This is a genomic window from Blautia sp. MCC283 (genome assembly GCF_018785565.1).
Classification (GTDB): Bacteria; Bacillota; Clostridia; order Lachnospirales; family Lachnospiraceae; genus Blautia_A.
Map to the genome: position 1 here is coordinate 115,343 of NZ_WQQB01000017.1, position 45,749 is coordinate 161,091.

General features: G+C 45.3%; 44 protein-coding genes and 3 pseudogenes (1 of these 47 cut by a window edge). 34 read left to right on the top strand and 13 right to left on the bottom strand.

What is annotated here, in order from left to right:
- From GPK81_RS06535 to GPK81_RS06655, 25 genes and pseudogenes are all read left to right on the top strand, one after another.
- Positions 1-187 carry the 3' portion of a hypothetical protein gene (locus GPK81_RS06535; protein WP_243008861.1) on the top strand. It extends 275 nt beyond the left edge of the window, so the window shows 187 of its 462 coding nt (coding positions 276-462); its start codon lies off the left edge, out of view; its stop codon occupies positions 185-187.
- Between the two features lie 54 nt (positions 188-241).
- Positions 242-883 (top strand): DUF3846 domain-containing protein, encoded by a 642-nt coding sequence (locus tag GPK81_RS06540; RefSeq protein ID WP_002588969.1) that lies wholly within the window; start codon positions 242-244, stop codon positions 881-883.
- A 10-nt stretch (positions 884-893) separates the two neighbouring features.
- Positions 894-1,205, top strand: coding sequence for a DUF5720 family protein (locus GPK81_RS06545; RefSeq protein WP_002304317.1), 312 nt, complete (start codon positions 894-896; stop codon positions 1,203-1,205).
- A 36-nt stretch (positions 1,206-1,241) separates the two neighbouring features.
- Complete coding sequence (locus GPK81_RS06550) at positions 1,242-1,724, top strand: PcfB family protein (protein WP_002304320.1); 483 nt, start codon at positions 1,242-1,244, stop codon at positions 1,722-1,724.
- Positions 1,724-3,475: a VirD4-like conjugal transfer protein, CD1115 family gene (locus GPK81_RS06555; RefSeq protein ID WP_002588968.1), complete on the top strand. Its 1,752-nt coding sequence runs from the start codon at positions 1,724-1,726 to the stop codon at positions 3,473-3,475. The genes GPK81_RS06550 and GPK81_RS06555 overlap by 1 nt, the downstream gene beginning before the upstream one ends.
- Before the next feature lie 12 nt (positions 3,476-3,487).
- A complete protein-coding gene (locus tag GPK81_RS06560) occupies positions 3,488-3,808 on the top strand; it encodes a hypothetical protein (RefSeq protein ID WP_002304332.1) in 321 nt (106 codons plus the stop codon).
- A gap of 5 nt (positions 3,809-3,813) precedes the next feature.
- The gene (locus tag GPK81_RS06565) at positions 3,814-4,206 is read left to right on the top strand and encodes a helix-turn-helix domain-containing protein (protein ID WP_002304334.1); all 393 of its coding nucleotides are present in this window, start codon (positions 3,814-3,816) and stop codon (positions 4,204-4,206) included.
- An 83-nt stretch (positions 4,207-4,289) separates the two neighbouring features.
- Positions 4,290-4,505 (top strand): Maff2 family mobile element protein, encoded by a 216-nt coding sequence (locus GPK81_RS06570; RefSeq protein WP_002576404.1) that lies wholly within the window; start codon positions 4,290-4,292, stop codon positions 4,503-4,505.
- 25 nt (positions 4,506-4,530) lie between these two features.
- A complete protein-coding gene (locus GPK81_RS06575; protein ID WP_002304374.1) occupies positions 4,531-5,397 on the top strand; it encodes a VirB6/TrbL-like conjugal transfer protein, CD1112 family in 867 nt (288 codons plus the stop codon).
- A 17-nt stretch (positions 5,398-5,414) separates the two neighbouring features.
- Complete coding sequence (locus GPK81_RS06580) at positions 5,415-5,849, top strand: PrgI family protein (RefSeq protein WP_002304375.1); 435 nt, start codon at positions 5,415-5,417, stop codon at positions 5,847-5,849.
- A complete protein-coding gene (locus GPK81_RS06585; RefSeq protein ID WP_002588967.1) occupies positions 5,809-8,196 on the top strand; it encodes a VirB4-like conjugal transfer ATPase, CD1110 family in 2,388 nt (795 codons plus the stop codon). The genes GPK81_RS06580 and GPK81_RS06585 overlap by 41 nt, the downstream gene beginning before the upstream one ends.
- Positions 8,197-8,199: 3 nt before the next feature.
- Positions 8,200-9,936, top strand: a complete 1,737-nt coding sequence (locus tag GPK81_RS06590; protein ID WP_002304377.1) for a C40 family peptidase — start codon at positions 8,200-8,202, stop codon at positions 9,934-9,936.
- 14 nt (positions 9,937-9,950) lie between these two features.
- Complete coding sequence (locus GPK81_RS06595; protein ID WP_002304378.1) at positions 9,951-10,208, top strand: DUF4315 family protein; 258 nt, start codon at positions 9,951-9,953, stop codon at positions 10,206-10,208.
- Positions 10,198-10,881 carry a DUF4366 domain-containing protein gene (locus tag GPK81_RS06600; RefSeq protein ID WP_002578950.1) on the top strand — a complete coding sequence of 228 codons (684 nt, stop codon included), beginning with the start codon at positions 10,198-10,200 and terminating at the stop codon, positions 10,879-10,881. Before GPK81_RS06595 ends, GPK81_RS06600 begins: the two co-directional genes overlap by 11 nt.
- Positions 10,882-11,032: 151 nt before the next feature.
- Positions 11,033-12,265, top strand: coding sequence for an ATP-binding protein (locus GPK81_RS06605; protein ID WP_002304383.1), 1,233 nt, complete (start codon positions 11,033-11,035; stop codon positions 12,263-12,265).
- Between the two features lie 177 nt (positions 12,266-12,442).
- The gene (locus GPK81_RS06610; RefSeq protein ID WP_002578949.1) at positions 12,443-14,518 is read left to right on the top strand and encodes a DNA topoisomerase 3; all 2,076 of its coding nucleotides are present in this window, start codon (positions 12,443-12,445) and stop codon (positions 14,516-14,518) included.
- Complete coding sequence (locus GPK81_RS06615; RefSeq protein ID WP_002304387.1) at positions 14,515-15,360, top strand: LPD16 domain-containing protein; 846 nt, start codon at positions 14,515-14,517, stop codon at positions 15,358-15,360. The genes GPK81_RS06610 and GPK81_RS06615 overlap by 4 nt, the downstream gene beginning before the upstream one ends.
- Before the next feature lie 13 nt (positions 15,361-15,373).
- Positions 15,374-15,970: a YodL domain-containing protein gene (locus tag GPK81_RS06620; protein ID WP_002304389.1), complete on the top strand. Its 597-nt coding sequence runs from the start codon at positions 15,374-15,376 to the stop codon at positions 15,968-15,970.
- Entirely contained in the window at positions 15,967-16,173 is a 207-nt protein-coding gene (locus tag GPK81_RS06625; protein WP_002578948.1) for a transposon-transfer assisting family protein, read from the top strand. The genes GPK81_RS06620 and GPK81_RS06625 overlap by 4 nt, the downstream gene beginning before the upstream one ends.
- A gap of 2,457 nt (positions 16,174-18,630) precedes the next feature.
- Positions 18,631-22,590, top strand: a pseudogene (locus tag GPK81_RS17975) (LPD11 domain-containing protein); the annotation flags it as partial.
- Between the two features lie 760 nt (positions 22,591-23,350).
- Complete coding sequence (gene ltrA, locus GPK81_RS06635; RefSeq protein ID WP_215706740.1) at positions 23,351-25,246, top strand: group II intron reverse transcriptase/maturase; 1,896 nt, start codon at positions 23,351-23,353, stop codon at positions 25,244-25,246.
- A gap of 179 nt (positions 25,247-25,425) precedes the next feature.
- Positions 25,426-27,360 (top strand): annotated as a pseudogene (locus GPK81_RS06640) (helicase-related protein); the annotation flags it as partial.
- Positions 27,360-27,692 (top strand): plasmid mobilization protein, encoded by a 333-nt coding sequence (locus tag GPK81_RS06645; RefSeq protein WP_002578947.1) that lies wholly within the window; start codon positions 27,360-27,362, stop codon positions 27,690-27,692. The pseudogene GPK81_RS06640 and the gene GPK81_RS06645, both read left to right, overlap by 1 nt.
- Positions 27,693-27,808: 116 nt before the next feature.
- Entirely contained in the window at positions 27,809-28,093 is a 285-nt protein-coding gene (locus tag GPK81_RS06650; protein WP_002578946.1) for a hypothetical protein, read from the top strand.
- A gap of 62 nt (positions 28,094-28,155) precedes the next feature.
- The gene (locus tag GPK81_RS06655) at positions 28,156-29,568 is read left to right on the top strand and encodes a relaxase/mobilization nuclease domain-containing protein (protein WP_002578945.1); all 1,413 of its coding nucleotides are present in this window, start codon (positions 28,156-28,158) and stop codon (positions 29,566-29,568) included.
- Positions 29,569-29,846: 278 nt separating this feature from the next.
- Here GPK81_RS06655 and GPK81_RS06660 read toward each other — a convergent pair whose 3' ends face one another.
- From GPK81_RS06660 to GPK81_RS06710, 11 genes are all read right to left on the bottom strand, one after another.
- Positions 29,847-30,716 carry a zinc metalloprotease HtpX gene (locus GPK81_RS06660; protein WP_002588966.1) on the bottom strand — a complete coding sequence of 290 codons (870 nt, stop codon included), beginning with the start codon at positions 30,714-30,716 and terminating at the stop codon, positions 29,847-29,849.
- A 49-nt stretch (positions 30,717-30,765) separates the two neighbouring features.
- A complete protein-coding gene (locus GPK81_RS06665; RefSeq protein WP_002304397.1) occupies positions 30,766-31,029 on the bottom strand; it encodes a DUF1292 domain-containing protein in 264 nt (87 codons plus the stop codon).
- Between the two features lie 16 nt (positions 31,030-31,045).
- Positions 31,046-31,300: a hypothetical protein gene (locus tag GPK81_RS06670; RefSeq protein WP_002588965.1), complete on the bottom strand. Its 255-nt coding sequence runs from the start codon at positions 31,298-31,300 to the stop codon at positions 31,046-31,048.
- A 9-nt stretch (positions 31,301-31,309) separates the two neighbouring features.
- The gene (locus GPK81_RS06675) at positions 31,310-32,350 is read right to left on the bottom strand and encodes a hypothetical protein (protein WP_002304399.1); all 1,041 of its coding nucleotides are present in this window, start codon (positions 32,348-32,350) and stop codon (positions 31,310-31,312) included.
- A 19-nt stretch (positions 32,351-32,369) separates the two neighbouring features.
- Positions 32,370-33,239, bottom strand: a complete 870-nt coding sequence (locus GPK81_RS06680) for a hypothetical protein (protein WP_002578944.1) — start codon at positions 33,237-33,239, stop codon at positions 32,370-32,372.
- A 1,093-nt stretch (positions 33,240-34,332) separates the two neighbouring features.
- Entirely contained in the window at positions 34,333-34,878 is a 546-nt protein-coding gene (locus tag GPK81_RS06685) for an AAA family ATPase (protein WP_215706741.1), read from the bottom strand.
- Positions 34,879-34,925: 47 nt separating this feature from the next.
- Complete coding sequence (locus tag GPK81_RS18670; protein ID WP_002304403.1) at positions 34,926-35,087, bottom strand: hypothetical protein; 162 nt, start codon at positions 35,085-35,087, stop codon at positions 34,926-34,928.
- 1 nt (position 35,088) lies between these two features.
- Positions 35,089-35,274, bottom strand: a complete 186-nt coding sequence (locus GPK81_RS06695) for an epsilon antitoxin (protein ID WP_002293774.1) — start codon at positions 35,272-35,274, stop codon at positions 35,089-35,091.
- A 12-nt stretch (positions 35,275-35,286) separates the two neighbouring features.
- Positions 35,287-36,054, bottom strand: coding sequence for a 23S rRNA (adenine(2058)-N(6))-methyltransferase Erm(B) (gene erm(B), locus GPK81_RS06700; RefSeq protein WP_255420040.1), 768 nt, complete (start codon positions 36,052-36,054; stop codon positions 35,287-35,289).
- 4 nt (positions 36,055-36,058) lie between these two features.
- On the bottom strand, positions 36,059-36,397 hold the full coding sequence (locus GPK81_RS06705; protein ID WP_252196618.1) for a helix-turn-helix domain-containing protein: 339 nt from the start codon (positions 36,395-36,397) through the stop codon (positions 36,059-36,061).
- A gap of 100 nt (positions 36,398-36,497) precedes the next feature.
- Positions 36,498-37,634 carry a tyrosine-type recombinase/integrase gene (locus tag GPK81_RS06710; protein WP_002304408.1) on the bottom strand — a complete coding sequence of 379 codons (1,137 nt, stop codon included), beginning with the start codon at positions 37,632-37,634 and terminating at the stop codon, positions 36,498-36,500.
- A gap of 382 nt (positions 37,635-38,016) precedes the next feature.
- Here GPK81_RS06710 and GPK81_RS06715 point away from each other — a divergent pair, with 382 nt between their 5' ends.
- Complete coding sequence (locus GPK81_RS06715) at positions 38,017-38,394, top strand: helix-turn-helix domain-containing protein (protein ID WP_002578940.1); 378 nt, start codon at positions 38,017-38,019, stop codon at positions 38,392-38,394.
- 162 nt (positions 38,395-38,556) lie between these two features.
- On the opposite strand, the gene GPK81_RS06720 is transcribed toward GPK81_RS06715, so the two are convergent.
- Positions 38,557-39,111, bottom strand: a complete 555-nt coding sequence (locus tag GPK81_RS06720; RefSeq protein ID WP_002304410.1) for an ImmA/IrrE family metallo-endopeptidase — start codon at positions 39,109-39,111, stop codon at positions 38,557-38,559.
- Between the two features lie 51 nt (positions 39,112-39,162).
- The gene (locus GPK81_RS06725; RefSeq protein ID WP_002304411.1) at positions 39,163-39,612 is read right to left on the bottom strand and encodes a helix-turn-helix domain-containing protein; all 450 of its coding nucleotides are present in this window, start codon (positions 39,610-39,612) and stop codon (positions 39,163-39,165) included.
- Between the two features lie 286 nt (positions 39,613-39,898).
- On the opposite strand from GPK81_RS06725, the gene GPK81_RS06730 reads away from it, so the two are divergent.
- From GPK81_RS06730 to GPK81_RS18675, 8 genes and pseudogenes are all read left to right on the top strand, one after another.
- Positions 39,899-40,462 carry a hypothetical protein gene (locus GPK81_RS06730; protein ID WP_002304412.1) on the top strand — a complete coding sequence of 188 codons (564 nt, stop codon included), beginning with the start codon at positions 39,899-39,901 and terminating at the stop codon, positions 40,460-40,462.
- A 262-nt stretch (positions 40,463-40,724) separates the two neighbouring features.
- On the top strand, positions 40,725-41,030 hold the full coding sequence (locus tag GPK81_RS06735) for a helix-turn-helix transcriptional regulator (protein ID WP_002304413.1): 306 nt from the start codon (positions 40,725-40,727) through the stop codon (positions 41,028-41,030).
- A gap of 514 nt (positions 41,031-41,544) precedes the next feature.
- Positions 41,545-41,952 (top strand): type II toxin-antitoxin system PemK/MazF family toxin, encoded by a 408-nt coding sequence (locus tag GPK81_RS06740; protein WP_002578938.1) that lies wholly within the window; start codon positions 41,545-41,547, stop codon positions 41,950-41,952.
- Positions 41,953-41,958: 6 nt separating this feature from the next.
- Positions 41,959-42,195 carry a helix-turn-helix domain-containing protein gene (locus GPK81_RS06745; protein ID WP_002304418.1) on the top strand — a complete coding sequence of 79 codons (237 nt, stop codon included), beginning with the start codon at positions 41,959-41,961 and terminating at the stop codon, positions 42,193-42,195.
- A gap of 117 nt (positions 42,196-42,312) precedes the next feature.
- On the top strand, positions 42,313-42,936 hold the full coding sequence (locus tag GPK81_RS06750) for a helix-turn-helix domain-containing protein (RefSeq protein WP_002304420.1): 624 nt from the start codon (positions 42,313-42,315) through the stop codon (positions 42,934-42,936).
- Positions 42,937-42,940: 4 nt separating this feature from the next.
- A complete protein-coding gene (locus GPK81_RS06755) occupies positions 42,941-44,314 on the top strand; it encodes a site-specific integrase (RefSeq protein ID WP_002304423.1) in 1,374 nt (457 codons plus the stop codon).
- 85 nt (positions 44,315-44,399) lie between these two features.
- Positions 44,400-44,705 (top strand): hypothetical protein, encoded by a 306-nt coding sequence (locus GPK81_RS06760; RefSeq protein WP_002304425.1) that lies wholly within the window; start codon positions 44,400-44,402, stop codon positions 44,703-44,705.
- 764 nt (positions 44,706-45,469) lie between these two features.
- Positions 45,470-45,689 (top strand): annotated as a pseudogene (locus GPK81_RS18675) (ParB/RepB/Spo0J family partition protein); the annotation flags it as partial.
- Positions 45,690-45,749: the final 60 nt, after the last annotated feature.

Below are 45,749 nucleotides of genomic sequence, written 5' to 3' on the forward strand. Positions count from 1 at the left end.
CTGTATGTCTACGATCACGATGGACAAGGAAGAAGCCATTTGTCTTAACGAACACCGCAGCGTGGTTACTACGGTGGAATGCGAGGACGATATTTTCTTCGACATGGGTTCCCTGATTTGCGAACTGGACGATATTTGCTTGTTCGAGCTTTTAGCCGATGTGGATGCGACTATTTATGAACTGTAACAGGTTCATGGATGGTCGCTTTTCTTATTTCCAAAGAAACGGAGGTATCGAAACTTGAAAGAATACGATGTGAAGATCACCGAAACCTTGGAGAAAACGGTTACGGTGCAAGCAGAATCTCACGATGCGGCAGAGGAACAGGTTAGAGCCGCTTATTACAATTCGGAGTACATTCTGGACTCCGAAAACTTTACCGGTGTTGCGTTCGGCACGACCGAGGAACGGGAGGTTCAGAAAGAACAGGCAGATACCATGAATGTGTTGCTGGTAAAGCCGTTCATGTATCCGCAGGCTGTGCAGATCGGCTGTGAGCTGGAGGATTTGCAGAAAGCCGTAGGTGGCGATATTGAGGCAACTTATCCGTTCAATGAGCCGGTTGCACTGGTGATGCACGACGAAGGTAAACTCGTAGGCAAAGAACTGAACCGTGCGCTGCGTGATGATGACGGCGATATTTATGACATTATCGCCGGTGATTTTCTGGTTGTGGGATTGGGCGAGGATGATTTTTGTTCTCTGTCCCCGGAACTGATGAAGCAGTTTGAGGAACACTTTCATCAGCCTGAGACTTTTGTACGCATGGGGCGCAGCATTATGGCGCTTCCCCTGCCGGATGACATGGTGAAGAAAGAAGATGCACCTGTCAAAGCTGATTCGGTTCCCCACAAAAGTAACCCTGACCGAGATGTTCTGTAAGGAGGTTCTTATGCAAAGAAATTCGACGATTGGAGAGCTGATGGAGCGAAAGCGGATTCAGGATGGTGCCAAGGAGTACCAGGGACATACCTATATGGACTTGGCACGATTTGATGACGCCACCAAGCACATGATTATTTTCGATGTGCTGACCGATGAATCGCCTGTCGGTTGGAAAGGCGAAAGAAATCGCCTGTATTTGAGCGATGTGGGTTATCAGAAGGCTCTGGATAACCAGAAAGCTGGCAATATCAAGATTATCAGCCATGCCGCAGTTGCCAAGGGCAATCTGTATTACGACCACAGAGATATGGCACGATAATCTGTTCACTCTACTGCTTGCAGGAGGTGATGAATCATGCAGGAAGAAGTTGAAAACAGAACAGTAAACCTGGCGATCAGCACAACCAAGCTGACGGGGCGCACTATCATTGCCGGTATCCGCAAGTATTTGCAGCACCGGGAAAAAGTGAAGATGAAAAAGGCACGAGACCCTGCCGTTCATGGAAAGCAATCCGTGAAACAGCTTTTGGGACAGAATCAGGGTGCTACGAATGTTGAGATCGACAAAGAGAGTATCCGTGATTTTGAAAAGCTCGCCAAGAAGTATGGCGTGGACTTTGCCGTAAGAAAAGATAAGTCCGTTGATCCTCCCCGGTTTCTTGTTTTTGTCCGTTCTAAAGATGCAGATGCTTTGGATGCAATCTGCAAGGAACATCAGGCAAGGGCATTAACCAAGAATGAAAAGCCGAGCGTTCTGGCGCAGCTGAAGAAGTTCAAGGAAATTGTCGCAGCGATTCCGAAGAAGGTTCGAGAGAAGAAACAGGAGCGTGATCTGTGATGGATAAGAGAAAAATGAAAAAGCTCCTGATTCTGAATTTACCGTATTTTCTGGTAGGGTTGTTCGCTACGAATTTAGGAGAAGCATGGAGATTGGCTGAGGGGGCAGATTCATCTGCGAAAATCCTCAGCTTTTTTCATGCCCTTCCGATAGCCCTGAACAATCCGTTTCCCAGCTTTCACCCGTTGGATTTGCTGATTGGTATTCTCTGCGGCGCAGGACTTCGGCTGGCTGTCTATCTAAAAGGCAAAAACGCAAAGAAGTACCGACACAATGTTGAGTACGGTTCTGCTCGTTGGGGAACGGCAAAAGATATTGAGCCGTTTATTGCACCAAAGTTCGAGGACAATGTGATCCTGACGAAAACGGAGCGGCTGATGATGAGCAATCGCCCGAAGAATCCTGCCAATGCCCGAAATAAGAATGTTCTGATTATCGGCGGTTCGGGTTCCGGTAAAACTCGCTTTTGGTTGAAGCCAAACCTTCTCCAGATGCACAGTTCCTATGTGGTCACTGACCCGAAAGGCAGCATCGTGATTGAGTGCGGCAACGCCCTTTTGAAGCATGGCTACACCATCAAGATTTTCAACACCATCAACTTTCAGAAGTCGATGCACTATAACCCATTTGCCTATATCCATTCAGAAAAAGACATTCTGAAACTGGTGACAACGCTGATTGCCAACACAAAGGGTGATGGAAAAGCCGGTGATGAGTTCTGGACGAAGGCGGAAACGCTGCTCTACTGTGCCTTGATCGGATATATCCACTATGAAGCTCCGGTTGAGGAACAGAATTTCTCCACCCTGATTGAGTTCCTGAACGCAATGGAGGTGCGGGAAGATGATGAGGAGTTCCAGAACCCGGTGGATCTGATGTTTGAAGCCCTGGAAAAGAAAAAGCCGAATCACTTTGCAGTCCGTCAGTATAAAAAATACAAGCTGGCTGCCGGCAAGACCGCTAAGTCGATTTTGATTTCCTGCGGCGCTCGTCTGGCTCCTTTTGATATTCAGGAGGTCAGAGATGTGACTGCCTATGACGAGTTGCAGTTGGATACTCTCGGAGATAAGAAAACGGCGCTCTTTCTGATTATGTCAGATACGGATGCGACGTTTAATTTTTTGATCTCCATGATTTACACACAGCTGTTCAACTTGTTGTGCGAGAAAGCAGATGATGTGTACGGCGGCAGACTGCCGGTTCATGTGCGCTGCTTGATTGATGAGATGGCAAACATCGGTCAGATTCCCAATCTGGAAAAACTGGTAGCGACAATCCGAAGCCGTGAAATATCGGCTTGCCTTGTTCTCCAGGCACAATCACAGCTGAAAGCCATTTATAAAGACAATGCCGATACCATCATCGGCAACATGGATTCCCGAATTTTCCTGGGTGGTTCTGAGCCAACCACGCTCAAAGAACTGAATCAGGCATTGGGAAAAGAAACTATCGACACCTACAACACCTCCAACACCAGAGGTAACAGCCCGTCTTACGGCTTGAATTATCAGAAGTTAGGCAAAGACCTTGCGAGCGTAGATGAGCTTGCGGTTCTGGATGGCAGCAAGTGTATTTTGCAGTTGCGTGGTGTCAGACCGTTTCTTTCTGACAAGTACGATCTGACGCAGCACCCCAATTATAAGTACACATCAGACTTTGATAAGAGAAATGAGTTCAACATTGAGCAGTTTCTGAGTCGAAGGTTGAAGCTCAAGGCAGGTGATGAGTTTGTGGTAGTCGATGCGGATTAAGGAGGTTTCTGTTTGGAAAATCTGAAAACGGTATCTGCCCTGGTTAAGAACATCTTGGAACACGACCACAAGGCAAGAAATACCGACAATCATTTGTACCTGATGGTACTGGAACACTATTCCGGTCTGCGTGGCATCGACATTCATGCCATGACGGTTCCTGTGTTTTTGAAGGAACTGGATAGACGCAGCTTTCCGGGGTTTGAAACTGTCCGCAGAAGCAGACAGAAAGTGCAGGCAACCTACCCTGACCTTGCTCCCAGTGAAGCCGTAGGCAAGCGCAGAGCAAAAAATGAGGTTGTATATCGAGAATTTGCAGAAAGCGAGGTGTAAAAAAAATGACTTGGTGGATCACGGATACCTCTATTGGGCAGCGATTGAAGTTCGTTAGACGATTTCGCCGCCTTACCCAGAAAGAGCTTGGACTCCTGATGGGGTATTCCGAGAAAACAGCGGATGTCCGTATTGCTCAGTATGAGAAAAACGCTCGAACCCCTAATGCAGAAACCACAGCGAAACTCGCAGAGGTTCTGAAGGTTTCACCTGTCGTTTTTTCACCGACAATCTGTGCTTCTCGTGAAGATTTGTTGCAGTCAATGTATTGGCTGTTTCTTATGAAAGGTGGTGGTGATATATATGATTGTGAAACTGAATATGCAAGAAGCAGAATGGAACAGAAACTTGGCGTGATAACCGTCGAGGAGTTCCTTGAAAAGATTCTCGTAAACTAAGCCTTCCGTCCGGTTTTGATGCCGGTAGTACGGAGGGCTTTTTCTATTCTCAAAACAATTTCAAATTTTAGGAGGAAAATATTATGGCATTTTTCAATAGCGCAGTAACCGTTCTTCAGACTCTCGTTATCGCTCTGGGCGCAGGTCTTGGCATCTGGGGTGCAATCAATCTGCTTGAGGGCTACGGCAACGATAACCCCGGCGCAAAGTCCCAGGGCATGAAGCAGCTCATGGCTGGCGGCGGTGTTGCCCTCATCGGCACCACCCTTGTACCTCTGCTCTCCGGACTGTTCGGTTAATCACAAAACAAGGAGGTAATCGCCTTTGGACAGCATACTCCAACAGATCACAGACTGGCTGAAAGAAATGCTCGTTTCAGCTATTATGGGAAATCTGTCGGGGATGTTTGAGTCCGTCAACAACCAGGTTGGCGAGATAGCAACCTCCGTTGGCATGACCCCGGCGAATTTTTCGCCGGGTGTCTTTGCCATGGTACGAAACATCTCCGAGTCAGTGATTATCCCAATCGCAGGCTTGATTCTGACCTTCATTGCCTGTTATGAGCTAATTCAGATGATTATTGACCACAACAATCTGGCAAATTTTGAAACCTGGATCTTCTTCAAATGGGTGTTCAAGACTTTTGTTGCGGTCATGTTAATCACAAACACATTCAATATCACGATGGCTGTGTTTGATGTGACACAGCACGTTATAAACGCAAGCGCCGGTATCATATCCGGAAATACTGCCATAGATGCTTCGGCATTGGAAACAATGGAAGAAACGCTGATGGCAATGGATTTGGGTCCTTTGCTCGGCTTGTTCCTGCAATCCTTTATCGTGCAGGTCACGATGTCCGCTTTGGCAATCATCATCTTTGTGATCGTCTACGGTCGAATGATTGAAATTTATCTGATGGTCAGCCTTGCCCCGATTCCGCTTTCCACTTTTGGAAACAGAGAACAGAGCAATATCGGACAGAATTATCTGCGTTCGCTGTTTGCAATCGGATTCCAGGGATTCCTGATTATGATCTGCGTGGGCATTTATGCGGTGCTGATTCAGTCTATCGCATTCAGTGATGACATCATCGGTTCTATCTGGGGTGTTATGGGCTACACCGTCCTTTTGTGCTTCACCCTGTTTAAGACTGGTTCGCTTGCGAAGGGTGTATTCAGCGCTCACTAAGGGAAGGAGGAAATTGTTTGGCAGCGTATATTCCCGTACCTCGTGACCTGACGAGGGTAAAAACAAAAGTGTTCTTCAATCTGACGAAACGGCAGTTACTTTGCTTTGGTGCGGCGGCGCTCATCGGAGTGCCGATTTTCTTTCTGGTCAAAGCAACCGGAAATGTGAGCCTTGCAGCACTGTCCATGATGATCGTCATGTTACCGTTGTTCTTTCTGGCAATGTATGAAAAGGATAGTCAGCCGTTGGAAGTGGTTGTAGAACACTTCATTCAGACCAAATTCGTTCGTCCCAAGGTTCGCCCTTATCAGACGGACAACTATTATGACGCTTTGATGCGTCAGTACAAACTGGAAAAGGAGGTTGAACGAATTGTTTTTCAAAAAGAAGCCACAGGCAAGAAACATCAAAATGCCTGCAAATCTGAATCGGAAGCAGCAGCGAGAAATTAAAGCTGTTGTGGAACGGGCAAAGAAGGACAACGGTATTCCGCAGACTGCACAGCAGTCCATTCCCTTTCAGAGAATGTTCCCGGATGGCATCTGCCGTGTCACTGACAGTTATTACACCAAGACCATTCAGTTTCAGGACATCAACTATCAGCTGGCACAGCAGGAAGATAAGACTGCCATCTTCGATGAGTGGTGCAGTTTCCTGAATTTCTTTGACAGCTCCATTCACTTTGAGCTTTCCTTTATGAACCTGAGTACCGATGCTGAAAGCTTTGAAAAGAGTATCCGTATCCCGTTCAAGAAGGACAGCTTCAATCCCGTCCGTGCCGAGTATAGCCAGATGCTGAAAAAGCAGTTGGCGCAGGGCAACAACGGCTTGACCAAAACCAAGTACCTGACATTCGGCATTGAAGCCGAATCCATGCGGCAGGCAAAGCCGAGACTCAACCATATCGAAAACGATCTGCTCAATAACTTTCGGCGTTTGGGTGTCATTGCCACTACCATGAACGGCAAAGAGCGGCTGCATCTGATGCACTCTATGTTCCACATGGGTGATAATGATAAGTTCTTCTTCGATTGGAAGTATCTTGTGGAATCCGGGCTGTCCGTAAAGGACTTCATTGCTCCGACGGCGTTTGCCTTTAAGACCAACCGCACCTTCCAGATGGGCAGTATCTTCGGTTCGATGTCTTATCTGGCAATTACGGCATCAGACCTGTCTGATCGTATGCTGGCGGATTTTCTGGATATGGAATCCACGCAGATCGTGACCATGCACATCCAGTCGGTTGACCAGACTGCGGCGATTAAGACCATCAAGAGAATCATCACCGAGCTTGACCGTTCCAAAATCGAGGAACAGAAAAAGGCTGTGCGTTCTGGCTATGACATGGACATTATCCCATCTGACCTTGCTACCTATGGTAAAGATGCGAAGTCACTTCTGAAAGAATTGCAGAGCCAGAATGAGCGAATGTTCATGGTGACATTTCTGGTGCTGAACACCGGGCGCACCGAGCAGGAACTGGAGAACAATGTGTTCCAGGCACAGAGCATCGCCCAGAAGCATAACTGCAATCTGCGTCGTTTGGATTTTCAGCAGGAATCCGGACTGATGAGCAGCCTGCCTTTGGCACAAAACCTGATTGAGATTCGTCGTGGCCTGACTACCAGTTCCACGGCTATTTTTGTGCCTTTCACCACGCAGGAGCTGTTCCAGAATGGTGGAGAAACGCTCTATTACGGGCTGAATGCTCTGTCGAACAACCTTATCATGGTGGACAGAAAGAAGCTCAAGAACCCCAACGGACTGATTCTGGGTACTCCCGGTTCCGGTAAATCCTTTTCCGCAAAGCGTGAAATCACCAATGCGTTCCTGGTTACGGATGACGATATTATCATCTGCGACCCCGAAGCGGAATATGCGGCTCTGGTTCACAAGTTCAATGGTCAGGTGGTAAAAATCAGCTCCTCCAGTACCAACTATATCAACCCTATGGACATCAACCTGAACTACTCTGAGGATGACAACCCGGTAGCACTGAAAGCTGATTTTATCCTGTCCCTCTGTGAGTTGATTATGGGCAGTAAGGATGGCTTGCAGCCTATCGAAAAGACGGTTATCGACCGTTGTGTGCATCAGATTTACCAGAGATATTTCGACAATCCTGCCCCTGAGAATATGCCGATCCTTGAGGATTTGTATGATGCCCTTCTGAAACAGGACGAAAAGGAAGCCCACCATGTAGCGACCGCCTTGGAAATCTATGTTAAGGGTTCTCTGAAACTGTTTAACAACAGAACCAATGTGGATATTCAGAATCGTCTGGTGTGCTTCGACATTAAGGAGCTGGGCAATCAGCTGAAAAAAATCGGTATGCTGATCGTTCAGGATCAGGTCTGGGGGCGTGTAACTGCCAACCGTTCTGCCGGTAAATCGACCAGATATTATATTGACGAGTTCCATCTGCTTCTGAAGGAAGAACAGACGGCAACCTATTCCGTAGAAATCTGGAAGCGATTCCGTAAATGGGGCGGCTTGCCGACCGGTATTACTCAGAATGTCAAAGACCTGCTTCGTTCCCCGGAGATTGCCAACATCCTCGAAAACTCTGATTTCATCTATATGCTGAATCAGGCAAGCGATGACCGAAGTATTCTGGCACAGCGGTTGAACATTTCGCCGCATCAGCTGTCCTATGTAACCAACTCCGGTGAGGGCGAAGGACTTCTGTTCTATGGCAATGTGATTCTGCCGTTCATTGACCGATTCCCGACAGATCTGGAACTGTATCGCATTATGACCACGAAGTTAAACGAGGTGGCACAGGAAAAGGAGGCGTAATGTATGGCGAAAAGACCTACACGACTCCGTTTTACCGAAGATGACCTTGCAGATTCTCATGTGAAGAAAGCTGCCGACCGTGCAGATAAGGCGGTTGATAGGGCTGAAAAAGCGGCAGACAAATTGGCTTCTAAAAAGGCAAAGCCGAAGCTAAAGCTGGAAACAGATGCAGCCGGTTCCCGTAAAGCAAAGCTCCGTTTTGAAAAAGCGGAGTTTACGGAAATCGAGCGCCCATCTGTGGCAAAGCACATGGCAAGCCGTGGTGCCGCAGTCACGCTCACATCCAAAGCACATCGGGCGGTGTCAGAATATGAGGATGATAATATCGGCGTTCAGGCTGTGCAGGAAACGACCAAGGCTGTTGAATCCACTGTCTATACCGTCGATCATGCCGTTTACAGTCACAAGCTGAAAGCCTACGACAAGGCGGAAAAGCTGGTTGAGAAGTCAGATAAAGCAAATGTAAATGCCCTGTATGAGAAGTTCAAAAAGGACAACCCCGATGCCGGTTCCAATCCCTTTTCCCGTTGGCAACAGAAAAGGGCAATCAAGAAAGAATATGCTGCCGCCAAAGCCGGTAAGAATACCGCTTCGACAACGGCTTCTGCATCTAAGGGTGCAGGCAAGGCAACGGGCAAAGCAGCTCAGGGAGCCAAGAACATCACAGAAAGAGTAACGGAGTTCTGCACCACACACTCTAAAACGATTCTGTTTGTTTTGATTGCCGGACTGCTTTTTATGATACTCTCAGGGATGTTCTCGTCTTGTTCGGCTATGTTCCAAGGCGGCACACAGATCATTCTGGGAACTTCTTTTACTGCAAAAGAGGAAGATATTATTGGTGCGGACAATGATTACAAGGCTTTGGAAGCTGCGCTCCGCAATAAAATCAATAATATCGAGCGTACTCATAGCGGATATGACGAGTACCGGTATGACCTTGATGAAATCAACCACAATCCTTATGAGCTGGCGGCGTATTTGACGGTGAAGTTTGAGGATTACACCAGAGATGAGGTGCAGGCTACCCTGCAATGGCTATTTGAGCAACAATATGAGCTGACCCTGACGGAAGTAGTAGAGATTCGTACACGAACAACATCTTCTACTGATCCCGAAACGGGAGAGACAACAACAGAGGAAGAAGATTACGAATATTATATTCTGAATGTGAAGCTCAGAAATAAGGGCTTGAACAGTGTGATTTCAAATTCCGGCTTGTCGGAAGATGATATGGAGCGATATAGAATTTTGCTTCAGACAAGGGGCAACAGACCGGATATTTTCGGAAATGACATTTACGCCACCCCTGGCGGCGAGTACACCGATTATGATATTCCGGGCGAAGCGCTGACAGACACAAGATTTGCCAATATGATTCGGGAAGCTGAAAAATATCTGGGATACCCGTATGTGTGGGGCGGCAGCAGCCCGTCTACCTCCTTTGACTGCTCCGGATTTGTTTCCTATGTAATCAATCACTGCGGAAACGGTTGGAGTGTTGGTCGTTTGACCGCAAACGGTTTGATGGGCGTATGCGACATTATCCCGAAAAGCTCTGCCAAACCGGGAGATTTGATTTTCTTCCAAGGCACTTATGATACCTCCGGTGCATCACACGTTGGTATCTATGTTGGCAATGGTATGATGATCCACTGCGGAAACCCCATTTCCTACGCTTCTATCGAATCGAATTACTGGCAACAGCATTTTTACTGCTTCGGCAGAATCAGAAACTAAAGGAGGGATGGCGATTGAGTGCCAAGTTAGACAGAATAGGTGCAGACCTTGAAAAAGCCCGTAAGAAACGGGCAGAATGGGATGCTAAGGTGAAAGACCTGGAACGCAGATACCGTGAGGAGGAAAATTCCGAAATCCATGAGATGGTTCATGCTGCGAACCTGAATCCCGAACAGCTTTCCGAGCTGCTCCGTATGTTTGCTGCGGATATGGCTCCGAAGCCTGATACGATCAATACTATGAATGAGGAGGAAACGCAGAATGAGATTTAAGAAAATTGGAGCCGCATTGCTGGCGTGTGCAATGTGTTTTGGCGTGTTTTCTACAACGGCATTTGCCTATGTAGATGAAAGCGTAGCGACTGAAGAACCTGCGGTCGAAGAAAAAGTTCCCGAAACAGAGCCGGAGGAGCCGATGCTACCGCTTACTCCCGACGGCAATCTGACTTTGGTTGATGACGCTGGCTCGCCTACGAAAAGCGGAAAGCAGTTCATTACCGCTGTAACCAAAAACGGAAACTACTTCTATATCATCATTGACCGTGATGATAAGGGCGAGGAAACCGTGCATTTTCTGAATCAGGTGGATGAAGCCGACCTGCTCAAGCTGATGGACGAGGAAGAAGTTGCAGAGTTCACCAAGCCGGTTGAGGAAACAAAGCCGGAAGTAGTTGAAACAGTTCCTGAAATTACAGAACCGACACCGGAGGAAAAGCCGAAATCCACAAATATGCTCCCGGCGATTCTTACTCTGATTGTGCTTGCCTGTGGTGGTGGATTCTTCGTATTTAAGAAAGTCCAGGAAAAGAAGAAGGCACAGGAAGCGGCAAAGCCTGACCCAGATGCTGATTATGTGGACGATGACGAGGACTATGGGTACGATCCGGAGTTTGAGGACGACGATGAAGATAGCTCCGTCGATGAAGATGATAATGAACCTGTGTAAACAGGATAGGCTTGATGCCTGGGGCAGCCTTCGGGTTGCCTTTACATAGTTTCCGCTTTCAAAAAATAAAAAAATTTGCGTTTTTGAAAGTGACATCTTGCATATACTATTAGCAGACAGTATAATAAGTACAGCGAAGCGGTTTCGAGAAATGAAAAAACTTCAATTTTTGAAAGCGGGTGACTATATGAAAACAATCACGAGAGCAAAATATCTCGATAGAATCATTGAACTGAATGGTACTCCTGACATCAAGATCATCACGGGCATTCGTCGATCTGGTAAGTCCAAATTGATGCAGGCGTATATTGCGTATCTGAAAAGCAATTTTGAAAACATCAATATTATCTTCATCGACTTCATGGATTTGGCGTATGAAGAAATCAAGGAATACCATGCCTTACACGCCTATGTGGAAGAACATTATCAGGAAGGAAAAACGAACTACCTGTTTGTAGACGAGGTTCAGATGTGTCCCAAGTTTGAGTTGGCAATCAATAGCCTGTACTCTAAGGGAAAATACGACATCTATGTAACAGGCTCTAATGCTTTCCTGTTGAGTGCAGATCTGGCAACTCTGTTTACCGGACGCTATATTGAAATTCATGTGTTTCCTTTCAGCTTCCAGGAATATTGCCAGTATTATGATGATATTAGTGACAAAGATAAGCTCTTTGATGAGTACGCTATCAAGGGCGGTTTAGCAGGTTCCTATGCTTATAGAACCGAAAAAGACAGAACAAACTATATCAAAGAGGTCTACGAAACGATTGTTACAAGGGATTTGGTACAGAAATATACTCTCCCGGACACTTTGGTTTTACAACGTCTGAGCGAGTTCCTTATGGATAATATCAGCAACCTGACTTCTCCGAATAAGGTCAGTCAGCTACTGACAGCAAATGAGACTCCAACCAATCATGTAACCGTCGGCAAGTACATTAAGTATTTGTGCAATGCTTTTGTATTTTATGATATTAAGAGATATGACATCCGAGGTAAGAAATACCTTGAAAGCTCTGAAAAGTTCTATTTGTGTGACAGCGGTATTCGATATGCAATACTGGGAAGCAGAAATATAGACTATGGCAGAGTATATGAAAACGTTGTTTGTATCGAGCTTCTTCGCCGTGGATATGATGTCTATGTCGGCAAGCTCTATCAAAAGGAAATCGACTTTGTTGCTCAGAGAGGTAGCGAAAAGATTTATATTCAGGTCAGCGACAACATTTCCGGGCAGGAAACATTTGAGAGAGAATGCTCTCCTCTGCTTCAGATTCGAGACGCTTATCCGAAAATGATTATTGCCAGAACCAAACATCCCCAATATAGCTATGAAGGAATCGAAATTCACGATATAGCCGATTGGTTGCTACAAGAATAAGCAAGGTGAAATATCTCCGTCATTCTCTTTTGAAATGATGGAGATATTTTTATTATGACGGAGATTGTAGAACAGAAAATTGTATCAGGTTGCAAAAATCCTTTCCGAACTTTTTACATAGCAGTCATGCACTACGGTGTGTGGCTGCTTATTTTTTTGTGAAAGGAGCAGATGCAAATGAAATTAGTTTTGGCTGAAAAGCCTTCGGTTGCACAGAGTATTGCCAAAGTGTTAGGTGCTGCCAAGCGTGAGGATGGCTACTTAGAGGGAAACGGATATGTGGTCAGCTGGTGTGTAGGGCATTTGGTGGAGCTGGCACAGCCGGAAGTCTATGATGCGAAGTACAGCAAATGGGCTTATGCAGACCTTCCTATCTTCCCGATGGACTGGCAGTATGAGGTTTCTGCCGGTACGAAAAAACAGTTTGGGATTCTGAAAAAGCTCATGGCCAGAGAAGATGTTGCGAGTCTTGTGTGTGCAACAGATGCCGGTCGTGAGGGCGAGCTGATCTTTCGGTTGGTGTACCACAAAGCCGGGTGCAGAAAGCCGTTTGAGCGGCTTTGGATTTCCTCGATGGAAGATGTAGCAATCAAGGAGGGCTTTGAAAATCTCAGGTCTGGAACGGAATATGATGCTTTGTATGAAGCAGCACTGTGTCGAGAACGAGCCGACTGGATTGTTGGTATTAACGCTACTCGACTTTTTTCGACCCTTTACGGGCAGACCCTGAATGTTGGTCGTGTTATGACCCCTACCCTTGCTATGGCTGTTATGCGAGAAGCTGCCATTTCCGCATTCAAGCCTGAACTGTTCTACACAGTTCAGATTGGATTGGATGGTTTTACGGCTGCAAGCGAACGCTTCAAAACCAAGGCAGCAGCCGAAGCTGTCAAACAAAGCTGTTCGGTGGCAATCGTTCAGAAAGCTGAATGTAAGGAGAAAACAGAAAAGCCGCCTGCGCTCTATGACCTGACCAGTTTACAGAGAGAAGCCAACCGTGTGCTTGGCTACACGGCACAGCAGACCTTGGACTACACGCAGAACCTCTATGAAAAGAAACTGGTCACTTATCCCCGTACCGACAGCAGGTTTCTGACGGAAGATATGGCACATAGCCTGACCGACCTCGTAAAGCTGGCTTTCCACACATTCCCCGTGGAGGATGTGGATAACATACCAGTTCATGCAGAGCAGGTTGTGAATAACAAAAAGGTCACAGATCACCATGCCATCATTCCGACCAGAGAATTGCAGAAATGCAATCTGAGCGAACTTCCCAAGGGTGAACTTGCAATTTTGCAACTGATCTCGAATCGGTTGTGCGTAGCTGTTGGCGATCCGCACCGATACGCAGAGACAGTTATTGAGCTGGACTGTGGCGGTACCGTGTTTTCCACCAAAGGCAAAACTGTTGTGCAGGATGGATGGAAAGCTCTGGTTCAGAAAAATGATTCGACAAAATCCGACGAAAACGTGCAGACACTCCCTTCTGTTTCCGTTGGTGACGAAATGACCGTCAGCGGCACGGAAATCAAGGAAGGGAAAACATCTCCCCCTAAACACTTTACCGAGGATACTCTGCTTTCTGCTATGGAAACTGCCGGTGCGGACGAAATGCCTGATGAGGTGGAGCGCAAAGGTTTGGGAACGCCTGCGACCCGTGCCGGTATCATTGAGAAGCTGGTTCGCATCGGTTTTCTGGAGCGTAAGGGTGATAAGAAAACCAAACACCTGATTCCGACCCACAAGGGTACGGCTCTGGTAACAGTCATGCCGGAACAGATTCAGTCCCCATCCATGACGGCGGATTGGGAAGAAAAATTGTTGCTCATTGAGAAAGGCGAATATGCCAGCGAGGACTTTATGGACGAGATCAAAGATGTGATTGCCGGTCTGATTCAGAACTATGAAGTAATCCGTGATTCCGAGGTTATGATGTCGAAAGAAGCCAATTCTATCGGCAAATGCCCGCTCTGCGGCAGTGCTGTAGAGGACAAAGCCAAGGCATTTTTCTGTTCCAACAGAGCTTGCAAATTTGCCCTCTGGAAAAACAATCGCTACTTTGCGAGCATCGGCAAGAGCATGACTTCTGCCACGGCGCAGAAATTGCTTGGTTCCGGCAAGGTAAAGCTCAAGAATTGCAAGTCCGAAAGAACGGGCAACACCTTTGATGCCACCGTCTTTATGGAGGTATCAGATGATGGCAAAACGAAGTTCAGTATGGAATTTGAAAATGGAGGAAAGCGCAAATGACAAATGAGTACAACCCGGATGGTAAGGAAATCCGATTTATCGACAGCCATTATAAGGATTTGTTTCATATCCCCGATGGCAGCTGTGTGCAGATTCACTACCCGGATGAAATGGTTGTGAAGCCCTGCACCTTCATTGACGAGTATCATACGCAGATCGGATACAATGTGTTTCATATCTGCCAGTTTGCAGAAATTATGGAGCGCAACGGCGCAAGCTATATGCCGGAGCCTGAGATTATGGGCGATGAAGCCGCATGGAAGGTCGGAAAGGATAGAATCCTTGCGGTGCAGACCTGCGAAGATGGTTACGACTACACCCTGTTGGATGAAAACTACAACGAGATTGATGGCGGTCAGGTTGATAACCCTGAACTGTCCATGCTCGAAGTCCGCCGGGATATTCTGGAATCCTTCGGGCTGGAGCGCCGGGAACTGCGGGCAATGTTCTATGAGGATGTCATGGAGCAGGCTTTTGAAGTCGGCAGACAGGCGGTGGTGGTCAATGACCCTATCGCTGAGCTTGCTTTTAAGCTCGACCGTTTTGCAGAGAACTTCGACCCCTATGAATATATGGATCAGGTCGATGATGTGCAGGCGCATATCCAAGAAATCAAGGCAGATCTTGCCGCTGGTAATACGGCTCCGTATCGTGAGTTCCTGAATACAGCCATTGAAGAAGCCCGTGAGGAAACTGCGGTTGAGGTTGCCAAAGTGCTGAAAAGTCAGCTGGATAAGCTCGACTCTCCGAAGCGTGAGTCGGTCATGGAAAAACTGGCACAGGCCGCAGAAAAAGCTGCGCCTGCCAGTCCCTCTCCCAAACGCAAAGAGCCTGAACGATAAGGAGGACACGGATATGAAAAACGAAAAATGGGATGATGTTCACGGAAATACCACCCCGGATGACAGAATGGTTGCTTTTCTGGAAAGCCCCACGGATTCCTATGCGATTCTTCAGCTGCGGGAAGATGTAGACGATAATATCCCGCTCATGTTTGCAAATTACAGCTACCTTCAGAAGAAAGAAATGGAGCCTGAGATTGACCGTTACGAGGTGGTCTATCATGGCTCCATTTCTATGTCCGAGGATGTGAATCGGCAGCTGGAAGATTTGTATGTAAAGTTCAATATTGACCACCCGGATGATTTCCGTGGTCACAGTATGTCGGTCAGCGACATCGTAGCCTTAAAGGTAGTCGGTGAGGTATCCTTTCACTATGTAGATTCTGTTGGGTTTCAGAAGCTGGAAAACTTTATGAAGTCCGAAAACTACCTGAAAAACGCAGAGATGGCAATGGAAGATGATTATGGGATGATTGACGGTATCATCAATAACGGAAAAGCGTCCGGATTAGAGGAACGTCCTTCGGTGTTGGAGCAGTTAAAGGAAAAGCCCGTGCCGGATGTTTCCCATAAGCCGCCCAAGAGCCACCCGGAAAGGGAGATTGAATGATGGATTTCACACAGGATGAGCGGAACATGATGATGCTTTACAGCCCTGGCACAAGGTCAGGGCTGTGTGAAGCACTGACACTGATGAAGGAACAGCTTTCGGAGGACGAGTCAGAGCTTTTTGCTTTGGCAGACTCGGTTCTCCGTAAAGTTTCAGCCATGGACGATGCCGCCTTTGAGAAGCTGAACCTTTATCCGGATTGATAGGATTGGAGGGATACAATGAACGCAAAAGAGCGATTTTATTCCGGATTAGCAAAAGAAACGATTGGGAAAATCACCTCGAACACAGATAACTGGACTTCGTTTTTGAGAACGATGTCCCGCAACTATGAGTTCACCTATCCGGAACAGGTGATGATTTATGCTCAGCGCCCCAATGCGACCTTTTGCAAGCCCTATGAGGACTGGAACGCTGAAAATTACCGCAGATATGTAAAGCGTGGCTCTACCGGCATTGCTCTGTTTGTGATGAACAGGGATAAACCGTATCTGCGCTATGTGTTTGATGTGGCGGATACCGGCGTTCGCCGTTCTTCCCCGGAACTGAAACCGTGGGAGGTGACGCCTGAAAACCGCTCCTATGTCATGGAAGCGATGGAGCGTACCTTCGGTGTTGCCGCTGACGGGGTACTGGAAGCACAGCTTGAAGATATTGCATCCGCACTGGCGGCTGAGTATTGGGACGATTACAAAAAGCAGTTCCTCGACATCGTTGCCAACAGCTTCCTTGAGGAGTATGATGAACTCAACATCGAAGTAGCTTTCAAAAATGCGGTGGCAAACAGCGTATCCTATACGATGTATTGCCGGTTCGTGGAAAGTCCCGACAACTACTTCGAGCATGAGGATTTCCAGAAGGTGTTTGATTTTAACACCAGACAGACGGTAAATGCCCTTGGTACTGCGGTGAATGCCATCAGCACAAGGATGTTTCAGGAAATCGAAAAAGCGATTGGAGAACATGAGCAGATTAAAGCTACCGAAAGGAGTACAGATTATGAGCGAGATGACTTACAGACAGGCCGGAGATTATCAGATTCCGAACCTTCAGTTGGAGAACGAGGGAGAGAAACCTCTGGGCAAGTACGGCAGGATGCGTCGAGCATTTTTGGAACAGAACAATCCGATGCTCCTGAACGACATGATTCTGACGGAGAGCCTGTTCCCGCACCTGTGGGAGATCGAGGAAACAGCGAAAGCCAGAGTGGAGTTTCTGATGGAGCAGTACCTGAAGGACAGCCCCGCACCGGACAAGGAAACGCAGCAGATGGCGTGGGTGCAGCACATGAACAGCCTGAAAGCACAGGCGGAGGAAGTCGTGATGACGGAGCTTATCAACAGCTGAGTCTGAACCTTTTCCTCTCCGAAAATGAACAAATCAGTTTTATCGACCGAGCAGAGAGCTTTACGCCCTCTGCTTTTTCTTTTGCCCAGGAAGAAATCGACCACTTCCTTCTGCTTGGTAGCAATACCGATGAAGCCCGAAAAGTCGTAGCGCTGGAATATATGAAGCAGAAGCCGTTGGAAGAAATCGTTCAGACCTTAAAGCAGGTCTATCACGGCGGCTATGGTCTGAAAGAAGATAGCGGGAATATCTGTGCGTGGTATGCCGAGGACGGTATCCACCTTGCCAAAGGTTCCTCTGCCATTGACAGCCCCAGAGCGCAGATCGTTTCTTGGGAAACGGTTGCCGAGCGCATTGGAGAACTGCTTGAAAATGGTCGGTTCGCAACTAATGTGGAACTGGTAGAAGCATCCGGATATGAGCGTCAGAAGTTGGCAGAATCCCTGTGGCATCTTTATCACGATTTGAGTGAAGAAGCCCGTTCCAGCAACTATCTGGCAATTCTTCATCAGGAACCGTTTCGTGGTTTCCCTGACGAAACCGCAGACTTGGCTGAAAAGTTGGATGACCCTCGTTTCCACGCAACCTTGGTACAGCAGTATTCGGAATTTAGAAAAACCCTTGCGGAAAATCCCGATCTGCTTCGTTTTCACTATCACAAGCTGAATCTCATTCAGAAACAGCTGTATGAGTTGAATATGCCTTTGCGTGAGTATCAGACCGATATGATGCAGATGCCCCTTGTCCGCCAGTTCATTACGGATGATGAAGTCAATGCAGACTTGACCCGTGGAAGCGGCTTTTCCGGTGGTAAAGCCCGTATTTATAACTACTGGCAGGAGAATCATTCTGCCAAGGAAAAGATGGACTTCCTGAAGCATGAATACGGAACCGGTGGTCATTCCCATGCCTGCTCTGGTGCAACGCACAGCGGTCAGGATCACGATGCCAAGGGTGTTGCTTACACCAAGAGCGGTTGCGATAAATTGCAGATGTCCTGGGCGCAGGTGGTGCAGAGAATCGACGGTCTGATACGAAAGGGACGCTACCTCAGCCCGGAGGAAGAAGCGGAACGACAGGCTATCGAAGAAGCTAAAACTGATCCGTTGGAAGATGTTTATGACCGTTTCGCAGTGATTGATACCGAGGATGGCGAGTATGCGATCTGGGATAATCAGACCGATGACTACTATGTAGACCCGGAAGGCGTTACGGAATACTTCACGGACGAATGGCTTGCCAATGACTATTTGGAGGAAGTTCGTCAGTCCGTAGCTGCGATGGAGTCGGTTCAGCCAGAAGCGCCTGTGGCAGAGCCTGCCGAAGTTGTGGAAGCATCTGCTTCCGAGGAACCGAAATGGAATTATCAGGTCGGTGACACGGTATATCTGGACGATACAGCTTTCCGTGTGGAGCAGATCACGGACAGAGAAGTTCAGCTGCGTGACCCTACGCTTGCTTATCCCATCTTCCGTGCCGAGAATCGTGAGAATTTCGAGCGTATGCTCTCTCAGGACGAAAGAAACCATGCGGTAAGGGTTGATGCCCAAACCGAAGAAAAGCCCGTTACAGAGGATTTTCTGGGCAAAACCGAACCGAGGGACTACACCCCTGAGTATCAGCTGTTAGACCGTCTGCGTATGGACTGCGAATACTTCCTTGGTGCAGGACAGCACAGCGAAAAGCATCTGTGGGCAGGCAACCGCCATGCACAGATTGCCAAGATGCGTGAGCTGTATGAAATGATTCCCGACAAACCAGAATGGCTGACACCTGAGATGATTAACAGCTACGAGGAGCGCATGGCTCCCCGCTATCTGGTTGCCGCCTACCATCACTTTGAAAACGGCTTCGATGATAAACTGGACTACTACACTCTGGAAGAAGCGGAAAAAGCTGCCCAGGGCTATGTGGACGGAACCATGGAGGATGACGGATTCAAGTACGATGGTGCTGCCGTTTACGATCAGCAGGAGCATAAGTGCATCCGTATCTATGGGGACTACCCTGACGAAAAGGCACACGCACAGGTCAGAGCCAGTGCGGAACCCGAACAGCAGGAACCGGAACACTTCATCGATCATTTTTATGTTGCCGAGGACATTCAGAAGCGGGGTGCGCTGGACATCAAGGAATACAGTTCCTTTGATGATGCCCTGCGAGCCTACTATGCACTTCCTGACACGCAGAGAAAAGCCCTGGGTGCAATGAATACCAGAGATCTGCCGGGTAGTCTGGACTTCGTACAGTGCGTAGATGGAAAGGACACCATCATTCAGGATTATGCCCAGGTGGACGGATGGCAGAATGCCGAAGTCATGGACATTATCGCTCAGCTTGAGCAGTCCATCACCACCAGAGAAATCCCACCTGTTCCTGCGGTGAACTTCCACATCACGGATGACAACATCGGTGAAGGTGGACCGAAGCAGAAATTCGCAAGAAACATCGCAGCCATTGAAACTCTGTTCAAACTGGAAAGCGAGAACAGGAACGCCACTACCGAAGAACAGGAGATTTTGTCGAATTATGTCGGTTGGGGCGGTCTGGCAGATGCCTTTGACCCGGACAAGGGAAATTGGGCGAAGGAGTATCAGACACTGAAAAACCTGCTTTCCGAAGATGAATATGCTGCGGCAAGAGCTTCCACCCTGAACGCACATTACACCAGCCCTACGGTCATTCGCTCCATCTACGATGCGGTCGGACAGATGGGCTTTGAAACAGGAAATATTCTGGAGCCTGCTATGGGTATCGGCAACTTCTTTGGTATGCTCCCTCCTGAAATGCAGAGCAGCCGTTTGTATGGTGTGGAACTGGATTCCATCACCGGCAGAATTGCTCAGAAGCTCTATCCCAACGCAGAAATCAAAGTAGCCGGTTTTGAAACGACAGACCGCCGAGACTTTTACGATCTGGCTGTGGGTAATGTCCCTTTCGGCAACTACAAAGTGTCCGACAAGCCGTATGACAAGCTGGGATTCTCCATTCACAACTATTTCTTTGCCAAGGCTTTGGATCAGGTTCGTCCCGGTGGTGTGGTCGCTTTTGTGACAAGCCGTTACACCATGGATTCCAAGAACTCTGACGCAAGGCGATATATGGCGCAGAGGGCGGAACTGCTTGGTGCAATCCGTCTGCCAAACGATGCCTTTAAGAAAAACGCAGGCACGGAAGTCGTGTCCGACATCCTGTTCCTGCAAAAGCGTGACCATCCGATTGACATTGTACCGGAATGGGTAAACCTTGACCGCACCGAAGAAGGACACACCATGAACAGCTACTTTGTCGCTCATCCTGAAATGGTTCTGGGCGATACGGTGGAAGAAAGTACCGCCTACGGCATGGACATTACAGTGCGTCCCATTGAGGGCATGGAACTGTCCGAACTTCTGAAAGAAGCAGTTTCCCACATCCAAGGAACCTATCAGGCTGTGGAGCTTCCCGAAGCTGACAAGGGTAAGGAAATCGAAACCATTCCTGCAACCCCGGATGTAAAGAATTTCTCTTATACCGTGGTGGATGGCAATGTGTACTTCCGTGAAAACTCCCTGATGCGCCGTGTAGACCTGAATGAGAAAGCAAAAGACCGTGTGATGGGCATGGTGGAACTTCGTGGTATCGTCAACGAGCTGATCGAATATCAGCTTGAGGATTACCCGGATGAAATGATTACTCAGAAACAGGCAGAACTGAATGATGCCTACGATGCGTTTGCCGCAAAGAACGGGCTTATCAATAATCGAGCCAATGGTCAGGCATTTGCTGACGATTCCTCCTACTATCTCCTGTGTTCTCTGGAAAATGTGGATGAGGACGGCAATCTGAAAAGCAAGGCGGATATGTTCACCAAGCGAACCATCAAGCCGGAACGCAGAGTGACGAGCGTGGATACGCCGTCCGAAGCTCTGGCAATCTCTATCGGTGAGCGTGGCAAGGTGGATTTGCCGTTTATGGCACAGCTGCTTGGAACACCTGGAGAATACGATGCGATTCAGGCAGAGCTTCGAGGGGTGATCTTCAAAGACCCGATGGCTCCCGATGCTGTGGAAGTTGGATGGCAGACTGCCGATGATTACCTTTCCGGTGATGTAAGAAGCAAGCTGCGTGTCGCACAGATGGCGGCAGACAGGGATTCTTCCTTCCACATCAATGTGGAAGCCTTGCAGAAAGCACAGCCGAAGGACTTGGATGCGTCCGAGATTGATGTGCGTTTGGGTGCAACATGGATTGATGCCGATTATATTCAGCAGTTCATGGAGGAAACCTTTGAAACGCCGTATTACTTGCGCCGTTCCATTGAGGTCAAGTTCTCCGAGCTGACCGCAGAGTGGCGCATCAACGGTAAGAGTTCTCCCAACTACAACGATGTGGCGGCGTATGTCACCTACGGTACAGAGCGAGCCAACGCATATCGGATTCTGGAGGAAACGCTGAATCTGAAGGATATTCGTATCTATGATACGATTGAAGATGCAGATGGTAAGCAGAAGCGTGTCCTCAATAAAAAAGAAACTACCCTGGCACAGCAGAAACAGCAGGCAATCAAGGATGCGTTCCGAGATTGGATTTGGAGAGATCCGCACAGACGAGAAACCCTTTCCACCAAGTACAACGAACTTTTTAACTCCACCAGACCTCGTGAGTATGATGGCTCTCATATCCGTTTCGGCGGCATGAACCCGGATATTACCCTCCGTGAACACCAGAGAAATGCTATCGCTCATGTGCTATATGGTGGAAATACGCTGCTTGCACACGAAGTTGGTGCGGGCAAGACCTTCGAGATGGCTGCATCGGCTATGGAGAGTAAACGGCTTGGATTGAGCCAGAAATCCCTGTTCGTTGTGCCGAATCACTTGACCTTACAGTGGGCAAACGAGTTCCTGCACCTCTATCCGAGTGCCAAGCTCCTTGTTGCCACCAAGAAGGATTTTGAAACAGCAAACCGTAAGAAGTTCTGCGCTCGTATCGCAACGGGTGACTATGATGCAGTCATCATCGGTCACAGCCAGTTTGAAAAAATCCCGCTTTCTGCCGAACGACAGGAACGGCAGCTGCGGGAGCAGATTGATGAGATCGAGGGTGCGATTGCGGAGCTGAAATGGCAGCGTGGCGAAAACTTCACGATCAAGCAGATGGAGAAAACACGAAAATCATTGGAAGCCAGACTGGACAAGCTCCTTGCCGCTGACAAGAAAGATGATGTCATTACCTTTGAGCAGTTGGGTGTAGACCGGCTGTTTGTGGACGAAAGCCATGCGTTCAAGAATTGTGCGAAACGTTGTGCATAAGTCGTAGCAGACAGCTATGACGAAAAGCACCATGCGATAGCACTTGATATATCAAGAAAATATCGTAGAGAACTCAAATCTCAAATTCAGAGGCGAAATTCCTCTGCCGTACAGAATCAATGCCGGAAAGGAGAAATCCCTCAGCGGTCTGTCAAACCGCAGGCAGTACGAGAGCTAATACTCCACTGTGCGTTGTCTATCTGTAAATAGACAGGGTACAAAGCGTGGTGAAGTCGTAACCTGAAAACCTAAACCGAAAGGCATGGATAATAATGGTGCGGGCTTCCGAAACCTATGGCTATCCAGTAGTGAAAGCTATGCAGCATCGTAAGAGTGCTTGGCATCCGAAAGGATGAAGATTGGAGAAAGCAGATACGGCTGGTTTTTCCGTATATGCCCCATGAAATGAAATATTCATGCGGAACCACACAACAACTGTGATTCAAAGTGTGGTTAGGTTCTCCCGGTGTAAGGTAGCGGCCTAAGGGTTTCAACGGTCTATTGACCACAAGGATAGAGATTTGGGAACGTTTGAGAGCCTGTATTTGGAGTGTTACAGCACAATGAAGAATACAGGAAGTCAGCCGTGCCATAGTAGTCTGCAATTGGGTAATGCCAATTACACGGGGCTGAAATGCCCCACGGCGAAGGGCACGAGTCAGATTGATTTGTAAATTTCACGAAAGAAAATCCAATAACTCCCTGAAAGACGGGTGGCGAACTGCGAGGTGAAAACCTTGTGCATTTAAGCGTCAGATTTTCAACAGAAAAAGAATTGAAACAGTTTCAAGACCTGCTCTATGAAAAATCGGGGCAAGGCGTTTCATTCACGGGACTGTTGGAAGCAATGGTCAGCGAAGTGACTATTGTAACCGCTGTTCATAACATCAAGTCCAACAAGGGCAGCAAAACTGCCGGTGTGGACAGGATGAAAATGGACAAGTATCTGCAAATGCCAAAAGAAGAACTATTTCAGTTGATTCAATCAAATATCTCCAATTACAAGCCGAAGCCAGCCAAACGGAAGTATATCGAAAAGGCAAACGGCAAAAAGCGACCTCTGGGTATTCCCACTGTATTGGATAGGATTATACAGGAATGTATGCGACTGATTCTGGAACCGATATGCGAAGCGAGATTCTATCCGCACAGCTATGGTTTCCGTCCTTACCGGGCGCAGAAGCACGCTATCCGGGATATTGTCAATGTCATCAATGCAAGTGTGAAATCCAAAGACCAGCCGGTATGGGCAGTCGAGGGAGATATAAAGGGCTGTTTTGACAACATCAATCATAGATTGTTGCTGAAAAAGCTATGGCGAATCGGAATCCACGATAAGAGGGTTCTGAAAATCATCAGCCAAATGCTAAAAGCCGGATATATCGATCAGGACTTATACCATGCAACAGAAATGGGAACACCACAGGGCGGTATATTATCTCCGTTGCTGTCCAATGTGTATCTCAATGACTTTGACTGGTATGTGGGGCGCTGCTATATGGAGCCGCACCGTCAATGCAAGCACAAATGCAACGATACCCGAAGGCTGAAATGGTCTGGAATCACCCCGAAATACAATTTTCGCTATGCGGATGATTGGGTGATCCTGACCTCTACGGAACAGGAAGCGTTCCGTATGAAGCATGAACTGACAAAGTATTTTAAGCATCGCATGAAGTTGGAACTGTCACAGGAAAAGACCTATGTAACCGATTTGAGAAAGAATGGTATTCATTTCCTCGGTTACATAGTCAAGGCAGAACGAAAGAGGAAAACACCAGACCCAGCCACATGGTCAGATAATCTGGTAGGAAAGCCATTCCCTGATATGGAACGATTGACGAAGAAAATCCATACCTTGCAAAAAGAAGTTAGGAAAATTGGATTATACACGCAATCCAACACGCAGGCGGCTCAAATCCAGTATGTGAACTCCGTGATTATGGGACTGGCACAGTATTTGCAATCCTCTATCTGTTCTCATGCCTACCATGCCATTGACCGTAGAGTGAATAATACGGCGTTGGCAGTATGGAAAAACCTGTTTCCCAAGCAGTACAACCAAATGCAGGTGCCGTTAAAGGAATTAAGTAATCTGCCACATCGGCACGAAGGTTATGACAGTAAAACCTTCGCAATTCAAATTGATGGGAAATGGTTCGGAATAACCTATGCGTTTATTACACACAGTCGTTATGAAAGCAAACCATTTGACCAGAAAATGACCCCTTATACGGAGGATGGACGCAGGCGGTATGTAAATTATCGTACCAAGCATAAACCGTTGCCCTGTGACCGCCCCTCCATCAATACACCCGAAGATATAGCCTTATCCATCTACGCTAGCGGCAAGGGATGGAAAGCCAATTTCGAGTATTTTATGAATCGGGAATATGCCTACAACCGAGATAAGGGAAAATGCAAATGCTGTGGTAGATATTTCTCTGAACTGATTCCGAAACATTGTCATCATGTAAATCCACGACTTCCGATTGAAAGAATCAACAAAGTTCCAAATTTAGCATGGCTATGTATACCGTGTCACCGCATGGTACACAACAGTCCTATACCGCCAGAGTTGGATGCCAAGGCGGTACGCAAAATCAAGAAATATCGTGAAAAACTCAAAAAGTGAAATTTACAAGTGCGCTGTATTCGTGAGGGTACAGATGCAATGAAATCAGTAGAAAGTAAGTCAATCTGATGGTAGGCCGGGTGCGCTGAAAGGTGCACGCCCGGCGTGAGACGGGGGAAAATCCGGAGGAAACGAATGTGCGGCTTCGCCGCACATCACGTTCAAAGGATTACCTATCGTCATTGTTCCTCTACACAAAAATGCGAAATGTGGCAGGTCTGTCCACCTCCGAAGCCCAGAAATCTTCGGATATGTTTATGAAGTGCCGCTATATGGATGAGCTGACCGGCGGGCGTGGTGTGATCTTTGCAACCGGTACTCCAGTAAGTAACTCGATGACCGAGCTTTATACGGTCATGCGCTATCTCCAGTACAGTACGCTCCAGCAAAAGAACCTGACCCATTTTGATTCCTGGGCATCGACCTTCGGAGAAACAACAACTGCGATTGAGCTTGCACCGGAGGGAACCGGCTATCGTGCCAGAACCCGATTTGCGAAGTTCTTCAACCTGCCTGAACTGATGAATATGTTCAAGGAGGTTGCCGACATCAAGACCTCTGACCAGTTGCATCTCCCTGTTCCCGAAGCAAAGTTTGAAACGGTTGTGGTTCAGCCCTCTGAGTACCAGAAGGATATGGTGGCTTCCCTTTCAGAGAGAGCAGCAGATGTTCATGCCGGTATTGTAGACCCGTCCGTCGATAATATGCTCAAGATTACCAGCGACGGACGAAAATTGGGACTGGATCAGCGGCTAATGAACACCCTGTTACCCGATGACCCTGACAGCAAGCTCAATGCCTGCGTGGGAAATATCCTGCGTATCTGGCAGGACGGTCAGGCTGACAAATTGACCCAGTTGGTGTTCTGCGACCTTAGCACACCGAAAAATGATGGAACCTTCAATGTCTATGATGATGTCAAAACCAAGCTGATTGCAAACGGTGTGCCTGCGGAAGAAGTTGCCTTTATCCATGATGCAGATACCGAGGCAAAGAAAAAAGACCTCTTTGCCAAGGTTCGTACCGGGCAGGTGCGAGTGCTTCTTGGCAGTACGCAAAAGATGGGTGCAGGAACCAACGTCCAGGACAAATTGGTGGCAGTTCACCACTTGGATGTGGGTTGGCGTCCGTCTGATATGACCCAGAGAAACGGTCGTATCATCCGTCAGGGCAACCGGAACAAAGAGGTTCAGGTGTATCAGTATGTGACCGAGGGAACCTTCGATGCCTACCTGTATCAGACCTTGGAAAACAAGCAGAAGTTTATTTCTCAGATTATGACCTCCAAATCACCGGTTCGCTCCTGTGACGATGTGGATGAGCAGGCGCTGTCCTATGCGGAGATCAAGGCGCTGTGTGCCGGCAATCCGCTTATCAAGGAAAAGATGGACTTGGACATTGATGTGGCAAGGCTGAAGGTGCTGAAAGCTGACCACCAGAGCCAGCAGTACCGTATGGAAGATAAGCTTCTGAAATACTTCCCGGCTGAGATTGAAAAGCAGACAGGCTATATTCATGGCTTTGAAGCTGATATTAAAACCGTGGAAGCACACCCGCAGATTGCCGATGGCTTTTGCGGCATGGAAATCATGGGCAAAGCCTACACCGAAAAGGCAGATGCCGGTGAAATCCTCCTTGCGGCTTGTAAGGACACGAAAAGTGCCGATCCGGTTCCTCTTGGCAGTTACCGTGGCTTTCAGATGGAGCTTTCGTTTGACAGTTTCCGGAACGAGTTCGATGTGACCCTGAAGGGCGCTGTGAGCCACAGAGTAGCCCTTGGAACGGACGCACGAGGAAATATCACCCGACTGGACAATGCCCTTGCAGGCATCCTTGAGCGCTTAGAACGAGCCAATGAGCAGTTGAATAATCTCTACAATCAGCAGGAAGCAGCCAAGGCGGAGGTTGGAAAACCGTTCCCGCAGGAAGCAGAGCTGACAGCCAAAAGTCAGCGACTGGCAGAACTGGATGCAGCCCTGAATATGGAGGACTCTGTGGAAAATCGTGACGAAAGAAGCGAGTCAGAGCGTCCTTCTGTGTTGGCTGATCTGAAATCCAAAGCGGAGCATATCCCGCCTGCAAAATACTCTGAAACCCGTGAGGAGGTGTTGTAATGGCAAAGCGAGATCAGGATGTTCATTTCCTTGCATCCAAGGAGGAGGTCGAGCGAATCCATGAGAAGATGGACGAGCTTGGCATCCGCAGCATGGGAGCCTATCTGCGGAAAATGGCTCTGGATGGTTACTGTATCAGACTGGATTTGCAGGATGTGAAAGCCCTGGTTTCGCTCCTGCGAATCTGCTCCAACAACCTGAACCAGTACGCAAAGCGAGCGAACGAAACAGGCAGCATCTATCGTGCTGACATTGAGGATTTGCAAAAACGGCTGGAGGAGATCTGGACGGACATGAGAGAAGTTCTTGTTCGCCTGTCCTCAATCCAGTAATCCGACAACTTGTTGGGAAGTCGCAGTTTCGGCTGCGGCTTTTACATAAGGGTTGACATCATTGCGTTATGGCAGATACCCTTGTACAATATAATTAAAAGAAAGGGGTTGAGCCTATGAAGCTGGTATTGAAGATATTGGCACTGCCGGTGCTGTTCGTTGTAAAAGTGATTTGCATTCTTGGAAATCTGCTTACAAATGTTGTGTCCTATGTAATTGGTTTATTGCTCTTGGTCATTGGCGGATCTGCGATTTACTGCATTGTAAAGGCTTTGTGGCAGTCCCTGCTTATTCTTGTGGTTCTTGGAATTGCGACAATAGCAGCGGTGTTCTTGCTCGTCTGGGCTGTTATGAAAGTCGAGAATATTGGAGAAAGTCTGGGAGCATTTATCAGGTCATAAGATAATATCAGAGAAAAGTCACCGACCGGTGGCTTTTTCTTTTTGGGAAGGAAGTGATGGGAATGGCAGCGACAAGATTGATTGCACTCCATGTGAATAAGGGAAAGACGGTCGCTCAATGTTTGGCAGACAGAACCGACTACTCACAAAATGCCGCAAAAACCAATGATGGCGAATTTATCAGTTCCTATGAGTGTGATCCAAAGACAGCAGATGAGGAATTTCTGCTTTCCAAACGGCAGTATCAGCATATTACCGGCAGACAGCAGAAGAACAATATCATCGCATACCAGATACGCCAGTCCTTTAAGCCGGGAGAAATCACCCCGGAAGAAGCGAACCAAGTCGGCTATGAAACAGCGATGCGATGGACAAAGGGAAAACACGCTTTCATCGTTGCGACCCACATCGACAAATCCCACATTCACAATCATATCATTTATAATTCGACCTCGCTGGATGCCACACGGAAATTCAAAAACTTCTTTCTTTCCGGTCTGGCGGTGCAAAGACTCAGTGATATGGTTTGCCTGGAACACGGGCTGTCCATTATTACACCGAAGCCGTATCGGGAGCGCCAGAAAAGAACTGTTTATCCCAAGAAGCGTACCCAGCGTGACGAATTATGTGATGCGATTGATGCGGTGCTGAAGCAGAAACCAAAGAGCTTTGATGGCTTTGTTCAGGCTCTGGCTGACATGGGATTTGAGTTCAAGGATGGAAAGCAGCCTGCGTTCAAGGGCGAGAATCAGAAGCGTTTCATTCGGCTGCGTTCCCTGGGCGAAGGATATAGCAAAGAGGAAATTCAAGCGGTTATCTCCGGCAAGAACCTGCACAAATCAAAAGGCGGCTCTGCCAAGGCTCCTGCCCCGAAGCAGTTCCAGATGCTGATTGATATTCAGGCAAAGATGGCCGAGGGCAAGACGGTCGGTTATGAAAAGTGGGCGAAGAAGTTCAACCGAAAAGAAGCTGCCCGAACGGTAATCCTACTGAAAGAAAAAGGCTTGGGCAACTACGACGATCTGACTGCTCATATTGAAAATCTGTCTGCCCGGTTCGATGCGCTTTCTGATTCTATCAAGGTCGCAGAGAAACGTATGGTTGAGGTTCAGGCGTTGCAGCAGCACATCAAAAATTATCGCAACACAAGGCAAATTTATATCGAGTACCGCAAGTCTGGATATAGCAAAAAATTCTTTGAAGAACACCGTCAGGAAATCACAATTCATAAAGCGGCGAAGCAAGCCTTTGATGAATTGCAGATTACAAAGCTCCCGTCCATGCAATCATTGTATGAGGAGTTTCATCAGCTGGCAGTCCAGAAAAAGCAGGACTACGCTGAGTACCGTCAGATCAGAAAAGAGAAAGAAGAACTGCTGATTGCCAAACGGACGGTTGAAACGATTTTGAATATCGACAGGCAGAAAGAGCAGGAAAAAGAGAAAGAGAAAGAGGAAAAGAAGAACTTCCGTTAAAGCAAAAAGCCACGGTCTGCACTCCCCAAAGGGTGCGGATCGTGGCTGCTTTTTTGCTTTTCGATTTCGGTGCTTTCAACCATGGGCAAATTTTTATTCTACTGTTCTTTGAGAAACGATTGAAAATCGTGTAGCCATCATCGGCAGATGATGTTCAAAGGGGATTGGGGATGCTTCCCCAACAAGCAAATTTGCGAAGATTGCACCGAAGGGAAAATCGAGAAAATGAGTGAACCTGTACAGGTTTACACTGCTTGCCAATTTGTGAGATTATGAATTTAGTATCGAGAATAGGGTACACCTAAATTTTGCAATGCTGCAACCCTATCATCGTTGCATGGATGAGTTGAGTATATTGCACTGAGAAAACCATCATGCGGAACATCTGAGATATGTTGGTCTAATACCGTCGCTAATTCAAGACCAAAACCAATTTTATAAGCAAATTCATCAGCCAGATACTCATTTTGTCTCATAGACCACATCAGAAAAAGCATACAGAACTTTACCCATAACCAAGAAAGTGCTGTTGATATTCCTGCGAAAACTGCGGTAATTATACCCATTACACCACTACGAGAGCATATTGCGAACAGCCCCATGATTGCAGAAAAAATCCAGTAGGATATTTTGATTAACAGGAGACACCCGGATATAAATATATTGCCCCCGCCAATCAATAATTGGATAACAGTATGTCCGTATGAGAGATGTCCGATCTCATGGGCGAGAATTCCAAGTATCATATCATCGGAGAGTAAAAGCAATCCGTCAGTTATGCATAGTGTTTGCCTACCTAGAGCAAATGCATTTGGAGCAGGATCATGGATAATCTTCACTTTCACTTTTTTAGGACAGTATGATGTGTTCTCTTTTGCTTTATCTAAAACATATTGAACCAGCGGGACAACTCGAAGTTTTATATCTACTCTTTTTATATCGCTTGCTCCTGCGAAGGCAGCCAGGCACATTTCGCCTAATGGGGATAAGCTGATAGCTACTGTGAAAAAGTAAATACAAATCAGTTCAACAATGCTTCCTGACGAACCGAACACAGCAACAATCAGCAGAATATTAAGAGTAAAGAACAGAAGAGTTCCTAAGTTTGAGAAGCGAACAATTCTGCCTACACGATGCCAAATATCCATAATGCACCCCCCTTTTATCGTGTTGTTGGTTTGAGCTTGCATTGTTTAATTACTCAAATGTAAAGAAATCTTTGTTTCGCTCTTTGAACAGAGCAAAGACAGTCTCTAACACAAATTCGTTTTCAACACCAACATATTCTTCTGTTTCATCGTCAATTTCTTTCAGCTGCAAAATAACAACTTGCCCATCCGAATCTCCAATAGGAAGCAGGACAACATATTCGTTCTGGCGATACGGTATTAAGTCAAGAAATTCAAATTCAACTTCGTTCCCATTCTCATCATTCAAAGTTATAATGTTGTCTTCATCCATGTCGTCGTTCCTTTTCTTAATATAAATAATTATCGTTGATAATGATGCCTAATAGTTCAAAGAGATTATCCTTTTTGGAAAGAATGCATTTTTTCATGGCTTGTTTAATTTGTTCCGTTGAAATGCTATCAGGCAACATTTCCCTTGGGACACCATGACCGAATTGCCGAAAATACTGTTCTTCGATTTCATAATACTCATTATCAATTTTCGGTTCAGGTGTATTAAGGAAGCTATTCATAAAATCTGCAACGCTCTTGTTTTTGTCCATTGTATGCACCTACCTTTCTCTGCTCAAGACCCTAACATGATTATCTGGTCTAATAGAATCAATCATTGAAGAAAAAATACCAAACGCTGTAGGAAAGAAATTTGCTAATAGCTCTAATTTGCCTTGGTCTCCCATAGACGCTTCAAAAAAGTGGGCAAAGGCTTCTGCTTGTAGATTGCCCGGTCTCGTCCAATAGTTCCTTGAGTGACCATAATTTCCGTGCAATTGACCATTTGTTGTCGCATCAATTAAGTCCGAGAAGGAGTGAGCTGAATCCTGCCTAATACGGGTCAGAAAAGCAGTTTGCTTTTCCACTGGAAGATTGTTATATAAGCTCAGGATTCTTTGTCCGTCCTCAACCAGTGCCTCAGCAAATTCTGGAGTATTGGATAGATTGCTCCGATAGTTGCACGAAGCATGGTCGATCATGTGAGCAAGCTCGTGGAAATAAGTTGTTCCTGCACCTCTTGGATTTGTCATATCAGAAGCTGCATTGTAGTAGACTCCTCGTGAATGCCCTATATAATTTCCCGGTGAGTAATGTGCTGTCTGATCCGGTGGATATTCAGAATCTTGTATCATCAGTTTACCAGCGAAATGGTCAAACACTTCTCTGACATTCTGCTCTGCATTTTCATGGCGTTGTGATATAACAGCGATATATCCGTCTGGTGTGCTACCTTGGGTTAGCACGCCAAGGCAATACTGATAAGACGAATTACCAACATTAGGTGTTTGCAGACCCTGGAGGAAAGAATTTCGTGCAGAAGGAGTGTCCAAATTAACATTATCATATTCTTGTACACTTTTGGCAAGTGAAGCAACGTATTTTTCGGCCTGAAGCATAATCTGTAAAATATCATTCAGGGCTTTGTTGCAATCTTTTACGATAGTTCCCAGCTCATCGTACTTCTTGTCATTCCATCCAATTCCCAATTGCTGATATTTCATCTTCACAGAACTTCTTGTAGTTTCGATAGAAGAAATGGAGGTCCGCATATTTTTCAGTATTGTCAGTAATTGAGTTGCATCAGCATTTACGTTGCTCAAACACTCACCTCCTCATTTGTTAATCATTTCGAGTGTAGCTACCTGTTACTAAAACCGGGATATATGTATCAAGCGATTGAGCTGCAAGTGTTCGATGTCGCCCATCACTCTGAAATACATAATAAGAACCTACCTGCGCAACCTGGACAGGATTATTGTAATAGCTACGAATGGTATCATCTAACACTGGGTTTTGTGAAAGCTCATCCAAAGACATTCCTGACTCAGTATTTTGACGAACATCTTGGATGTGCGAAGCTCGCCTTAGAATGTTTTCTCTCGACCATCCCTCTCGACCATTCCGTGTCCAAAATCCTTCCGGGTTCCCAAGTTCTCGGTCACTGAGATAAACTCCTTCAATATCCCTTGCTCTAACGTATACGAGTTCTGGATTTTCATTTCGAGAAAAGGTATAGTTCCCGTTCTCCCAATAATCTCGATATTCTTCATAGTGATTTCCACGGGAAAAATATCGTTCAGCTGATAGTCTGTCTTGAACAAATGCAAGATTAGAACCAAAGGTATTTGACTCAAAGGTGGTTGTATCTGCACTTGATGGTGTAACAGCAAAACTACTGGTCTGAGGTGTGCTTGCAGATATTCCATTTGTAGATCCTAGTTGAACACTTTCGTATTCACTAAGGCTCTTGGCGAGTAAAGCCACATATTTTTCTGCTTGAAGCATAATTACCAATATGTCATTGAGAGCCTTGTTGCAGTCTCTTACAACCACGCCCAACTCGTTGTATTTTTTATCTTGCCATCCAGCACCTAACTGTTCATATTTCATCTTTACAGATTTTTTGGTAGTTTCGATGGAGGAAATGGAATCCTGCATTTTTTTCAGCATTGCGAATAGCTGAACGGAGTCAGCATTTACCATACTCATTTCATCACCTCCTGGCAGCGGATTTTGTGAAGTGCAAAGCGGCGATGTGTCAGGAAAGTCTGACACATCACTGCTTCGGCAAGATTTAATTTAGAGAGGAAAGAAATTGTTCCAACTCAGCAGCGGTCGGTGCAATGTACGGTTTCATCTGGTAAGTATCCTTAACACCGTCTGTGAAGTATACGCTCCTTTCTTTTTTCGTTTTGTTGGTTCATTTTCGCCAGTGTGTTCGTGTCGTTTGCTGTGACGAGAACGCAACATAGACACAAAGAAAACACAAGGGCGAGCTTGCTCGTTTATATACCCTTGTGTTTTCGACTGGATATGTTAAGGTAACAAACAGTAAATGACACGTTACAGACTGCAAAATGTACCAACTGAAAAAAGAAAGAATACCGTTGTGTGCTTTATTTCTCGATCAGCTTTTCAAACATGAGGAAAGGTTTTTATAAAAAAAGAGTAGTTACCGTTTTTTGGTAACTACTCTTTTCCTTTTTTAAGGTTTAAAGTCCTGGAAGTTTAGGTGTTTTGGGTATTGGTGGTGTAGGTAGCTGCAAGCTTTCCAATTTTTGTTGAATTGCTTTAAATTCAGGGGTTTCTTGGTGTTGATTTTGAACCATTTTTTGCTCTATTCTCTCCAAAGTCGGTTGAATTTCTTTCCCTGATACTTTACGATTTAATTCTCTTTCTAAGGTCTCTTTCGGACTAATGGAAGGCGTTTCTAAACTTGAATAGAAGTTTCACTCCTTCTCTATTATAAAGCCTTATATCGCTAAATAAGCCCGTTTTATGAAGGGTTTCTAAGCTGAAATGAACGGGTTTACACCCGGCCTTGACCTCCGCCCGCTGTCCCGCTGAATGGGTGGACAAGGCGGCCAATCCCTCAAAGTGCTTGGACGCTCTCTTTCTGATTTTGGAGCGTTTCTTTTCTAAAAATTGAAATGGGCGGGAAGCCATTTTAGGGCTTTCCCGCCTTGATTACTTTTTAGCAAAGACGGGCGTGACTGTCAACGGCGGCGCATGAAATGCGCCGTTCATCTTGACCGTTGACTGGCTCGGCTGGCTTTGCTATCTTCCTGACAAATGGGAATGTCTAAGATAGTAAAGACGTCCCACATGCAACTCTTTCTTTTATTGCGGAAACCGTATCTTTAATTGTGAATGTAGTTGTGTCTATGACATTTGATTCATATATCCCCAAACCGGAAAATTGCTCCCACATTGTTTCCACTAATTCAATATTTGTTTTTCTATCTAATTTTGAGCGTTCCACAGCTCGCTTCATAGTTTTTTTTTTACTCGCTCTTAATACAATATAGTGTACCTCGTAATCTTCTTGGGCAAGAGCTTTCCATGGCTCCAAAAACCATGGCCCGACAATCCCATCTACAATTACATCATATCCGCCACGAGCATATCGCTTTGCAGCTTCTAAAAAGGCTTCAATGACAACCAGATTTTGCTTGTTGGATTCTGGCAAATGTGGTGGTATTGCGCCTTTGCTTAAGTAATGAAAAAAGTCATCGGTGTGCATATGCACTGATTTATCCATATCTGATTCCTTTGCGACAATTGACGCAGTTGTTGTTTTTCCTGTCCCCGGTGAGCCTGTAATCACAATAATTCTTCCTTGATTCATCTGTATTTTCCCTCACAATTTGAATTTATCACTTTGTTCCTGCCTGCTCAATCATCTTCTTCGCAAACTGGTTTTCCCTGACCCTGATTGCCCACCAAGTAAAAAAGCGGTTGGCGATTCAACCGCTTTTTTACTTGAACCAATTCTTCTAAATTATCATTTAAGCGATTCTCAAACTGTTTGTCAGTAAAATTGACTATATTTGCCATATTAAGCCACTTTCTCTTTATTCAAAACTTGTTTTGAGTAACGATTCATTGACCGCCAATACTCATGAACGGCTTGTAATTCTTCTAAAGAATAATCAAAAAGATTTACACGTTTTGCAAGCTTTAATTGGTTTAATAAATTGACTTCCAATAATTGAGAGTCATTTTTATTTAATTCATGGTTCAAAACATAGTTTAATTATTTCCTCCCGTTAAATAATAGATAACTATTAAAAATAGACAATACTTGCTCATAAGTAACGGTACTTAAATTGTTTACTTTGGCGTGTTTCATTGCTTGATGAAACTGATTTTTAGTAAACAGTTGACGATATTCTCGATTGACCCATTTTGAAACAAAGTACGTATATAGCTTCCAATATTTATCTGGAACATCTGTGGTATGGCGGGTAAGTTTTATTAAGACACTGTTTACTTTTGGTTTAGGATGAAAGCATTCCGCTGGCAGCTTAAGCAATTGCTGAATCGAGACTTGAGTGTGCAAGAGCAACCCTAGTGTTCGGTGAATATCCAAGGTACGCTTGTAGAATCCTTCTTCAACAATCAGATAGATGTCAGACGCATGGCTTTCAAAAACCACTTTTTTAATAATTTGTGTGCTTAAATGGTAAGGAATACTCCCAACAATTTTATACCTCTGTTTGTTAGGGAATTGAAACTGTAGAATATCTTGGTGAATTAAAGTGACACGAGTATTCAGTTTTAATTTTTCTGACGATAAGTTGAATAGATGACTGTCTAATTCAATAGACGTTACCTGTTTACTTATTTTAGCCAGTTTCGTCGTTAAATGCCCTTTACCTGTTCCAATTTCGTAAACGGTATCGGTTTCTTTTAAATTCAATTGTTTTATTATTTGGTTGAGTACTTTTTCACTCGTTAAAAAGTTTTGAGAATATTTTATATTTTTGTTCATGTAATATCCCTTTTTATTTGCTGTGAATATTCGCTCATTTTTCTTCCTCAATAAAAACTCTACCAGCTAACCAACATTCGTCTAATTCATTTGGGAATAATTCAAGCTGGCGAATCATATAATGTGTACTTGGAATGTAATCAAAATAAAACAATAGTGCTAGATATAAACTCCATGGAATTGGGCGTGTCCGATTTTCGTAGGCACTATAAGTTTGTCGTGAAATACCAACAGCCGAAGCAATTTCTGATGCACCAACTTTTCCTCTGAGTGCGGGTAACTCAATCGCCAATTGAGTGGCCAAGTTCTCTTTCTCATCTTTACTAAAATTCCAAAACTGCTTATAAGCATCTCGCCCTACAAATTGAATCAATAAATCTCCTCCTGGGTATACTCTTTCGTAGAGTACATTACTCCACGAAAAAACACCGCCAAACACTGAAAACTCAGCATTATTTGACGGTGTTGACAATTTATTTGACGGCTAATAAATCAGAAAGCCGTTGCATATTTTCTCTTTTTAAATCCATGGATGGGTGTACATAGCGATTCATTGTAATATTCACGCTGGCATGACCCAATATTTCGCTGAGACTTTTTACATCGAATCCAAGCTCTATGCACCTTGTAGCAAATGTATGACGTAACGAGTGATAATTTGCGGAGGTGATTCCGCTGTTTTTCAATACCTTCTTAAAATGATTTTGCATGGTTCTTGGTTCTAATGGATTCTGATCGCTATTGGTTAGGATGTAGCCAGTAGAAGAAGCTTTGTGTGCTGTAAGAATAGTCATTAAGCCATGGGGTACTGGAATAGTACGGATGGAGCAAGCACTTTTTGGTGTGGTAACAACAATCCTTGTCTTGTATTCACTGTTGGTTCTATCTTGGATTCTCTGGAGCGTTTGATGCACGTGGATTGTGTAATCTGAGAATGAAACATCTTCCCATCGTAACGCACAAATTTCACCTACTCTGAGACCAGTGAATAAACATACTAATATACCAATATTGCAGGAATCAAGATTAGAATACAAGTATTGGCATAATTTTTCCTGTTCAGCACGACTCAAAACTCTCATTTCCTTCGTTTGACGTTTTATCTGTATAGATCGTGCGTCACAAGAAATGGCTTTCCCGTTTCGGGTGGCAAATTGTAAGACATTTCGAATTAGAGATAAAATATCTGAAACAGTTTTAGAGGAAAGTCCATTCTCCTTTAATCCACCAGAAACAAGGAAAAAATTACACTGCGTTTCAATAAACTCGTGTGTTATATCACGCAATTGTTTGCTTCCGAACACAGGAAGTATATACGAGCTGAGAAGATTCCTATATTTGTTGCTTGTAGATTCCTTCACTTTAGGACATATAGCTTGAAACCATTCCATAGCAACCTGTTCAAATTGATCTGAGCTAATTTCTGGATCGACAGTGACAGAATTACTCGTGCACGAACTTTGACTGATAAGTTTTGCCTTGACTTCTCGATATGACTTTGCATAAACATAACCGTAATTGGCTTTGCCTGTAGAAGATCGGGACTTAATGTATCTTCCTTCCCATCTGCCGTCTTTCCTTTTGTAAATATTTTCTCCTTTTCGTGCCATAAGGTACACCTCCTTCAATATGACTATAATTCTGACGGCAAATTGTGACTTTGGAACTTTCTAAGATGGATTTTTGTGCAAAACCTCGTGTTTTATGTCCCTAACACATTGACAAACAGTGCGACAATTTGTAAAATAAAGATATAAACTAAAAAAAACAGAGAAGAATGCGATTCGTGGAGTAATGTACTCTACGAATTTTTTATTTTAAAGAACCTCAAGATAGCTCATATTGTCGTCTTGGGGTTCTTTTCATTCTATCATTTAATGCAATCTGCCTATAAAATTTTATCATATTGCATTTATAAATGCAACTTGCACCCGATGTTGGTTGTTGAGATTTTTGGTACATTTTATAATGTATAGCAGAATCATACACAGCATGGAGGTGATTGAAACGCAACCGGAAATTGATTACGTTAAGATTGGTCAGCGCATTAGAGCTGCCCGACTGGAAAAGGGTTATAGTCAGGCTGATTTGGGTGCGTTGGTTGGTTGCTCGAACAATCATATGAGCCATGTTGAAGTTGGACAGACGAAAGTTTCTTTGGCAATGCTTCTAAAACTGGCATTCGTCTTGGAAAAGAACTTTGACTATTTTTTACTGGATACCCCATATGCAAAATGCGACAGCATCATTGATAATGAGATTGCTGCAAAACTGAAAAAGTGTAATGTAACAACATTGATAACCGTAGGAAAGTTGATTGATGTCTTGATTGACCAGCAAGAGATGATAAAAAAAGCGGAGCTTGATTGATATAATGAAAAAGAAGCCCATTGACGGTACAGAGTGAACTGCTATGGGGTTCTTTTTTGCAGCACAATATACTGATTCTTTAAGAAGCAAAAAGTCCACCAGTCATGATGCACTACGCATCGTACTGGTGGACTTTTTCTGTAAAGATATAAAAATAGATATTCATATATCGCCATAACCAATGTCGTTATCGTAGGCATGAAGATCTTCTTTCAGGAAATCTGCTTTACGAATATACATCGAATTTACCAGCTCTCCTTTTTCGTGGAGCAGGCTGAATTTGTAGTCTAATAATGCTGCCGGTACATAGAGCATTTTAGCCGTTTCAAAAAATGTGTGTTCCGAAAGGCATTCCAGGACTTTCCCATCTTCTAACAGAAGCTCCGCCGCAAAGAAGTTTGCTTCATTTTCTTCGATTGATCTATCATCAAAAACTTCCATTTCTTGAAAGCCGTGCATCATAGCGATTTTTGTATGCAGGACAGCGTGTCCTAATTCATGTGCGACTAATATACGCTCCAGGATACCGTTCACATTGTGATCTATCACGATATTCTTTTGTCTGGACTGGTAATAGAAGAAGCCCTTCAATTTCTTCTGTAAATCGTAATAGTGGATTTTGATACCTAACAGCTGACATAGCTCGTAAGGGTCTCTGGTGTGATATTTTCGCACAAGCTTATCGACAGTTTCAATGATATGCTCTGCCGTTTTCATTTGCTTCACCTCCGAATCGCACACAGAAAACATATTCTGTGCTTGAGGATTTTACTCTTTATCTTTATGCTTTCTGTATTTCTTCGGAGTGTACTTTTCCCGTGCTGTTTTCTTAGAGTCCATATAAACTGACATAATCGCCTGGAAGAATACATCTTTTGCGTCCTCGTCCAATTCTCCACCGGCAAACAGAGAATTTACACGACCCAACACTTCCTGAGCTTCTTTTGCTCCTTTTGAACCGAAGTTTTCCTTTGCCTCTAAAATAAACATATCCTGATCTATATGGCTCTGGCTATCCGTTTCAGATTCGTCCAAAAGATAGGACACAGAGATATGCAGTGCTTCAGCAAGTTTTCTGATGTTGCTTTTTCTGGGGAGTGTTCCGAGCTGCTCATAGGTGTAAAGGGATCTTTCGGAAATGCCGGTCATCTGGGCAAGCTCCGTTTGAGATAGGTTCATAGCCAAACGAGCTTCTTTAATTTTTTCTCCAAATGTCATGGTAGTATCCTTCCTTTCAAAAAATATTTATTCGTAACTTCCGATTATTTGTTGACAAACTTCTGGAAAATGCTATAATAAGAATCATAACAGAAGTTTTAATTCCACTTAATTATATATCGGAACTTTTATAAAGTCAAGAACTTCCGATTTCACTTCTGTTATTTTAATCAAATATCGGAAGTTATAGTCATTCTTGTCCCATGGTATTTGTTTCCCTTTAGCCAAGTGACAGGAGTTAGAAAGGAATTCTTATTTTATGGATTAGGCTGAAAGGAGATTCTGAATGAGCAGATATAATACACAGGTATTAAGCAGTATTCGAATGCTTTGCCGGATGCAGAACATTGACGAGAAGGTTCTGTATGAAAGAGCAAAGCTGATTTTATCCATATATCGAGAGGTGTGCTGGTCTACCATTGATCGTGCGAATGATGTATGTGATACCCTTATTTGTACTTACGGTGACAGCTTAGATGGTGCATTGATTTATCTGGAGAACTTTGCTCCGGATGAAGCGAGAGAACGATTTGAAGAACGCATTCGCAGCTTATTTGAGACAAAGTGGATCATTGAACTGGTAGATATGGCTATGTTGAAAATCAGAGAATATCCAGATAAAGGCGCTCTGTACTGTGAGATTATCTCAAAGGCATATCTCAACCGCTTCAAGTACAGGGAATCAGAAATGCTGGAGGTTTTGAATATGGAACGCAGCACCTACTATGACCGAAAGAAAGAAGCGATACTGTTATTTGGTCTGTCACTTTGGGGAACAGCCATTCCTAAATTGAAAGATTTCCTGGAAAGTGCCCGGGAGGAAGAAGCATTGTGTTATTGTGAATGCTAAGACAGGATTTTAGTCCGACTAAAATCCGATGAAAATACGACGGTTCCCCTACTGAAAGTCCGACTTGTCCAGTGTTAAAATGGCTATGCTGGGAGATAGCGGCATAAAATTGAATAGAGAGAGTTACGCCTCGTGCCTGTAATGGGTACGGGGCTTTTTTTATACCTGCCTATTTTCCCCCATAATTAACACAAAGGCATGAACGAGAGCTTGGAGTAATTTACTCCGGCTCTTTTTTTATGCCTGCAAGGAGGACAGGCAGATGGCAAAGGGTATTGAGAATCGGGCACGATCTCCTCCCGCTGTTTTTGATTTTGCAACTTCACAAATTCAAAAACACGGAGGAACGAAAATGTATTACGACTTGGTTGAAAGCGGAAAAAGAATTAAAGCCTTGAGAAAGGAACATGGGCTTACACAGGAACAGCTTGCGGAGCAGTTAGGTGTTGCCGCAAACACCATTGCACGAATTGAAACCGGCAACAGAGGTATCTCTATTGATTTGGCAATCGAACTGGTTGTGCGCTTTGAGACAACCCTTGATTACATATTTTTAGGTCGTGAATAACCTCAAAACTATACCTACGAGGCAATAAAAACTTGCATGAGGAACAGGTACAATTTAGATACAGCCAAAGAAAATCGGCTGCTTGATCCTTGAAAACTGAATACACAGTCATCGAATACGTTCCTGTTGCCGGTGCGAGAGCATCAGCCACATCAGCGGTACGCCGAGACGTATCGGATAGAGAAACAGAACGACTTTCTTCTATAAATTAAGCGCTTGTCTCTCTCCCGATGCCAGCGATCAATACTGGCTTGTAAATATTGGGTTGCTCCCAATACGGCCATGAAAGCAACAGGATTAAAGATACTTCTCTACGGAGCTGGCGGAGAACCCGGCAGAGGTTAGATTCCTATGGAACTGATTCGCAATCAGTCGTTCGGTGATTCCCTGAGGGCGTAAGCCCTCTTTCCCAGGGGTGCGTGGCAAATATGGGACACATAGACTTTTGGACTGACTGCCTGATTCCTTTCTGGCAGTCAGTTATTACATAGCCAACGAAAGGAGGTCATGGCACATGATGAAAGAAAATTGGGTATATTGCCGTGGTGATATTTATTGCGCCAAGCTGGACCCGGTAGTTGGGTCGGAACAAGGCGGCATCCGTCCGGTTATCGTCATTCAGAACGATACCGGTAATAAACACGCTCCCACATTGATTGTGGCAACGGTCACCACCAGAATCCATAAGAAAGCGAATATGCCGACGCACTTTGTTATTTACGACAATCCTGCATTCAAAGAAGCGTCCGTTGTTCAGCTGGAACAGATTCGTACCATTGATAAAAGCAGGATTGATAATTACTTAGGTAAGGTAACGCCCCGTGAAATGGTAGCGATTGAGAAAGCCTTATCTGTCAGCCTGGCAATGGAACAGCTGAAAAAGCGTTCCCCAAAACATAAAGCAAAGAGAGCGAAGGAGTGAACATAAATGTTTGAAGAAAGAATCGCTGCCATGAATCAGCGCACCGAAGAAGCGATGGCTGCTAACGCAGTTCAGTTTGATAAGAGAACCTATACGGTTGATGAGATTCAGGATATTCTGGGCATCAGCAGAACCAGCGCATACAACCTTGTGAAAAAGAAAGTTTTCCATAGCGTCCGCATCGGTGGCAGTATCAGAATCTCCAAAAAGAGTTTTGATGAGTGGTTGGATCATCAAATGTAAGATTTGTCAAGGGCGTCGTACAACCCGGCGACAAACTTCAAAACATATTGAGAGTTCGATAAAATGTAGCCATGACAAGAAACACATGGCTACATTTTTTACATAGGAGGTTGTACGATGGCGGAAATGAGAAAACGCACGAGTATGTCTGTTCTGGAAATGGGCAGGATGCTCGGTCTTGGTAAAACGGAGTCATACTGGCTCATTAAGAAGAATTACTTCAAAACCATTCTTGTCGGCAACACCATGAGGGTGATGATCGACAGCTTTGAAGAATGGTATGCCAATCAGTTCAAATACCAGAAGGTCGATGGAACCCCTCCCGGCGAGGAATTGAAGAAAACTACATATTCAATGGAGGAGCTTGGACAGCGCCTTGGGCTGAAAGAAGCGACTGCTTACGAACTGGTTGCCAAAGGGCATTTTGATGTGGTCGATGTCCTGGGCAAGCGCAGAGTGACAAAGGAGAGCTTTGAAAGATGGTATGCTTCTCAAACCGATTACCGCACGGTAGAGGATCAGGAACTGGATGCAGATATTATGGCATCCACCTACGGTCTGCCGGAAATGGCAAGAATGCTTGGGGTACATCGTCAGACCATTTACTATATCGTTGCCAATGAAGATTTTGAGCTTATCAAGGTTGGCAGGTATAAGCGAGCTACCAAAGAGAGCTTTGAAAAATGGTATCACAATCAGACCCGCTACCAGTTAGCGGAAGATAGACAGGAAAGGAGCTGATTACATGGCATCTATCGTTAAGAGAAAAAAGAAGTATTCTGTGGTTTATACATACACCGATGAGAACGGCAACAAGCGTCAGAAGTGGGAAACCTTTGAAACGAATGCCGAAGCAAAGAAAAGGAAGTTGCAGGTTGAATATGAGCAGGAGTCCGGAACCTTTATTCCCCCTTCTGCTAAAACCGTCAATGATCTTTTGGATGAGTATATGTCAATCTATGGTGTGAACACCTGGGCGATGTCTACCTATGAAAGCAGAAAGAGCCTGATTGCAAACTATATTCGTCCCCTCATCGGTGATATGAAGCTGGAGGATGTCACGCCGAGAATCATGGACAAGTATTACCGAGATTTGCTTTCTGTCAAAGCGGTTTCTTCTAAGTATGTAAAAGCCCGTACAGAATATCTGACTCCGCATACTGTCCGAGAGGTTCACAAGACATTGCGAAATGCTTTCAATCAAGCGGTCAAGTGGGAATTGATGACCAGAAACCCTGTGGAGCACGCTACGCTGCCGAAAGAAGAACACAAGACCAGGGATATCTGGACAGCAGAAGTGCTCCAGAAGGCTCTGGAAGCCTGTGACGATGATATTCTTCGTCTGGCTATTAACCTTGCCTTCTCCTGTTCCCTGCGAATGGGCGAGCTTCTGGGGCTTACCTGGGACTGTATTGACATTTCCCCCACCAGTATTGAACTTGGTCAGGCAAGCATCTTCGTTGAAAAGGAGTTGCAGAGAGTAAATCGTGAAGCGATGGCAGATCTGGACGGTAAGGACATCATGTTCAAGTTCCCACCGACCTTCGCCAGTACGCATACCGCATTGGTTCTCAAAACTCCTAAGACCAAAACAAGTGTCCGCAAGGTGTTCTTACCGAAAACCGTAGCGGAAATGTTGGTACAGCGAAAGGCTGACATCGAAGAACTGAAAGACCTTTTCGGTGACGAGTTCGTAGACTTCAATCTGGTTTTCTGTTCTTCCAATGGCAAGCCGATTGAGGGGCAGGTTATCAACCGTGCTTTCAATAAGCTGATTGAGGAGAAGGGACTGCCGAAAGTGGTTTTCCATAGTCTCCGACATTCCAGTATCACTTACAAGCTGAAGCTGAACGGCGGCGATATGAAATCCGTTCAAGGCGATTCCGGTCATGCACAGGTCAAGATGGTAGCGGATGTTTACTCCCATATCATCGACGATGACCGCAGACTGAACGCTGAAAGAATGGAAGCTGCGTTCTACTCAGGCAGACAGGCAACGCCTGAGCCGGTTCAACCAGCCGCAACGGAAAGCTCCGCTGATGATAAAGAACTTCTTCTGAAGCTTCTGCAAAATCCGGAAATGGCAGCACTCCTGAAGTCGCTGGCAAAAACATTATAGTAACTGCAAGGGCAGATCCTTTTACATAGCTACAATAGCTGTAAAAGGGTCTGCCCTTATTTTTTTGTTATGGAGGTCAACGAGTATGGATAGAATCTTTATGGACGAGTATTACGAGCATCTGAGAGCTGACAATATCGAGGCATTTTCCAAGGAAAGGAACGACGAATATGTTGGCAGAGCTGAGGAATACAAAGCAGCAAAGTCGGCATTGCTTGAAGGATTGGGACTTGAGCATTTGTTTGACCATAGCCATGAACTGACTCCGAAAGAGAAAGAAATATGGATGCTGTTCGATAGGGTTGATGTAGCAGAGCTTCTTGCAAGGGATGCTTTTGCCAAGGGTGCTTATATGCTCGGCGCTGAGGATAGAGAGATTATGCTGAAATAAAAAAAGACCTGCTTCGGCGGGTCTAAATTACATAGAATCATTGAGTCTGAAAAACCTTTGAAATTCTTAATAATTCTGGTTGAAAAATTCATTTTGAAATGATATATAAAACAGACTGAAATCTGTGTCTAAGGACACCCGCACCCTCACACGAGAATGAATAGGATTTCCTATCATTTCGCATCACGAGAAGTTACATAGTGACATTTACTTGCACTTGCAACGTCCACCAAAAATCGAAAGACTTGCTAATTTCGAGCCAATCGGACGGTGTAAAATCCCTCTGAATTAGCTATCACAGCGTAGTATCAGATGGGATTTGAAATGCTGAAAAACCTTGTATTTCCAAGCATTTTTAAGCATTAGATGCCACTTCCCGATGTCGTATCGGGTCTACTCCTAAGCGAGGGGTCGGAGGTTCAAATCCTCTTGGCGACGGGCTTCAAAGCGTTCGAAAATGTTAGCTGGATTAGCTGACAACGAACGCTTTTGTTATTTTCTAATCACGTTCGTGAGATGAAATTCCATTCAAAATGATCAATTTCCAGCTAACGCAATCCGATTTTTGTTAGCTGACAGCTAATCAAAATCACCGGTTTGCAAACATGGGTTTTAAGAAGTCCAGCTAACATTTGGGTTCCGCTCCGTTGTCACCCCTTATTCGGGGATGTAAATCAGAGAAAAGGCGGGAAAAGAAATAATCTCTCCCAAATCTGCAAACATAAATTAGCTGAAACAGTATTCAATTCTATTAGCTACAGCTAATGGTCAAACAGCAATGTCTGTTTGGAACTTTACTATCTATAAAAGTTCCAGGCAGGCATTTTTTAGTGTCCTGAATCCTGGAGGAAAGGAGTCAAGATGGCTGAGCCAAACAGACAATCAGGAGAAAACGAAGAAAGAATCATAGAAATTGAGATTGAGCGTCTTCGTCCGTTCAAAGAGCACCCGTTTCAGGTAAAAGATTGGAAAGATATTTTCATAAAGAGATTGCAAGGGTGCAGGCACAATGGTATGGACAGCAGTCTGTGAAGGGAATAAAAC

Bases quoted from the DNA above. Each gene is read 5' to 3' on its own strand.
- GPK81_RS06680 (WP_002578944.1), bottom strand. From the start codon at position 33,239: ATGAGTATGGTAAATGCTGACTCCGTTCAGCTATTCGCAATGCTGAAA.
- GPK81_RS06745 (WP_002304418.1), top strand. From the start codon at position 41,959: ATGTTTGAAGAAAGAATCGCTGCCATGAATCAGCGCACCGAAGAAGCG.
- GPK81_RS06615 (WP_002304387.1), top strand. From the start codon at position 14,515: ATGACAAATGAGTACAACCCGGATGGTAAGGAAATCCGATTTATCGAC.
- GPK81_RS06605 (WP_002304383.1), top strand. From the start codon at position 11,033: ATGAAAAAACTTCAATTTTTGAAAGCGGGTGACTATATGAAAACAATC.
- GPK81_RS06550 (WP_002304320.1), top strand. From the start codon at position 1,242: ATGCAGGAAGAAGTTGAAAACAGAACAGTAAACCTGGCGATCAGCACA.
- GPK81_RS06610 (WP_002578949.1), top strand. From the start codon at position 12,443: ATGAAATTAGTTTTGGCTGAAAAGCCTTCGGTTGCACAGAGTATTGCC.
- GPK81_RS06585 (WP_002588967.1), top strand. From the start codon at position 5,809: ATGCCTGCAAATCTGAATCGGAAGCAGCAGCGAGAAATTAAAGCTGTT.
- GPK81_RS06655 (WP_002578945.1), top strand. From the start codon at position 28,156: ATGGCAGCGACAAGATTGATTGCACTCCATGTGAATAAGGGAAAGACG.
- GPK81_RS06670 (WP_002588965.1), bottom strand. From the start codon at position 31,300: ATGGACAAAAACAAGAGCGTTGCAGATTTTATGAATAGCTTCCTTAAT.
- GPK81_RS06570 (WP_002576404.1), top strand. From the start codon at position 4,290: ATGGCATTTTTCAATAGCGCAGTAACCGTTCTTCAGACTCTCGTTATC.
- GPK81_RS06665 (WP_002304397.1), bottom strand. From the start codon at position 31,029: ATGGATGAAGACAACATTATAACTTTGAATGATGAGAATGGGAACGAA.
- GPK81_RS06650 (WP_002578946.1), top strand. From the start codon at position 27,809: ATGAAGCTGGTATTGAAGATATTGGCACTGCCGGTGCTGTTCGTTGTA.
- GPK81_RS06760 (WP_002304425.1), top strand. From the start codon at position 44,400: ATGGATAGAATCTTTATGGACGAGTATTACGAGCATCTGAGAGCTGAC.
- GPK81_RS18670 (WP_002304403.1), bottom strand. From the start codon at position 35,087: ATGGCAAATATAGTCAATTTTACTGACAAACAGTTTGAGAATCGCTTA.
- GPK81_RS06725 (WP_002304411.1), bottom strand. From the start codon at position 39,612: ATGACATTTGGAGAAAAAATTAAAGAAGCTCGTTTGGCTATGAACCTA.
- GPK81_RS06740 (WP_002578938.1), top strand. From the start codon at position 41,545: ATGATGAAAGAAAATTGGGTATATTGCCGTGGTGATATTTATTGCGCC.
- GPK81_RS06555 (WP_002588968.1), top strand. From the start codon at position 1,724: ATGGATAAGAGAAAAATGAAAAAGCTCCTGATTCTGAATTTACCGTAT.
- GPK81_RS06750 (WP_002304420.1), top strand. From the start codon at position 42,313: ATGGCGGAAATGAGAAAACGCACGAGTATGTCTGTTCTGGAAATGGGC.
- GPK81_RS06545 (WP_002304317.1), top strand. From the start codon at position 894: ATGCAAAGAAATTCGACGATTGGAGAGCTGATGGAGCGAAAGCGGATT.
- GPK81_RS06710 (WP_002304408.1), bottom strand. From the start codon at position 37,634: ATGGCACGAAAAGGAGAAAATATTTACAAAAGGAAAGACGGCAGATGG.
- GPK81_RS06755 (WP_002304423.1), top strand. From the start codon at position 42,941: ATGGCATCTATCGTTAAGAGAAAAAAGAAGTATTCTGTGGTTTATACA.
- GPK81_RS06735 (WP_002304413.1), top strand. From the start codon at position 40,725: ATGGCAAAGGGTATTGAGAATCGGGCACGATCTCCTCCCGCTGTTTTT.
- GPK81_RS06730 (WP_002304412.1), top strand. From the start codon at position 39,899: ATGAGCAGATATAATACACAGGTATTAAGCAGTATTCGAATGCTTTGC.
- GPK81_RS06645 (WP_002578947.1), top strand. From the start codon at position 27,360: ATGGCAAAGCGAGATCAGGATGTTCATTTCCTTGCATCCAAGGAGGAG.
- GPK81_RS06660 (WP_002588966.1), bottom strand. From the start codon at position 30,716: ATGGATATTTGGCATCGTGTAGGCAGAATTGTTCGCTTCTCAAACTTA.
- GPK81_RS06600 (WP_002578950.1), top strand. From the start codon at position 10,198: ATGAGATTTAAGAAAATTGGAGCCGCATTGCTGGCGTGTGCAATGTGT.
- GPK81_RS06565 (WP_002304334.1), top strand. From the start codon at position 3,814: ATGACTTGGTGGATCACGGATACCTCTATTGGGCAGCGATTGAAGTTC.
- GPK81_RS06715 (WP_002578940.1), top strand. From the start codon at position 38,017: ATGGAGGTGATTGAAACGCAACCGGAAATTGATTACGTTAAGATTGGT.
- GPK81_RS06720 (WP_002304410.1), bottom strand. From the start codon at position 39,111: ATGAAAACGGCAGAGCATATCATTGAAACTGTCGATAAGCTTGTGCGA.
- GPK81_RS06685 (WP_215706741.1), bottom strand. From the start codon at position 34,878: ATGAATCAAGGAAGAATTATTGTGATTACAGGCTCACCGGGGACAGGA.
- GPK81_RS06590 (WP_002304377.1), top strand. From the start codon at position 8,200: ATGGCGAAAAGACCTACACGACTCCGTTTTACCGAAGATGACCTTGCA.
- GPK81_RS06620 (WP_002304389.1), top strand. From the start codon at position 15,374: ATGAAAAACGAAAAATGGGATGATGTTCACGGAAATACCACCCCGGAT.
- GPK81_RS06625 (WP_002578948.1), top strand. From the start codon at position 15,967: ATGATGGATTTCACACAGGATGAGCGGAACATGATGATGCTTTACAGC.